This is a genomic window from Lysinibacillus sp. BNK-21 (assembly GCF_048684915.1).
GTDB lineage: Bacteria > Bacillota > Bacilli > Bacillales_A > Planococcaceae > Lysinibacillus > Lysinibacillus capsici.
Genome location: NZ_JBLQTS010000001.1, coordinates 2,700,565 through 2,758,235, shown reverse-complemented (window position 1 = coordinate 2,758,235; position 57,671 = coordinate 2,700,565). Strand labels below are relative to the sequence as shown.

Genomic DNA, 57,671 nt, shown 5'->3' with positions numbered 1-57,671 from the left:
CATATGGATGATTAATATAGATCGGTCTGTGTTTATACTGTTCGAATGCAGCCTTCGCCTCCTCATATTGTCCAAGTAAATATAAGGATTTTCCTTTTTCAGCATAGTAAAAGTTTGGATCTAGCTTGTCTAAATAATCATCGTGTCTAAGCTGATAAAAACGTTCTATTTCCATCAGAGCCTGCTCATAATTATTGCTGTAATTATTACAATAATGTGCCTTCAATACAAAAATAAAAGCATCAACCTCAACACGTTCAGCAAATGCCTGATATTGCTCCAGTTTCATAAACATATGATTGGTTTGTTCAAAATCACGATCAATCATGGCACAATAGGCACCAATTCTGTACATATTATCAATCTGATAGAACAATTGGTTTTTATGAGCATTGGCAATCGTCTCTTGAATTAATTTTTTCCCTTCCTCATGCTCACCAATTGCAAGTTGGAAAATACTTGTATAATAAGTCATTAATAAGGCATCACGAGAATCGAGCTGATAGTCCTCTTGTTCGATAATTTCCTTTGCCTGTAAGATACGATCGTACGCCAATGTATATTGACGTTTTGCTGCTAAAATAGCCATCTCGAGGATAAAGGTTTTGAACCAATGGCTGAGTAAATTAATTTCCTTAAAAATAGTGCGGGCTTGCTGAAGCGGGACTTCCCATGTTGTTAATCCAGCTTCATACTGGGCATCTGCGTAAATATACAATAAACGGCCAGCTTCATAACTTTGAGGCAGGCCCTCCACAGACGGCTTAATTAAATCGACAATTTCTTGATGATGATGAGCATCACCACGTTTTACTTCTGCAAATAAACTTTCCACCTGCTCTAATAGCTGGCGTATGGAGGATGGGGTTACTTCTTCCAGTAATTCACTAGCTTTTACACCTAAACGTTCAGCAATATAGTCAAGGCTTTCCATAGAAGGCTTAGCCTTATCATTTTCTATTTGGCTTAACATTCCTTTAGTTAGACGATCACCGGCAAGTGCCTCTAATGTTAATTTTTGTTCTTTCCTTAATTTGCGAATTCGTGTGCCTAAAGAGTCCACTGCCTCGCCTCCTTTTGTTTAATTATATTAAACTTTCGCTTGCATGAAAAGAGGGAGCTGTGGTATATTTTGTTTAACATAATTAAACTTTTTAATTTAGTTAAATAATGGAGGGATTTAGATGAATGAAGCGGAAAAATTAAAAAAGGCGACCTATCACTTATGGACGTTCACGGCGAGTAAAATGATTGCCATGTTGGGTGCAAACGTCATGGCATTCGGTATTAGCTTGTATATTTTAGCGATGACTGGGTCGGCAATGAGCTTCGCTACCAATATGATTTGTTCAGTATTACCCCGCGCACTTGTGGCACCCTTAGCAGGCTATGTCGCAGATAATTTTTCAAAAAAACGCACAATATTAATAGCACAGGCAGGAACCATTTTGACAGTAGGGGGATTACTGCTTTATACAGAAACAGTAGGAATGTCCGTTTATGCTATATACATAGCTACTGTTTTTAATACGATTTGCTCAGCCTTTTCTGGTGTAACGTTTTCATCAGCAATTGCCACACTTGTCAATCCAGAGAGATTACAACGTGCGATGTCATTTAACCAAATGTCAATGTCCGTAGCTGCAATTGGAGGACCAGTCATTGGTGGTATGATGTATGGATTTTTTAATATGGATGTATTTTTAATGGTGAATATGGTGGCCTATGCGATTGCCTTTTGTTTAGAGGCAACAATGGATTTTAACCTTTATAGTACAAGAGGGGAAGATACGAAAAAAGAAAAGATGTGGGAAGGGCTGAAAAGTGGTTTTCATTATATCAAGCAACGTAACGTCATTAAGACCATTATGTGGGTAGCATTGTGGATCAACCTATTCTTTTCTGCCATCGCTGTTGGAGGAACGTACATCATTATTGAATTGCTAAAAGTAGAATCCACACACTTTGGCTTTATTGAAGCGTCTGGTGCATTAGGTATGCTCTTAGCATCCCTTTATTTCGCAACAAGATCTGAAGTAAAGGTACCTTTACGCTTTTCGAAAATCAGCTTATTACTATTGGCGGGAAGTGTTGGCTTAGCAGTCATCCCTTTAGTTACTGATTTTTCCTATATAGCTATTGTGATCTTCTATCTCATCATTTACTTTATTTTCGCAATTTTCGAAATGGGGATTAATATGCCCATCGGGGTGTATATGCAAAAAATCATTGCGGAAGAGTACCGTGGGCGTGTTTTTGGGCTAATGGAGACGATGGCGATGTCCATGATGCCGATTGGTATGGTAGTCTATGGCATGTTATATGATACATTACCAGCAACTATTATTTTACCAGTAACGAGTGTCATTATTATTATCATTTCACTTGTGATGCTGCGCTCATCTATTTTAAAAGAGGCACATCCAGAGTATTATGAAAAAGCAGCTCTCCCAGAAGGTGTTGCGAACACAACAACTTAAAATAACGAGGCTGGGACAGAACTCGATTATATTGAAAAACAATAAAAATGGATATTAGCTTTTTCACTTTAAGAAGTTAAATATGCCTTCCTAAATCAAAAAAATGTTAGACTAATTATATCTTGGTCTAACATTTTTTCTTTTTGTCCCAGCCTCGTTCTTAGTGTTGAAAAACAAAACATTCAATTGAAAGGTAGAAATGGATTTCCGTTGCAGGCTACTTGCTTTCCTGTGGGCGAGCGCCGAATCGCTTCCTCCGCTACGGCTCCGTGCAGGGTTTCGCCTGTCTCGCTATCCCACGGGAGTCAAGTAGCCTTCCACTTCAACCCACTAACTTTTTAGCAAAGGTTTTCAAATAAAGTGAAGGTCTTCACTACCCATTTTATGGAGGGCTTTTGACACTCATTACTTCTTCGCAATGAAATTAAGAGTCTATCCTTTCTCTAATCATACAAATAATAGGCTAATTTGATTACTACGGCTAGCTAGTATGAAAGATAAGGAAAAGCCCCTTTTGCAGAATGGTTGATTGGAGTGGAGCCAGCGTCACTCCTAGGGGATTGAGCGTCACAGAGGAGACCCTGGAGCGAACGTAAGTGAGTGAAGCGGCTCATCGGACGCCCCCTGGAAAGGACGCTGGCGGAACGGAAATCAACCCCTCACCTTGCAAAGTTGCTTTTTCTGCCGTTGACATCATCTTTTTCAACAACAAGAACAGGCATGCGGTGAAATGCATGCCTGTTCTTTTACTGATCATCAATAACAATATAGGTTGCTTGAATAGGGCCATGGACACCAACGATAAGAATCATTTCGATATCGGCTGAGTTACTTGGTCCCGTAACAAAGTTGATACAGGAAGCAATTTTTTCACCCTGACGGATTTTTTCACTAATCCAACGAGCTGCCTGTGTCATACGAGGCACAATTGTACTTTTAGGAATGATAATGATCGACTTTTCAGGTAAAAAGCTAATGCTTCTCCCTCTATCTTTGCTACTAAAAAGCACGGCAGTCCCCGATTCTGCTAACGTCATTTCACTAATTGTCACGCCAATATTTGCTTTTTCAGCTTGACGGATATTTTCCTCAGGTTGCTGTGAATCCCATTCATAAAGCTGAATATTGGCTTGTGGCCATCGTTCGTTCATAAGTGCAGATAATCCGTAGTCCTGGAACCGTTTATCCTTCCATGTAATAACAGACTGACCTCCATACTTGTCAACAACGTCCTGTAAATCCTCTGGAAGTGTCGCAGTATTAGAAATGACAATATTGGTATGGATGTTGGCACACTGCTTAATTAATATTTCCACCAATTCATCCTTTGTCGCATCTTTGAGCACACGATCTTGTGGCTGATACTGCCAAGTTGGTCGTGGTAGTTTTGTCTTAGGCGAACGTCCGAGCTGCTTCGCAATATTTGCTAAAAAGGTTTCTCGACGCTGAATCATACCAGTCATTATTGCCCGCCTCCTTTTGGACGATGCTTCATCCAGTCTCTAAAGCTGTCTTTACTTGGTGCAGGGAAATCCCTTGCCTCAGTCCATGCTTTTAATGGGCCTGGACCATTAGAAATAGTCTTGTTTTTGATAAATGGAGACATGGCAGGTGCAGCCATTTTTGTCGCCATTTTATAAAGGGTAGGGGAGGAAGCCCCTAGACCAAATGCCTTCATTAAAAGCTTTTCAGAGATAGGTGCCTTGCCCTCATTTTCAACAATGACCTGACGATGGCGATGAATGAGCTGATGTAATGGAATTTTAACAGGGCAAGCATCTGTACAAGCACCGCACAATGTAGAAGTATAGGGCAGTTCTTTAAAATCATCGTAGCCTCCTAAAAGTGGAGAGAGCACAACACCTACAGGTCCAGAGTAGATAGAGCCATACGTATGCCCACCAACATGACGATAGACAGGGCAAGCATTAACACAGGCAGCACAGCGAATGCATTGTAAAATAGGCTGGAATTCACTACCTAAAATAGCCGAGCGTCCATTATCAACAATAACTAAATGAAATTCCTCTGGTCCATCCGTATCCTCTTCGTCCTTTACGCCTGTTAATGTTGTAATATAGCTCGTTAGCTTTTGACCGACAGCACTTCTTGTTAATAAACTAACAAGGACCTCCATTTCTTCAAATGTAGGAACTATTCTTTCCATTCCCATAACTGTGATTTGTGTTTTTGGTAGCGCTGTTACTAAATCAGCATTGCCCTCATTCGTAACGAGTGTAATCGATCCACTTTCAGCAATAGCAAAATTACAGCCTGTAATACCAATATCGGCTGTTAAATATTCCTGTCTTAATTTTTCACGTACATAAAGGGCAAGTTCCTCTGGCTTTTCTGTTTGGCTGTAGCCTTGTTTTTCCTTAAAAACATCTCGAATTTGCTCCTTATTTTTATGCAAGGCTGGCGCCACAATATGCGAAGGGGGCTCGTGATCTGCCACCTGCAAAATATATTCACCTAGGTCTGTCTCAATCACTTCACAACCAAGCGCTTCTAAAGCCGTATTTAAGTTAATTTCTTCTGTCACCATTGATTTGGATTTCACAATTTTTGCCGCATTTTTCTTTTCAGCAATGCTTTGAATATAGTCGGTTGCTTCCTGTGCAGTTTGCGCAAAGAACACATGCCCACCTCGTTTGGCAACATTTTCACTTAATTGATAAAGGTAATAATCAAGATTTGCTAAAACATGCTTGCGAATTTCCTCTCCATGAGAACGCCATTCTTCCCAATGTCCTAATTCCTCTGCTTGTTGAAGGCGACGTGTTTGAAAACGTTCTTGGGCACTCGAAACCGCACGACGCATAAACTGATTATCTAGCTCTTTCGTGACACGTTGTTGAAACCTATCATCACTTGTTTTCATGGCCATGTTTATTTCCCCCTTTTATCGGCAATTTAACACTTCTGCAATATGCATCACTTTAATTGGCTTACCCTGACGTTGAATGCGACCACCGATATTCAATAAGCAGCCTGCGTCAGCTCCTATCAAAATGTCAGCGCCTGTTTCTTCCACATTCAGTACTTTTTCATTGACCATTTCTCCAGAAATATTGCCCATTTTAACTGAAAATGTGCCACCAAATCCGCAGCATCGATCCTTACCAGGGAGATCCACATAATGCAAGCCCTTGACGTTCTTTAATAATTGGAAGGGTGCCTCTGTTACACCAAGTAATCTTGTCATATGGCATGACGTATGATAAGTAGCTTTACCTTCTAGATACGCTCCAACATCTTCTATCTTTAATACGTTGACAATAAACTCTGTGAATTCATAGGTTTTAGCTGCTAATGCTTGCGCTTTTGGCTCCCATATGGGGTCTCCTTTAAAAACTTCCGGATATTCCTTCAACATATAAGCGCAGGAACCAGAGGGAGAGACTACATATTCAGCATGCTCAAAGGCTGTGATCATTTTTTTCATCGCATTTTTCGATTCTTCGACATAGCCGCTATTGTAAGCAGGCTGTCCACAGCAAATTTGATCCTCTGGAAAGTCGATGTCACAGCCAAGTCTTTCTAATACTTCAACAACTGCTTTTCCCACATCCCCTTGAAACATATCCACTAAGCAAGTGGCGAATAGTGTGACTTTCATATTCATCGCTCCTTTTGTAAACAACTGGTCATCTGATGACTTGTCAATAATTTAATCTTACAACAAATTTGAAAAAGTGAAAACGTTTTTTTTATGAATTTTCAGAAAAGAAAAACTACCTAGCTTGTACTAGGTAGTTTTTAGTGTGAATTGGATTCTGTTGTTTCGAAATATTGTAATAGCACTTTTTCAACGTTGCTTAAATGAGATGCCATTGCATGTTTGGCTAGCTCTTCGTTTTGCTGTTTAATCGCGAGGAAAATCTGCATATGTTCATCATATAATTGTTCGCTCGTTGTTTTTTGTGAATACAACCAAATTCGCCGTGTCTCTTTCATCGTTTCGATCATTAAACCAGAAATTTGATCTAAAATTGTAGTGAGTAGGGGATTTTGAGAGGCATTGGAAATTGCTGCATGAAATTGATAATCTGCTTTTTCACCAAGCTCGCCATCACCATGTGCCTGCTTCATATCCTCTAAAATTTGTACCATTGCCTGAATATCCTGATCTGTACGTTGGAGGGCTGCACGCCCTGCTGCTCCCACTTCAATAATTTTGCGCACTTCTAGTAAATGAGCAATATCCTGTCTATTCGTTAACATAGCGGTGGATAAAGGAAAGTCAAGCTGATGGGCTGGCACACTTTTGACAAACGTTCCAGAGCCTTGTTTGATTTCAATCAATCCCATTGCTTTTAATGCAGATAATGCCTCCCGTACAGCGGAACGACTCACTTGTAATTGCTCGGCAAGCTGCTCAACTGAGTCAAGCCGATCACCTGGCTTAAGGACACCAGCTCTTATTTTTTCATGCAAGATTTCGGATACTTCTTCATAGATCTTTTTTGGTCTAATCTTTCTTAATTCCAAGGGCTACACCTCTTTTTTCGCTCATTTGCTATCATCATTATACATGAAAATAAGTCGTTTACTCATGGTTTACCATGAACACTTTGTGTAGAGTAGAGGAATGTCGAAATTTAAAGAAATAATAATGAAACATATAAACATATAATAAGGTCATCTGATGATTGTATATCCAGATGATTTAAAAGATGAGTGTAAAATAAATAGTTTCTTACTATAACATGGGCGTGATAGTGTCTATGAAAAACAGAAGCTTCTTTCAACATTAATGACAAGTAATCGACACTGTCAAGAAAAAGGTAGAAAAATTAGCTATATTCTTTTTGAAAAAGGGGGAAGAATGGCGGATTTTGTTGACAGAAAATCAACAGGAGCGCATAATGCAGAAGTAGCTTGGTGGGACTTCTCAAAAATCTCATCATTTTGCCATGAAACGTTCACAAACTAGAAGGGCGCATTTTATTTTGTTTTTTGGTACGATGGATGCAGTAACTGTAAGGAGCGAATAAAAAATATGGGATCTGATATTAACGTATTTTTAGCTTTTGGTGCAGGGTTCTTAAGTTTTATTTCACCATGTACTCTTCCACTATATCCAGCATTTTTATCGTACATAACGGGTATGACATTAGATGAGCTAAAATCAGAAAAAGGTATGCTACAAAAACGTGCCATTTTCCACACACTATTCTTTTTACTAGGCTTTTCCATTATCTTTATCATTATTGGACTAAGTGCTTCATATGCAGCAGAATTCTTCCTAAATTATCAAACATTATTACGACAGGTTGGGGCTATTTTAATCGTCGTATTCGGTTTAATGATTGTGGGATTATTGCAGATAGACTTCTTAATGAAGGATCGAAAGTTCCAATTTAAAAATAGACCATCTGGCTATTTTGGGTCTGTCTTAATTGGTATTGCCTTTGCGGCAGGCTGGACACCATGTACAGGACCAATCCTTGCATCGATTATCATGTTAGCAAGTACAAACCCAGGTGCGGGCTTTAGCTATATGTTTGCGTATTATTTAGGATTCGCCATTCCATTCTTCGTGCTATCTTTCTTCATTTCACGAATGACTTGGATTCGTACACACAGCCAGAAAATTGTAAAAATCGGCGGTTACATCATGATTGCCGTTGGGATTTTATTATTCTTTGATGGCTTAACGTATATTACACGCGTTTTACAGCCTATTTTCGGTGGATTTACAGGGTTTTAATTTGTTAAACTAAAGAGGCATACCGAACTTTAACGTGGAGGGAGATGAACATGTGCCTACAGTTTTAGTAGTAGATGATACGCTATTTATGCGTGTTGCAATCAGTAATATGTTTACAGAATGGGGCTATGAGGTAGTCGGTAAGGCAGTAAATGGTAAGGAAGCTGTGGCGATGTATCGTGAGTTACAACCAGATTTAGTCACAATGGATGTAACGATGCCCGTTATGACAGGTATTGCAGCCGTAAAAAAAATCATCCCAGAATTTCCAGATGCAAAAATCATTATGGTAACAGCATTAGGGCAGCAAAAATTAATCGTAGAAGCGATTGAGAGTGGGGCAAAGGATTTTATTACAAAGCCTTTCGAGCCAGAACGATTAAAGGCTGTTGCTGATCAATTACTTGGACAAAATTGTTAATTAGACATTAGAGGAGGATTTTTTTATGTTAAGCAGCATCCCTTCTCACTATTATGTTATAGGGTCGACCATTATGGCCATTCTTATGGGGAGCTTTGTGATGGTCATACGAATGAGAGCTTCCAAAATGCCGACAAATGAGAAGAAAATTATTATTCCACCAATAGCGATGTCCTCAGGTGCACTGATGTTTTTATTCGAGCAATTCCGTGTACCACCGATGCAAATCTTAGAGGCGGCAGCTGTAGGAATGGTATTCTCGACAATATTAATTGCTACTTCTAAATTTGAAGTAAAGGGTCGAGATATTTATTTAAAACGTTCAAAAGCATTCGCTTTTATATTAATCGGATTGTTAATATTCCGAGTGGTGGCGAAAATGATTTTAAGTAGCTCCATCGATGTCGGTGAATTAGCAGGTATGTTCTGGATATTAGCCTTTGCCATGTTAGTACCATGGCGTATCGCAATGCTAATCCAGTTTAAACGCGTCAAAAAAACAATTCCAAAACTACACTAGTGCTGAAGCTAGTGTAGTTTTTTTATGCATTTAAGCGCTGGAGGAACTGGATAGCCTTATAAAAGTGACGGATAAAGCAGCAAAGCATGGATAGAAGTCCAAATAAAGAGGATAAAGCTAGCAAAGTGCAGGATAACCTCATAAAAGTGGCGGATAGAATCCCAAAAGTAGAGGATAGAGCAGCAAAGCGCGGTTAGAAGTCCAAATGGAGAGGATAAAGCTAGAAAAGTGCAGAGTAGCTTCATAAAAGTGGCGGATAGAACCTCAAAAGTAGAGGATAGAGCAGCAAAGCGCGGTTAGAAGTCCAAAAAAAGAGGATAAAGCTAGCAAAGTGCAGGATAGCTTCATAAAAGTGGCGGATAAAAACTCAAAAGTAGAGGATAGAGCAGCAAAGCATGGTTAGAAGTCCAACTAAAGAGGATAAAGCTAGGAAAGTGCAGGATAGCTTCTTAGGACAATAATCCCATAACTAAGTAAAAACGCTACACAAAGATTTGTGCAGCGTTTACTCATTCGAATAGATGTTCATAGGGGGAGATGTCAATTTGCATTTGCTCTAATTTTTTGCGTAAAAATTTGTGATCGCGTTTTGGTGTTGCTTGGATATAGCCGCGAATAATGAGGTCATTGTTAATAGCAGCTGCTTTTTCTTCTAATGCGAGCTCGCCAATTTTTCCTGCAATTTTTTCCTTCGCCACTTGTCTAAAAAGCTCAGGGACGGGGCTTACGAGTTCATAGAGTAATTCTTTTTCAGCTTGTCCCCACAAGTGAACGGTTTTATCTAAATAATATTCTTGCCAATCTAAATCTGATTTTCCATCCTGCTTTGGGAGTGCCTTTAAAAATTTGCGGAACATGAAGAATCCGCCAATAGCCATCAATGAAATGAGGACGACAACCCAAAATAAAATAAACCATAAAAACCAACCTTGTAACAAATCGTTCACCTCTTTGCCTTCTCTCACTCTATTATAAAAGCTTCCGAAAAAAAATTCATCCTTAATGTCCCTTTTTTAGCAATTCGCCTTTATATAGTGTGCAGAAAGGAGGTGATGCTACATGGCTAATGTTAACTTTGTAAATGCTACACTGCGTCTCAAGTATGTGGATGGCTATGATGAGAACAATGAGCCTACGTTCACCACGAAATCGTATCGAAATATTAACAACACACATAGCGCGGACGATTTGTTAGCTGTTGCTTATGCTATTGCTAGTCTTTCATCACAATCACTGGCTGGCATTGCGAAACAGGAAACACACGATTTATCTTAAGGAGGGACCACAGAATGACACAAGTTCTAGAATTGCAATTTGCCACAACTGATGGGAAAACGACAACCCTTTCGATTGATGCACCGAAGCCGAATATCACGGTGACTGACATTCAGCAGGCAATGACAACGATTATGGCTAAAAATGTTTTTACCGGGCAAGGTGGTGCACTGTCAGCCATCAAGGGAGCTCGTATTGTAGATCGTCAAGTCACAGAATTTGAAGTAGTAACAGAATAATTCAAAAATGGTCTTTGCTACGAGAAGTGCAAAGACCATTTTTAACGTGAGAGAGGAGGAGAAGGATGGAACAGTGGTTGAACATGATATCCGATATCGGTTTTCCGATTTTAGTGTCATTTTATTTATTACACCGCGTCGAAGTAAAGCTTGATGCGATTCATGCTGCACTCGTTTCATTAAAATGAAATGGATTTCACAAAGATGTACGAAAGCTGTCACTTAGAAGTTCTTGTCAACGCTTACAACCTACGTTAGGATGGGGATAGTGTAGGTTAGGGAGAGTGTTGACATGAAACGTAAATTAATAGGGCTAGTGCTGCTGTTAGCCTGTGCATCTGTGCTAGGCGCATGTGGAAACTCAAAATTTAAAGCAGATTATAGTCTAGAAATACCCGATTTTGAACATGTTAATCAACGTGGTGAAACGGTTTCGCTTGAAAGCTTAAAAGGTAAGCCTTGGATTGGTATGTATATTTTCACAAACTGTGTGTCCATCTGCCCGCCCATGTCATTAAACATGGCACAAGTCCAAGAAAAGCTTCAGAAAAAAGGAGTAGAGGACTATAACATCGTTGCCTTTTCAGTAGATCCAGATGTTGATCAACCAGATGTGTTAGCGGATTATCTTAGTAAATACAATGTTCCAGATGAATCTAAATGGAACCTTCTTACAGGGTATTCACAGAAATATATCGAACAATTTGCGGTGAAAAATACAAAGATTTTAGTGAAAAACGACCCTAACAGTGACCAAGTCATTCATGGCAATCAATTTTTCTTAGTCGATAAAGATGGTGTCCTCGTCAAAATGTATAATGGTTATGCTGAAAACATTGAAGATGTACCGATTGATACGATAGCTTCTGATATCGAAACATATATTGATGAAAATTTATAAAGTAACAGTAAACCGTCTCAAATGGTTGAGGCGGTTTTTTTATGTATTTTTCTATCTGGAAAAATAATCTTTTTCTGGTTGTGAGTCGTTTATAGTGTAGAAGGAGGATGATGGCGTGTCTGATCATGAAAATTTCGAGCAGTTAATGGCTATACATACGGAGCAATTGTTTCGAATTGCTTATTACTATACAAAGGATTTACAAATAGCCGAGGATATTGTACAGGATGTGTTTATTAAGTTCTATCATCAAAAACAATATGAGGAACGAGGAGAGATGAAGGCATACTTAGCCCGCATGACAATCAATAAATGCAAAGATTATTTAAAAAGCTGGGCATACAGAAAAATAACATTTCAGCATAAATTTTTTACCAAACAAAAATCAACATTGCCGGACACACTGATTCGTCAAGATGAACAAGCACTGTTAGATGATGCCATTTTAAGCTTACCTCTCAAACCACGAGAAGCAATTGTCTATTTTTACTTGGAGGAGATGACGATTAAAGAGATTGCGGAGCTACTTGCGATTCCTGAAGGTACTGTGAAATCACGTTTAAAGAAAGGAAAGGAGCTATTAAAAATAGAGTTACAACATATTGAATGGGAGGTGCTTTTCCATGGATAAGCATACAATGCAGGTACTACAAGATGTTTCAGCACATAAGGAAGCCATTATTCATAAGGTTCGACAACAAATTCAGCAAGAGCCTGTTATGCCCAAGCCAAGATGGACATATCGTGCCGTTACGATAATGATTACCTGCTCTATTTTACTATTTATTGCCTGGCAAGCCGCAAAACCGATGGATGAGCTGGCGACACAGGATGAAGGGGTAACACCTACATTCACGGATTTATTTCAAACAGAAGTGGAGGGAAAAGCCACAGCATACAGTAATTTTCTTCCACTTGCTAATTATTTAAGTCAGGCAAAACATATCCAATATTATGCACCACTTCAAGGTTTAGAGGCGATGCAATCAGTAGCAACATCACTGGAGGATGTCGTTCATCTCACTGATCCTGAAAATTTACCATTTCAACCAAATATACATGAGGTCTATGCAATTTCAGCAAAAATGGAGGATGGTAGCCAACAAACACAATTTCAATTTAGCTATAAAGAAAAATCCTCCACTGGGGTGGATTTACAATTTATTAATTTTACCGTGACAAATGTAAAGTATAATCCCTTAGCGAGCTATGTGAAGTCGAAAAATATGGAAGAAACTTTAGGGATGAAAGTTTCGAATATAGGCTTAAATTTTATGAATCCCCTGTTTTATCGGGAGATGTCACCAGAACGAGGTTATGTATATACTTATTATAATTATGATGAGACGGATAAGCGAATCTTTCAAATGACTACTAGAGCCAATGAGTTTTATTCTTACTATAACGGCTATGTTTATCATATCGGGTATCAACTTGATGGAGAACCACAGGAGGTTCAAGAAAAAATGGCGATCCTTGCAAAAGATTTTATTCTTGGCGAATAAGTCATGAGACATTTCAATTGAGCTATAATAGAATGATAGAAAAGAGGGGATGGAGGTTCGACTATGACAATTGCACAAACCTATTTACAAGTTGTTCAGAAAAGATTTCAAAGTGTGAAAGAGCTAGGGGATAAAACACTTGCCCAAATGGAAGAGGCACAATTGCACTGGGCATACAATGAAGAATCCAATAGTATTGCAGTGATTGTAAAGCATATAAGTGGAAATATGGTTTCCCGCTGGACAGATTTTTTAACGACAGATGGAGAAAAGCCAACGAGAAATCGAGATGATGAGTTTGAGGATAGTCTTCACACCAAAGAAGCAATCATCTCAGCTTGGGACAAGGGGTGGCAAGTGTTTTTAGAGGCCTTGGCGAGTTTAACAGAATCCGATTTACAGGGACATGTCACGATTAGAGGGGAGCGGCTAGCAGTCATTGATGCTATTGAAAGACAAATGGCACACTATGCACAGCACGTCGGTCAAATCATTTATATCGCCAAATTGGTAAAGGGCTCTGATTGGCAAACACTCAGTATTCCTAAAGGACAGTCACAAGCTTTTACTGAAGCCATGCTAGATAAACATCAACGCTAAAGAAGAAAGATCGTAGCCAAGTAGTAGGTGCTACGATCTTTTTTCTGCTAAATAGAGCTTGTATAAGGCTGTTTCTAGGTCGGTCGCTTGAGCGAGTTCAAATGCCTCCTGCTGACTTCTATGATTTGTGATTATCTCATAGAAAAAGTGAATTAGAAACATGAGATTAGCATTACCCTCAATATAATCATCAGGAGCTAGGTAGGAATGACAGCCACTCTCTAAAAAGGCTGTCGCTAGCTGCTGCCAGCCTAATGTACAGCCTGCCGCAATGACCTTGACACCCTGTAGCTGACAATAGGTTAAGACATCTTGAGGGTCAAAATAGATACTCCTTGGTTCATTTTCTTCATATACCTCTTCTCCTAGCTCAGGCAGACAAAATCGCCCCTCATCGCCGTGAAAGTTTAATAGCAAATAATCCATTTTGTGAGGAAGATCATTTCCAGATAAAATATCAATTAAATCATTTGGTCTGCCAATTAAATCGAGTGTCACTCCTGCACCAAAAGATTCCAGTGCTGCTCGAATGGCCATGGATTCAAAATCACAGTCAGGACCAACTACTAAATGTACGTATAATTCTGGTCTACTCATACATCATCACCTCTATTTAAGTATAGCTGAAACTTATTAGAGTAGTAAATCGTATATGACAATAATTACTATAAATGTAAAGTGGTAAAGGAGGTTATAAAGTGTACAAGAGTGGTTATATTCATACACTTATTCTGGGCATTGTCCTAAGTATAAGCACACTACTACTCTTCATTTACAATGAAAGGCAGCGGGAGGAGCTAGTGCCGCTGCATACTCCCATTCAATCAATTAAAGAGGCTTGGTATTTGTCTGGAAGTAATGGCAAAGAGCAATATTTATATCCATTAAAGCAAGTATTCTACGTCGACCGCTATGAGGTGAAAGATACAGATCGCCTTCAGCAAGTTTTACAAACTAAAAAGGACCTTAGCAGTCGACCAGCAGACCATGAAGCAGTAAGTGATTTATACATACGCTTCCATAATGGCAAGGAAACGGCCTTGAAAGTAATAGTCGAGGATGAACGATTCTTCCTAATGGATCAAAAAACAGGATTGTATTATGTACTGCAAGCACAAGAAGCTGAGGATTATTTTCATTTGTTAAATGAGAAAAGCAAAATGTCGTGGCTATTATTTATTGTTTATACAATTTTATTTTTTGGTCTTGTCTATATGCTTGTAAAGAAACTAATAGCCGCTAAATCCACAGAGAAAGAAAGCATTCCCTCCAATACGAGGGAAAAAAGATCACTAGCAGATTCTATTTATCCAGCCATCCTGCCCTTGGTCATCACATTCTCTATGCAGATTTATGGGGCTCAACATAGCTTACTATTACTGAGTGCGATGATGCTGACTTCAGGCATTCGAGAGTTTTTAGAAAAAAGAGGTCATTTTCTGAAAATGCTCCTACATCTTCCGCTCTTTTGGTGTTATCTCTATGGTTTCCAAATGATTACTTCCTATTTCAACTAGTAAAATAGTGGATATTATTGTCAATAGATTAGATGCGAAATTCTCATTATTGTTAAATTTTAGCGATAGTTTAGGAGGAGGAGCATAGATTTTATAGGCTAATAGGTTTAGGTAGGCTATACTCAAGTGGATTATAGAAGAATAGAGGGAATCATATGAGACTAACTGTGGAACGGAAATTGCAATTTGCTTTTGGTATTGTCCTCATCTTTTTACTGCTTATATCAGGGATTGCTATGTACTACTTGAATAATAATAATCAGACATTAGCAGAAATCGAAGACAATACGGAATTAATCCATTTATATCAAGATATCTCGTTCCAAACCGTACGAGCGAATGCGGCTATTCGTGGGTATATGTTATATGGCAAGGAAGAAATGCTCAACAATCATCATGAAATCCGAAATACCTTACATACGTCGATTAATCGACTTCAAGAAGTAGGCGATAGTAATCAAGATTTTGATCAATTTTTATCGCAGCTTGACGACTGGGAAAAGGCTATAGATGGGCAGATTGTGCCTCTTTATCAGCGAGGGGAACATCAGCAGGCACAACAAATGGCTTTACCGATTTTAGGTGAGGGCTCTCAGAAATTGGTTGTCTTTGGAAAAACGATGGCAACAGCTCAGCAAGAAGATATGCAGGCTCATATTGAGGCTACCAAGCAAAAAGGAGAAAGAAGTGGCCTGGAAATTATGATTCTAGTGGCTATTTCTCTACTTATAAGCATTATCATTGCAACACTATTTGGTAGACGAATCGCAAAAAATATTCAACAAACAGTAGTTGAAATGGATAAGTTTTCGGAAGGGAATTTGCATACGCATTTACAATTTAAAACCAAGGATGAGTTTGCACACTTAGCTGATTCCTTCAATAGTATGTCAGAAAAGCTTCGACTGATGATGAAACAAGTCGGAAACTCCTCTGAGCAAGTTGCCGCAACATCCGAACAGCTAACAGCAAGTAGCATGGAGGTTACACAGGCGACAGAGGTGGTAACAGAATCTATTCATGATATTGCACAAGGGATTGATCAGCAGGATACATTAACAAGTGATGTACGAAATTTATCTGCCCATATCTTGAAGAAAATGAATGATATTTCTACAAGCATACAAAGCGTGAATCAAGCAACAGTCAACACGAAAAATATGGCACAAACAGGTCGTTCTTCGGTACATGATGTTACAGCGCAAATGAATGAAATCTCTACTAACACAAGTGAGCTAAATACACGTGTACAAGATTTAGATGACAATACAGCGGCGATTGTATCAGCAGTAAATGTCATTAAGAGTATAGCGACACAGACCAATTTACTAGCAATCAATGCCTCTATTGAAGCCGCAAGGAGCGGGGAGCATGGGAAAGGCTTTGCGGTAGTAGCAGAGGAAGTCCGCAAGCTAGCAGATGAGTCAAATCTTGCTGCAGTCGATATTGAAAAAGTAGTGGCCCAAATTACAGATAGCACGAGGATTATCGAGGAAGATATGGTTAATAGTAATGATTCTGTCCATGTAGGTCGTGAAAAGGTTAATGTGGCAAGGGATAACTTTATACAAATTGATGATGCCATTAATGATGTACAAGCACAGACCGAGCTAGTAACGGCAGCCATTCAAGCAATTCATCAAGATATTGAAAAGTTAGTGCAGGAAATGGACTATATGAGTGAAGTGTCGATAAAATCAAGCCATCATGTGCAAAGTGTTGCAGCCTCTTCAGAGGAACAAAATGCAGCTATGGAGGAGGTAGCAGCAGCCTCTACCCATCTAGCAAAGATGGCAATAGACCTGCAAGAATCCATTCAATCGTTTAAATACTAAATTCAATTGACCCCTGTCTAGTTACAGGGGTTTTATTTGTCGGTAAAGCCTGAATAATATGAAAATCGTAAAAATGTTAGAAAAAATTTTTTTCGTCCGATAAAAGCTTTGGGAGAAATGTTAAGCAGATAAAGAGAGGGAGAGGTTTAGAAAAAATCAAAAGGAGATTGATATATGAAGAAACTATTTAGCAGTTTTAAGGGCAAGCTTTATACGCTATTCGCGCTAGTATTACTTATCCCTGTCATATCTGTTGGGAGTTTGTCTTATTTATCTGCAAAAGACTCGATTGAAGAAGAAATTTTATTTAGTGCCAATGAAAGTGTAGGCATTTTAAATAAGCTCATTGACAAAACAATTAGTGAGAAAATGAGTGACATCAATGTATTTAGTAGTGAAATAGATGCGCGTCAATATGAAGAAGCACAAGCTTCGATTGTGGCTAAATTTCAGCAATATACAAAGCTTAATGCAGATGTATTGAGTGTTTATATTGGCATGAATGACGGTCGATTTACACAGGAGCCAAAATTGAATGGTGCAGACTATAATCCATTAGATCGAGATTGGTATAAAGAGGCGACAGCTTTAAAAGGTGAAACCTTAATCACCAACCCTTACAAGGATGCGGGGACGGGTGATATGGTGGTAACAGTTGCTAAGCAGACGAAGGATCATGCTGGAGTTGTGGCAATCGATATTAAATTAACCGATCTTCAAAAAATTGCTGATTCAATTCGAATCGGAAAAAATGGGTATCCTTCAATTTTTGGAGAAGACAAGATGGTCATTTCACATCCTACACTTGAAGCGGGAGGAGAACTGAAAGAAAGTTTCCTTGATAAAATGTACGAAAGTCCATCAGGTACGTATGAATATGTCTTTAATGGTGATGATCGTCTATTATTCTATACGACAAATGAACTGACAAATTGGAAAATAACAGGAACGATTTTTGCTGAAGAAATTGATGAGTCTGCTTCCTCGATTTTATACCATACGATTCTAGTCCTCATAGCAGCAATTATCATCAGTTCCATCATTTTTTATTTTGTAATGAGGGCTGTCATTAAACCAATTAAAGCCTTAAAGGATAGTGCGGTTACGATCAGCAAAGGGGATCTCACGGAAATGGTAACGATTACGTCAAAAGATGAGATTGGCCAATTAGGACAAGCCTTTAATGATATGCAAGAAAGCTTACGGACACTAATACAAAAAATTGAACAAAATGCAGAGGAGGTTGCTTCTTCAGCAGAAGAGCTAACTGCCAATGCCAATCAGACAAGCATTGCAACAGAAAAAGTGGCGATTTCCATTCAGGATGTTGCAACAAGTGCTGATTCTCAAACGATTAGTGCCAATAAAAATGCAGCTTCTTTACATGAGCTTTCTACTGCCATTCTGCATATTGCTGAAATCTCCTCCGCTGTGACGGACCTTTCACAGCATGCGACATTACAGGCGGATGAAGGCGGACAAGCTGTTCAAAATACAAAAAATCAAATGCAATCCATTCATTTATCCGTAGCAGACTCCAATGCGAAAATCCAGACATTGCATGAACGCTCTCAGCAAATTACATCCATTTTAGATGTGATTACAAGCATTGCAGATCAAACAAATTTACTAGCTTTAAATGCAGCTATCGAAGCAGCGAGAGCAGGAGAGCATGGGAAAGGCTTTGCAGTCGTGGCAGACGAAGTGCGTAAGCTTGCAGAGCAATCACAGGAATCAGCTAAACAAATATTTGAGCTTATCCGAGGGATTCAGCAAGAAACGGAGCAATCTGTCAGTATTATGGCGAAGGTTACAGAGGATGTGCAAAGTGGATTGCATATTTCCGATGAAGCCATTGCAAAATTCCAAGTCATTATGACAAGTATGAATGAGATTACCCCTAAAATGGAGGAGGTCTCCTCAGCCTCTGAACAGATGTCTGCAGGTGTTCAAGAGGTAGCGGCAGTAACAGAAGATTTGGCATTCTCCGCGAAAGGCAATGCAGCGGCGTCTGAGGATGTAGCGGCATCAACAGAGGAACAATTAGCCTCAATGGAGGAAATCAATGCCTCTGCGCAAGCACTCGCACATATGGCGGATGAATTAAAGCTACTGATTAGTCAGTTTAAATATTAAAGCACAACGCCACTCCAAAATTTTGGGGTGGCGTTAAGTGTTGATTACTAGTAGAGCAAAGTAACCGTTTTTTATAAAATTACCATTTATTTAAATATCGAAAAAACGCCACTCAATTTTAGAAGTGGCGTTCAGTATTTTATCGATCTTCTTCTTCCCAACAGTCTGTATTTTTTAAGGTTGGGATTGATTTTGCATAGAAGACAGGATTTTTTCCTGCTCTACGTTGCTCAGTAAAGTCGTCTAGCACGAGGAAGGCAATTTTACCGAGCATCATAATGATGGCGATATTGATAAGCGCCATCAGCCCCATAAAGAGGTCAGCGAGATTCCATACAAGCTGTACCTGTGCGATGGAGCCGAACATGACCATAACTAACACTAAAATTCGATAGCAAAACATCCAAGCTTTATGGGCATCCATAAATTCAATATTGGATTCACCATAATAATAATTACCAATAATCGAACTAAAAGCGAAGAAAATGATGGAGATGGCAATAAAATAAGGAGCCCAATCACCAACATGAACAGCTAAAGAATTTTGCGTCAAAATAATACCATCACTCTCACCTTTATCATATAAGCCCGCTAAAATAATGATAAAGGCAGTGGCTGTACAAATCATAATCGTATCAAAAAAGACACCTAAGCTTTGTACAAGTCCTTGTTTAGCAGGATGCGAAGTATTAGCAGTCGCAGCAGCATTCGGTACACTTCCCATCCCTGCTTCATTGGAAAATAAACCGCGACGTACGCCCTGCATGATTGCTGCCCCAATTGCGCCACCAGCAGCTTCCTGTAGGCCAAATGCATGAGTGAAAATTAATGAAAAAACATGTGGGATTTCCGATAAATTAGTCACCACTACAAAAAGAGCTACAAGTAAATAGAAGATGGCCATAACTGGAACAAGAACTTGTGTCACCTTTACAATTCGATGGACACCACCAAAAATAATTAATCCAGTTAAAATGACAAGTATAGCCCCGATAATCTTTGGATTTACATCGAAGGCTTCGCCGACTGAAGTGGCAATTGTGTTGGATTGCACAGCATTAAAAATAAAGCCAAAGCTTAATGTTAATAGAATACTAAAAATAATGCCAAGCTTTCGCTGACCTAATGCTTTCTCCATATAGTAGGCGGGCCCACCACGGAATGTATCGCCATCCTTCACTTTATAGATCTGTGCTAAGGTACTTTCAATGAAGGCAGTGGCCATCCCTAAAATCGCGATTATCCACATCCAAAATACTGCACCAGGACCGCCTACACCAATGGCTAAGGCTACCCCTGTAATATTTCCTGTGCCGACACGTGAAGCAGCACTAATGGTAAAGGCTTGGAACGGAGAAACCCCCGAATCGCCCTCTCTTTTTTCTACAATTAAACGAAACATTTCAGGAAAAAGACGAATTTGTACAAACTTCGTACCGAATGAAAAATATAGTCCTGCTGCTAAAAGTAAGATAATGAGGATATATGTCCATAAAATATTATTTCCACTGTCAACTATTGTTGAGATCCATTCCATAAGTTGTCCTCCTTTCACAATACGCTTTAGTCTACACTGTTTTTTTATTAAAAATCAACTTTTCTAAAATAATGAATTATACTAAAATTTTGATATTTATAATTTATTAATTGAGAAAACTCATTTTATCTACTATTTTCCAATCCTTGTATATTATTTTTGGAAAATTTTCTTATTTTTGTGTGAGAGAGGCGTATAATAATAGAAAAAAAGGAGTGGTGTAGACATGAAAACAATCGGCTTAATTGGTGGGATGAGCTGGGAGTCATCTGCTGAATATTACAGACTTATCAATGAACAGGTTAAACATAGACTAGGGGGCTTACACTCTGCGAAATGTATTTTGTTTAGTGTAGATTTCCAGCTAATTGAGCATTTTCAAGCTAACGGTGAGTGGGACAAAGCAGGTGAGGTGCTAGCTCAAGCTGCACAAGCACTGGAGCGGGCAGGTGCAGACCTAGTCATCATTTGTACCAATACAATGCATAAGGTCATTGATGTTATCGAGCCTGCTATAACCATTCCTATTTTACATATTGCGGATGCCACAGCTAAGCAAATCAAAGAAGCGGGGTTACAGAAAATAGCGCTTCTTGGCACAAAGTACACAATGGAGCAAGCGTTTTATAAGGCAAGGATAGAAAGCTTTGCCATAGAGGTGATTGTGCCTGACAGCAACGACCGAATGGAAGTAAACCGAATTATTTACGATGAATTGTGTCTTGGTACCATTGTACCAGCATCTAAAAGGTACTATAGCCAAGTGATCGAGGAGCTTGTACATGCGGGGGCGCAAGGGGTAATTTTGGGCTGTACGGAAATCGGCTTACTGATTCAGCAGGAGGATGTCAGCATTCCCGTGTTTGATACAACGGCTATCCATGCACAGGCTGCTGTGTTAATGGCGATTCAGGAGGATGCATAATATGCAGGGAAAAGTAAGACAATTGGGCATTGAAATTGGTGTGTTACCAGTTGGTCAGAAAAACTGCATCACCGATGTAGAAGGAGTTCAAGTGGGGCATGTGACATTGGATGAGCCATTAGATCAGAATGGGGCCTATGCGTGTACAGGCGTTACAGCTATTTTACCGCATGGAGGCAATGTATTTCAGCAAAAGGTAACAGCGGCAAGCTATGTACTAAATGGCTTTGGGAAAACAACGGGACTTGTGCAAGTGAATGAACTAGGTGTACTGGAATCGCCCATTATGTTAACCAATACTTTTGGCGTACCCGCTGTGACACAAGGTACATTAAGCTATATGCTTGATAGGAATGAAGACATTGGACTGACAACAGGAACCATTAATCTCGTTGTGGGCGAGTGTAATGATAGTTATCTTAATTCGATTAGAGCTTGTTCAGTGACACCTGCGCATGCCATAGAAGCCATTCGCCAAGCCTCTACAAAGACGGCACAGGAAGGCGCTGTTGGTGCAGGAAAAGGGATGATGTGTTTCGGCTACAAAGGAGGAATTGGTTCTTCCTCTCGCATCGTCAAAGTAGAATCAAATGAAGTGAACTATACAGTAGGCTGCCTAGTTCTTAGTAACTTTGGACAAGACAGGGAGTTTTTAGCCGAGCATTACAAAGTCTCAACTATGCAAAACCAATCTACTCTATCACCAACAGATGGCTCCATTATCATTGTCCTTGCGACAGATGCCCCGCTAAGTAGTCGACAATTAACACGTGTCATTAAACGCTGTGGTATCGGTTTAGGACGGACAGGCAGTCATTTTTCACATGGTAGTGGCGATATTGTGATTGGCTTCACGACGGCACATTGTATTCCTCATACCGCTGATCAGCTTATTGAGACTAGAACTCAGCTTCGTGAGGATCATCCCATCATGAATCAACTGTTTACAGCCGCAGCGGAAGCGACAGAGGAAGCGATACTAAATTCATTATCCCAGGCACAGACAACAACTGGCCGCAATGGACATACAGTGCAAGCTTATTCCTTTCAACAGGCATAAAAGAAAAGGCTATTGAAACAGCAATTGTGTTTCAATGTCTTTTTTTAGGCCACCAAACAGGTTTCGTTAATTTTTTAGCATGAGCGAGCTATAAGATGAATAAAATTCTTAATTAGAGGATATAAGTGGTTTTTCGACCCGTCAATTGCTGGAATATGTATCATTGTAAGAATATATCCATTATTTTGTAATTATTCTTTTTTTATCTAGTCAATGGTAGAGAGATATGATAACATTCAACTTAAAAAACTGAATTATCTAACTATTTAAAGGAGGGTTCTGTTATTATGAACCTTTTTCAACCGATAGCACCCTCTCTAAATGGAAGCCCCTCGCCATCACCAGTTGTCTGTGAAAACAATGAGCCGCTTATCCAGCTTACAGGTGCTCATCCTAGGATATTTATGGAACCCATCTACTATCAGCAACAGATTTCTAATAGTTTACGAGTTATTCATGTAAGAGAAGGAGTCTATGAGCGTTTGCAACAGGTGTTAACATTATTACCTCAAGAGTATTGCTTATTACTTTATGATGGCTATCGTCCATTTCAAGTACAGCAGCATTTGTTTAGCCATTTTTCTCAGCAATTAGCAAAAAGGATGCCGCAGTTAACATCACAAGAGATTGTGCAGGCGACCAAAAAATATGTAGCATTTCCAAGTAAAGATGCAGCCCATTTAGCCCCCCATTTAACAGGGGGTGCCATCGATGTAACACTGGCTGATGTTCATGGTAAAGCCCTCGATCTTGGGACAGCGTTTGATGAAATGAATGAAAAATCCGCGACCCGTTATTTTGAACAACATACGCATGAAAATCCGCTTGCCTGTCAGTACCGACGTTTGCTGTATAACTGTATGACACTTGCTGGATTTACGAACTATGCGGAGGAATGGTGGCATTATGATTATGGCAATGTGGCATGGGCTAGACGTGTTCAAGCACAGGCAGCGCATTACGGAGCAGTACACGCAACAATTCAAAATCACCATGTAAAGGAGTTTCGATTTCTATGAAAGTTTATATTAGTGCAGATATTGAAGGGATTACAGGTACAACTTCGTGGAGTGAGACCGAGTTAAACGCACCTGATTATCAGTTTTTCCAAAGACAAATGACACGTGAAGTAGAAGCTGCCATTGAAGGAGCGATAGCGGGGGGCGCAACCGAAATTTTAGTAAAGGACGCACATGATTCAGCCCGCAATTTAGACATTTCCAATTTACCAATCAACTGTAAAGTTATCCGTGGCTGGACATACGACCCTATGTGTATGGTAGCGGGTCTCGATAAAAGCTTCGATCGTGCTATTTTTATCGGCTATCACAGCAAGGGTGGCAGTGAGCGTAACCCACTAGCCCATACACTTTGCACATACGCGGATGTCAAAATCAATGGCGAATATGCGAGTGAATTTCTGATCAATACCTATGCAGCAGCCTTACACGGTGTTCCTGTGTCCTTTGTGAGTGGGGATGTGGGGTTGACAGAAGAGATTCCAACCGTAAACGAACACATTGTCACATTTGCTACTAAGGAAGGAATCGGCAATGCGACGATTAGTGTCAGTCCACAACTAACTATCATGGAAACCAAGCGACTGGTAGAGTCTTCTATGAAGGTTCCTCGTACCGCATTACAGGTAACGTTGCCAGAACACTTTAGGGTAGAGCTTATTTATCGTGATCATACACGAGCCTATCGTAATTCATTTTATCCAAATGCCAAATTCAAACCGCATAATACCGTGGAGTTCATGACCCATGATTTTTATGAGGTGCTGCGTGTCCTGCAATTTTTAACATGATGGAAAGGTTTAGTGGGAGCTTTTACATCAAGTGAGGATTCTAATTCATGAAAGGTGAGAAGTGACCAAAAAAGTGGTGGACCCGCTCAAAAAGCAGTGGGACACGCTGTCTGAGTGGTTTGGTAGTTGATAGAACCGACAATTTAATCTCATAACTGTGACAATGAGTATGTACCGTTGTTCATTTCATCGATAGATGGTCAATTTAGACAGACCTAGCTTATGTTTGAATGATCCTATTGCAGATGCAATCCATCCTACCAATAGGATTTTCATTATAAAAAGATGACTAGGGGGATGCTTGTGAGAAAATATTGGTTGCTGTTCGTATGTCTGGTCGTATTATTTTGTGTAGCCTGTAATGACAAATCAGCGAGTGAAAAAGCATCGGAATATCGAGTGGTGTATTCAGGGGAAATTAAAACGTTAAATTATTTAAAGACGTCAGAAACAAATGAATTTGCGGTAGCTGCGAATATGGTGGATGGGCTCATTGAATATGACAACTATGGGGTGGTCCAGCCAGGATTAGCGAAAGAGTGGTCTGCGAATGAGGATGCTACGGTGTGGACATTCAAATTGCGTGATGACGCAAAATGGGTGACACATGAGGGCAAGGAATATGCAGATGTTGTGGCACAAGACTTTGTGGATGGCTTACACTATGTGCTTGATGCTAAAAATGAATCGTCGACAGCTTGGATTGCGACGGTGGTGAAAAATGGGGAAGCCTTCTATAATGGCGAGATGAACGATTTCAAGGAAGTAGGCATAAAGGCGCTAGATGAACATACAGTAGAATATACTTTAGAGGCGCCGACACCTTATTTTCTTTCTATGTTGAATTATGTTTGTTTCTTCCCTGTGAATGGCAAATTCATTGCGGAAAAGGGAGAGGATTTTGGCACAACACGTGAAAACTTCCTCTATAACGGTGCCTATATTTTAGATAAATTTGAGCCACAAAATGAACGCGTTCTTGTGAAAAATGAAACGTACTGGGATAAAGACAAGGTGCTGATTGACCGTATTCGCTATAAATACAATAAAGAGGCGGCAACTGTGGCGCCTGAGCTGTTTTTACGTGGCGAAATCGATTCGGCTAGTATCCCGACCTCCATCATTGATGAATGGTTTAAAGATGAAAAGAAAAAATCTCAGGTTCGTCAAACACAAAATAACTTCTATACCTACTTTTATGCACTCAACTTCAACCCACAATTTGACGCACAATACGAGCCTGATAACTGGAAAATCGCCGTCAATAATAAAGATTTCCGCAAATCCTTATTCCATGCGCTTGACCGTGTCTCCGCGATGCTAACGGTTGAGCCATATAATCCAGCAGATTTGCTGAGCAATACCATTACACCGAAAAACTTTGTTGATGTGGAAGGAGTGGATTATACACAACTAGCACCCCTTACATCCATTTCCAATGAGGATTCCTTCAATAAAGAGCTGGCCCTAGAGTATAAAGAAAAAGCAAAAACAGCGTTAGCAGGTAAGGCCACATTCCCTGTAAAGGTTTTAATGCCTTATAACGCTGGTATGCCAGATTGGGCTAATCGCTCTCAAGTAGTCGAGCAGCAAATGGAAAAACTACTAGGGACAGATTATGTCGACATTATTGTAGAGGCTGGTCCATCCACAGGCTTCTTATCAGAGGTACGTCGTCCAGGTAAATTTGCACTCTTAGAGGCGAACTGGGGTCCTGACTTTGCAGATCCATCTACGTATACAGATCCTTTCACAGTAGATGGAACTTACAATAAACCAGAATTAGCAGAAGGCTATAAAGAGGCGAATGGTAAAACAACATATCAAAATCTTGTAGATCAAGCGAAAGAAACAATTGACACAGCCAAACGCTATGAGCTATTTGCGAAGGCAGAAGCGTTTTTAATTGAGGAAGCCTTTGTTATTCCATATTCAGTTGGTGGTAGTGGCTATATGGCATCTAAATTAAATCCATTCGAGGCGCAATATTCGCCATTTGGTGTAACGGCAGAGAAATTTAAAGGCCAGCAAGTGCTAGAAAAGCCAATGAGTAATGAAGAATTTAAAAAAGCGCTTTCTGAGTGGGAGCAAGAACGTGCGGAAGCACTAGCCAATGCTGAAAAGTAGTAGAATTTCGTAGATGAAAAGGAGATACCGAAAAGAATAGTCGGCATCTCCTTTCGTCTTTTTGACAAAGGAGGATGGCGCGATATTGCAGTATATAGGAAAACGACTCTTACAATCCGTTTTAACCCTTTTTATTATCATCACCATTGTCTTTTCATTATTACGGCTAATGCCAGAGGAAGGCTATTTAGGAGCGGCTGCTGATAAAATGTCACCTGCTCAGCAGGAAATTTACTTAACAAATCTCGGCTTGCGAGACCCAATGCTTGTCCAACTGGGGAATTTTTACAAGAATTTACTGCATGGAGATTTGGGCAAATCAGTAACTTATCGTACCGATGTCTCAGTAGTGACGATTATTGCAGATAAAATCACGTATTCTCTGCTCTTTGGTTTAGGAGCCGTCGCTTTATCACTCCTGATTGGTGTACCGTTAGGAATAATGATGGCCTATCGTAAGGGACGTTGGCTGGATCGACTTGGGACAGGCTATATCGTATTTGTTGTTGCAGTCCCTGCAGCCGTTTATTACTTAGTTATTCAAATGTATATTACAGAACTCTTTCAATTACCGATGCTGTTTGATGAATACAGGCCGATTACTTGGATTCTTCCACTTACGTCAATGGCATTGGCTCCAACTGCCTCCTACGCGATGTGGATGCGACGCTATATGGTGGATGAACTGAACAAGGACTATATTAAGCTGGCTAGGGCAAAGGGCGTAAAGGAGCGGACACTGATGTTCAAACATGTATTACGTAATGCCTTTATTCCCATGGCACAATATTTACCTGCAACGATTCTGTTTACGATTACAGGCTCGATTTATATAGAGTCGTTGTATTCCATTCCAGGGATGGGGGGCTTACTTGTGGATGCTATTCAGCGACAGGATAATACGATTGTGCAAGGCCTAGTGTTAGTGTTCTCTTCCCTTGGTATTATTGGCCTTATTTTAGGGGATATTGCCATGGCACTTGTCGACCCTCGTATTAAATTAGGCAAGGGAGGGGGTGTACGTTAATGGGGATGTATACAGATGAAATCAATAATATTTCAAATAAATCACGTGAAACCTTATTTGAATTTGCCGAAGTGGACGCAAAACAGGCGGAGGAAACGGGCTATTCAAATTATTCTTATTGGCGGTCTACATGGCAATCCTTTTTGAAAAATCGACTGGCCGTTTTTTTATTAGTTGGGGTGATCATCATTGTTGGCTTTACGATTTTACAGCCCTATTTACCCGCGCAAAAATCACCAACTGAAATTTACTTGGATGAACAAACCGGGATGCAGGCACGTAATATTGCACCTAGTGCAGAATTTTGGTTTGGCACGAATTCAATCGGTCAGGATTTATGGTCTCGTATTTGGGCGGGGACGAGAACCTCACTCTTTATTGGCTGTGTTGTCGCCTTAGTGGAGGCAGTGGTGGGCATTACAATTGGCACGCTATGGGGCTTTTCACGGAAATTAGAAGCGCCTATAACACAGCTTTATAATGTTGTCGATAATATCCCCACAACCATTGTGCTCATTTTAATGTCCTATATCTTACGGCCAAGTATTTCAACAATTATTATTGCCATGTGTATTACGGGATGGGTGGAAATGGCGAGGTTTATCCGCAATCAAATTGTTATTTTGCGTGACCGCGAATACAATCTAGCCTCGAAGTGCTTAGGCACACCTGATTATCGTATTATCCTAAAAAATCTATTACCTTATTTAATTTCTGTCATTATGCTACGCATGAGCTTAGCGATACCCTTTGCAATTGGGGCCGAAGTCTTTTTGACGTATATTGGCTTAGGGCTTCCGATCAGTGAGCCATCCTTAGGAAATTTAATTAATGAAGGACGTGTCCTTATGATGTCACCAGATCTACGGTATCAGCTTATTTTCCCGAGTATTGTGCTAAGCGTTATTACGATCGCATTTTATATTATTGGTAATTCCTTTGCAGATGCAGCAGATCCGAAAAACCATGTATAAGGAGAGGAAGCGGGTGACATTGAAAAAATCAAGCATATTAGGCATCCAAAATTTAGTGATTCAGTTTACGCTACGTGGTCGAATTTTAACAGCGATTCGCGGTATTTCACTCGACCTTTACAAGGGAGAGAGCTTAGCCATTGTGGGTGAATCAGGTTCGGGTAAATCCGTGCTGATGAAATCCATTATGGGCTTGCTCGATAAAAATGGTCGTATTAAGCAGGGACAAATTATTTACAATGCACAGGATTTAGGCAAATTCACAACAGAGCAAGAATGGCTAGGGATTCGTGGTAAGGAAATAGCGATGGTGACACAGGATCCGATGACATCGTTAAACCCGCTCAAAACCATTGGAAAGCAAATTGAAGAATGTGTGGTTATGCATCAAGGCTTAAGAGGTAAGGAAGCCTATGCAGAAACATTAAAACTGTTAACAGATGTCGGCATTACCGATGTGCAAAAGCGCTATAAGCAATACCCCCATGAATTTTCAGGAGGGATGCGCCAACGTATCGTTATTGCGATTGCCATTGCGTGTAAGCCGAATATTTTAATATGTGATGAGCCCACGACAGCTTTGGATGTAACCATTCAGGCACAAATTTTACAGCTCTTAAAAAGTCTTCAGCAAAAATACGGCTTAACAATCGTCTATATTACGCACGATTTAGGCGTAGTCGCAAAAGTGGCTGACCGTATTGCCGTGATGTACGCGGGCGATGTCATCGAAGTTGGGGAAACACATGAAATTTTCTTTCATAGTAAGCATCCTTATACGTGGGCGCTTATTTCCTCTTTACCACAGCTTGGCTCAAAAGGGGAACAATTGTATTCCATCAAGGGCACACCTCCGAATCTTTTTCAGGAAATAAAGGGAGATGCCTTTGCCCCACGCAATCCATATGCATTGAAAATCGACTTTATCGAGCGGCCACCTTTTTTTCAGGTCAGTGATACCCACTATGCTCGTACATGGTTATTAGACCCACTTGCACCAAAGGTAGAGCCTCCAGCAGCCTTACAAGCATTTTTTGCAGAGGGGAGGCAGTATGCGAATGACTGATAAAGAGGTGCTTGTAGAAGTAAAAAATTTATCTGTTGTTTTTGGCAAAGGAAAAAATAAGTTTACAGCCATTGATGATGTCAGCTTTCAAATTTTTAAAGGCGAAACATTTGGCATTGTAGGTGAGTCAGGGTCAGGGAAGACAACGATTGGTCGAGCGATTATGCGCATCAATGAGGTCACAGAGGGACAAATTTTGTACCATGGTAAAAGTATTCAGGGGAAAATCCCTAAAGATTGGGATAGAGAAATTACGCAAAAAATCCAAATGATATTCCAGGACCCTATGGCATCTCTGAATGAACGAGCAAAAGTAGATTATATTGTCTCAGAGGGCTTATACCCTTCGAAAAAATATAAAGATGAGGCAGATCGACAACAAAAGGTGTGCGATGCGTTATTGGACGTTGGGCTACTTCCAGAGTTCTCAAGCCGCTTTCCGCATGAGTTTTCAGGAGGTCAACGCCAACGTATTGGCATTGCTCGTGCGTTAGTGATGGAGCCAGAGTTTATCATTGCAGATGAGCCAATATCCGCCTTAGACGTATCCATTCGAGCGCAAGTATTAAATTTATTAGCAAGCCTTCAACAGCGAAATCATTTAACGTATTTATTTATTGCCCATGATTTATCGATTGTCCGTTTTATTACGGATCGTACGGCGGTCATTTATAAGGGGAAGATTGTGGAGCTAGCGGAAACAGAAAAGCTTTTTGCTCATCCGCTGCATCCATATACAAGGGCTTTGTTATCAGCAGTACCAGAGCCGAATCCCTATAAAGAGCGGGAGAAAGTTGTAGAAGTGTATGATCCGTCACAGCATCGCTATGAGGAAAATCCCCCCTCATTTGTTGAAATAGAGGAAGGTCATTTTATTTTAGCCAATGAAGAGGAACTGGCCCATTATCGTACTTCACTGAAAAGGGAGGAAAAGATATGATTTGTCCAAAGGCATTGAAAAAGGGTGACACAATTGGTCTTATTAGTGCTTCTGGAGCAACGCCACCCGAAAAGCTGCAACCTGCTATTGCTAGTATCGAAAAGCTAGGGCTCAATGTGGTCGTTGGGGAGACCTGTCACGCAAGACATGGCTATTTAGCAGGCACAGATGATTTACGGGTAGCAGATGTTCATCGTATGTTTGGTGATCCGATGATTGATGGTGTTTTTTGTATACGTGGGGGCTATGGTGCGACGAAAATTTTAGCTCAATTAGACTTTGACTTGATAAGTGCCAATCCAAAAGTATTTGCTGGCTATAGTGATGTGACCGCTCTACATATAGCTTTTAATCAGCTATGTGGCTTTGTAACCTATCATACGCCGATGCCATCCACAGAATTTATTAGACAGGAGATGGATGACTATACTTGGCAGTCGTTCATTCAGCTGATTATGGAGAATGAAAGAAAGGCGTATTACTTAAAAAATCCCTCTCACCAGCCCATGTCCACACTGGTTCCTGGGAGCGCTTCAGGTCAACTTATCGGTGGCAATTTAACATTAGTGACAGCTTCACTTGGCACACCCTATGAAATTGATACACGAGGTAAAATTCTGTTTTTAGAAGATATCGATGAAACGGAGCAACGGGTGGATCGTATGCTGACACAATTAAAACTGGCAGGAAAGCTAGATGACGTGGCAGGCATTTTATTGGGCGCTTGGACAAATTGCGAACCTGAAAATCCCGAAAAGCCAGCTCATAGCTTATCATTACAAACTATTTTTCAAGAAATTCTAGTGCCTTTAGGGAAGCCTATGATTGCAGATTTGGCATGTGGTCATTGTTTACCAACGATGTCGCTTCCTTTAGGAAGAAGCGTCAAGATGGATGCGGACAATCAGCGTATCCATGTAGTTGGGTAGGTGGTCTATGGAGCAGAGTATTACTACACTTATTCAAGAATCGCCCTACAACGTACATTTGTTTATTAAAAATTTAACAACGAATCAGTTGCTCATCAGTCATCAGCTAGAGACTTCATTTTCAAGTGCAAGTTTAATCAAAGTGCCGATTCTGTTAGCCTTGCTCTCATATATAGAGAAAAACAAATTATCACTTAATTCTACGCTTACGATTTCACCAACTGATTGGGTGGATTTTAGTGTGATTAGTGAACAAAGACTTACACAAAGCACTTTCTATGATCTGCTATTGTGGATGATTATTACTAGCGATAATACAGCTACGAACGTCTTAATCGATGTAGTTGGCATGGAATATTTGAATGACTATTTTCAGCATATCGGTTTACAGGACACACTGCTACAGCGAAAAATGATGGATGTGGAGCGGCTAGCAAAGGGCATAGATAATCGCACATCAGCAAGGGATATGGCGCATCTTTATACGCGTATCTATCAGCAAGAGCTTTTAACGCCTACCTACAATAAACTAGTCATTAATATTTTAAGCCGTCAGCGTGTACATGACTCCCTAAAGCGCTATCTAGTAGAGGATGTGAGGCTGGCACATAAAACAGGCGGACTGGATACAGTCGATCATGATGTGGGGATATTTTACACGAATGCAGTCGATTATAGTATGGGTGTTTTTATAACAAATGTAACGGACAATGATCAGGCGCGCCAACTCATTGGTCGTCTATCAAAAGTTGTCTATGACCAGCTGGTGAAGCGGAAGGGGGAGAAGGATGAAGGCTATCGTTACAGCCATGATTGCTAGCTTGCATGCCATGCCAGATAAAGCTTCTGAATTAGTCGATGAAGTGCTTTATGGGATGACCGTAGAGATCATCAGGGATGTCAATGAAGATTGGGTTTCTATTCAAACGGCCTATCGTTATGAGGGTTATTGTCAGAAGGCAGACTTACTGCAAGAGGAAGCACTAGCATCTACATGGCAACAAGATGCACAGTATGTAGTGTGTCAAAGCTTTGCAGATGTTTTGCAGCAGCCACGTATTCAAAGTACAAAGCTGCTAACGCTTGTAAGAGGCTCTTCCATTCGTGTTATGTCAGACGAAGCAGTACCTGAAGAATGGTCAGCTGTACAGCTAGTGTCAGGACAAATAGGGTATGTTCGAACAAAATGGCTACAACCAAAAATAACAGCACATTCATTATCGGAGCAGCAGTTCCGAGAAAATGTAGTGGACACAGCGCTCAGCTATTTAACGGCCCCTTATCGCTGGGGTGGCAAATCGCCACTAGGTATTGATTGCTCTGGTTTATGTTCAATGGCTTATATGTTAAACGGTGTCTATATTTATCGTGATGCCCGAATAGTAGAGGGCTTCCCTATCGTTAACATAGAGCAAGCCCGAATGCAGAAGGGTGATTTAATCTATTTTCCAGGTCATATTGCTCTATACATGGGTGATGATTTGTATGTCCATTCATCGTTAGGTGGTAATGAAGTAACGATTAATAGTCTAGATGCCAAACATCCCCTCTATCGACAGGATTTAGCCACGACCATACTAGCAGTAGGTACTTTATATAACTCACAGAAGACTAGTTAAGCTTTTTTAAAGGTCAGTCCCATCTTGAGGATGATAAACGTACTGAGATGGATCAGTGCTAACACGATAAACTGCCAGAGCCCAATTAAAAATGTACTCATGCATAAATCAAACACTGCTTCACCTGGGGGCATATCTGGATAGGGCTCTAGTTGCCCATAATGCCACACAAAATAACAGGCGATAGAGGTGCCTTGTCCCACATAGACAAAGGTCCAATGGATAGACGCTGCTACTCTTTGCCGACTACAACATAGTAAGAGGTTCGATAAAATAATAACAGCAGGGAAAATAATAAGATAAAAGGAACCCTCTGCTATTTTTGTTGTGAAATATAGGTTGTAGCTAAGCTGAATCAATGGCAATAGCATAAGGTTAACGGCGAGAAGACTGAGCAATTGTGTACGCTTCACTGTGTTCCTATCCTTTCCGTATTTTTACACTAAGACGTTTAGACAAACGAATTAGTTTCATGAGAAAAAACGTCCATACTCCTTGATGAGTCATGGACGTTCTATGTTAATAATGATAAATATTAAGTTGCTGGCCTGCTTCAAGACGTTCTGTTCGAAGCTGATTCCACTGCTTAAGTGATGTCACCTTCACATTATAGGCTTCGGCAATCTTCATAAGTGAATCTCCATCAGCCACCGTGATGGTTTTCTTATCTTTTACAGGGCTATCATATTGCTGAAGGTCATATTTTGCGATCAATGTATTTAATTTTTCATTGTAAGCCGAATCAGTTGCATAGGAGCCTGTTAAAAACTTCGTCGCATCTGTATAGGTAGTTGTGTTGCTTTTGAAAACGCCTGCGTAAAAATCTTTATTCCATGACACGCCATTACGCATTAATTTTACATAATCCTGCATGGATGCTTCATAGGAAGGGTATTTGCGGAAGTCAGCCATGATGGTAGAAAGGTTGCCTGACCCATCATCCTCTGTGGTTTCGAGTGTGACGGAATTATTTTGGTAGCTGCCTTTCATTCCAAAAAGATTATAATTAGGGGCAGAGCCAAGTCCACTTTGCCCATGCTCACTTTCTAGAATCGCCTGAGCAATCATCACGGATGCATATAAGTCATTGTCAGCACCAAGATCTCGTGCGGTCTCTGCAATCTCACCGATAAACTCTTCCACACTTGGACGATCATCAATAACCACAGACTCTTCTCTTTCAGTCGTATTAAATAACTGTGTCACCATATAAAACGAAATACAAATAACAACAACGGCAATCATAAGTCCTTTAAAAAAGTTTAGCACGTATTTCATTGTAGCTGGATGTTGGTCGTGACCACATCTCCCTCCCTTCTATTAAAAGTTTAGCTATCTCTCATTATTACAGAGAGTGAAAGAGATGTATAGTTGAATAGACTTCATCATTAATAGAACGTTTCTTGCCTTAATTAGTTCCTAAATCTATCTTAAAATTCTGAGACATAAATTGTTTGAATCTCTCAAAATATCGCTCGGACGCTTCCCATTGAATCGTGTTTAAATAAGATAGCTCTTGTCGACCAAAAACGTTAGGAGGCTGATAGTGGCGAGCAACATAGGATTGATTTTCGAGCGTATAAAAATAATACGCTTCATCAGGCGTCATAATTTCAATGCGAGCATGTATCCTATCGCCTTCATCATCCAAATAGGTTTGACGGAAGCTATAGCATTTGGAACCATCCCACAATCCATCATGTTCATCGTCTAAATCCAGAATCGTAGGATGCTGGAGAATTTGTTGTACATCTCGCACCTCGATACTATGCAAGTAAAGTTCTGCTACATTGATGCAGGTTAACAACATCAGCCAGTGCTGTTGTAAATCCACTAAATCCTCCTGGGGGGATGCTGTAATATCCCACCATTCAGCTTCTTCATCTAGTGTTTTTGTCAAGAGAGAGACGGATTGATCCTCATTAAGCCAAATAAAATAATGACACTGCGAGGTCAATATATAAATACTATCATTGCGTACATCTCCATCAGCATTGGTATGTGCGCGTTGGATCATAAAATAAACATCCTGTTCCGTCAAATCGAAAGAAGGTTTGTCAGGTGTCATCAGAATACATGAAGTCAGTTTCAGTATGTTTTCCGCATTGATCGAATGGTGCGTGAAATAAATAGGAGCTGCTATTGTCCTTTGAGGAACGCTTGTAAATTGAGTGAGTGCAGAACGCCCTTGTTTTAGAATTTCCACGAGTGAAGTGAAGGAAAAGCCGATGTCATCCTCATCCTCAGGTAAAAATATCTCGTCTACTAATACATCTTCAATACGGATAGGGAGCTCCTGAAAAACGCCATCTCCGTGCCATATATTTACGATACAAGGAATCGACTTCTGACCCTTTACGTTGATGCGATACTCATCATCTTGAACCAAAATTGTTGCCTGAAGATTGCCATTAACGATCGTTTCGCCATGATTGTAGGAGCCACATAATATATTCTCGACTGTCAGATGCCCGTGCACATAGATTTCCTGACCACCTACAGCTATATTTTTAGAAAGTACATTGCCCATCACTATCAGCCCAATTGCCCCATCTGTCTCTAAATTATAGAGGGTGTCTACAGTTAGATGACCATTGATGAAAATGAGAATGGTCTTGTCCTGTTGTGGGAATGGCATATCCCAGTCCAAATCAAGAGAGGGAAGTGTTATATCCCCCTCATAGTACGCTACTAGATCATCCTCACTAAAATCCTTGTAAAACTTTGCCCACCAAGAGTCTGCTGGAAACCTTTTTGCTAGTTGTGAAATCGCCAAAAACTGAAAGCCATTATGCATAGGTCACGACCTCTCTACTACAATTTTTATTATTTTCTCACAGCTAGTAATTGGCAGTCAATTTCATAGAATGGTAGAGACAAGATTAATTTCATAGAAAATGGTATTATTAACCTTTAAAACAATGAGTTGAAAGGGCGTTTTGATTGAATACGATTTTTAATGTGACACAAAAACAACTATATGATTTTCTGCTGAATGTAGCGACAATAAGACCAGTTTTTATTTGGGGAGCACCTGGCATTGGGAAATCAGCGATTGTTGAAAACTTTGCTAGTGAATTAGGGCTACATTGTGTATCGTTATTGGGCAGTCAGCTAGCACCTGAGGATATTATTGGTGTTCCGCAGATTAAGGATGGCTACAGTGTTTTTTGTCCACCCAAAATGATTGCACGCGATGAACCTTATTGCCTTTTTTTAGATGAATTAAATGCTTGCTCACAGGAAGTACAAAAAGCGTTTTATAGTCTTATTCATGAACGCAGAATTGGAGAGTTTACATTGCCAGAGGGTACGATTGTTATTGGTGCAGGCAATCGGGCTCAGGATAACGCGATTGTGAAGCCGATGTCCTCCGCATTAATCAATCGGATGGTTCATGTTCAGCTGAGGGCATCGCATAAAGATTGGCTTGAATGGGCCTATGCACATGAAATACATCCATATGTGATTGAGTATATTCAAATGCGTCCCGATCATTTATGGAACGAACCACCGAAAACAGAAGAACCCTTCTCCACGCCTCGTTCATGGCATATGTTAAGTGATTGTTTGTATGCATATGGCAATAGCTTACAAGAACAAACAATTGATCTATTAGCAAGTAGCTGCCTGTCCGCGCATACTGCCAGTCAATTTAAAGCCTTTATCAAGCAAGTGCAAAGTAAATATGATCTCGCTAAAATTATTCAAGGAGAATTACGTTGGCCCGATCAACCTGATGAAAGAGATTTGCTTTATTTCATGGCACAATCCTTCCGGGCTCAGTTACTGAAGGAGCTTCCGAACGAGCATACCACATTGAAGGGCAATCAACGGCAATTAGCCTTTCGTGCCAAAGACTTGATCAAGGACCTATCATCCATCAGCTTAGAAATTGCACAGATGGTTGTGTCAGAGCAAAAGGGTGAAGCCTTACCTGCCTGGTTTATGCTGGAGGTTATTCGAGATTTACCGCGTTTAGTAGCCAAAAAGGAAGGGTAGCGTATGGCCAAAAAGAAGAAAGCATCACAGCAGGAGCATAAAAATGAGAAAGCCATTGCACGTGGGCATGACATTGTCTGTACACATCCCCTGTTCGAGGCGTTGTGTCATGCTGTTTACATGCAATACGAAAGTATGCCCCAAAAGGATTGGGCTTACATTACAAGCGCAGGTGTTATTTATGTGAATCAGGATAAAAAAGGTCAGCCAAATGAATGGGCTTATGTGATAGCGCATTGCTTGCTACACCTAGGCTTACATCATCATCAACCAAAAGAGCAGCAGGAGCTGTGGAATATTGCCTGTGACTGCTATATAACAAAATTTTTAGCAGAGCTAAAATTTGGTCAAGCACCAAAGGAAATGAGTAATCCTCTTTTTGAGGCCATTAGCTCTGAGGAAAAATTATATGAAAGATTTTTACGCGAAGGTGTGCCAGATGATTTGAAAGGCTATAGTACAATGCCAGGTCAAGGGGACTTTGTTATATCACAAAATCAAACAGGCTATTTTTATCGAGGGAATAGTAATTTCGCTGCACTATTTGCACAAGGTTTATCGAAAGCCGTACAAAGTGCCATACGAGTAGCGGGAGGGGTAGAAAATACATTGGGAGGCACAACGAGGGTAACACAAGCACAGCGCGCAAAGGCTTGGTTTATGAGCTCCTATCCCTTATTTGGTGCTTTGGCAGCAGATTTTACGATCATTGAAGACCCACTTATTTGCACAAGAATGGATATTTCGGTCGCAGCCATTGCAGTCGAAACAAAGGAGATTTATTTGAATACGGCGGTGGGAATGACCGATGAGGAAATGCGGTTTCTCATGGCACACGAATTGCTTCATGCAGGTTTAAGCCATGCGAACCGCAGACAAGGACGTGATCCTTACTTATGGAATGTTGCTTGTGATTATGTTATCAATGGCTGGCTCATCGATATGCAAATCGGCGAGATGCCAGCATTTGGCGGGCTATATGATCCAGCATTAAAGGGACTTTCAGCCGAATCTATTTATGATCGTATAGTTACAGATATTAGGATGTATCGCAAATTAAGAACCTTTCGAGGGCAGGGCATAGGAGATATGATCGAAACGAATCCACCAGATTTTTGGGAAGGCAAGGTTGGCGTGGATTTAGATGCTTTTTATAGAAGGGCATTGAGTCAAGGGTTAAGCTATCATATAACCCAAGAGAGAGGATATTTGCCACAAGGGCTCATTGAGGAAATTCGTAGCCTAGCACAGCCTCCTATTGCCTGGGATGTGGCATTAGCCAAATGGTTTGATCGGATGTTTCAACCGATAGAGAAAGTTAGAACGTATACCCGCCCCAGTAGAAGGCAAGCATCGACACCTGATATAGCTAGACCAAGATGGATTCATCAAAGCGGTGAGGAAGATGGACGTACTTTCGCAGTCCTTATTGATACATCAGGCTCCATGGACCGTCTCTTACTAGGAAAAGCACTCGGCACAATAGCGAGCTATAGCATCGCTAGAGATGTCCCCTTTGTTCGCGTTATATTTTGTGATGCTGTTGCCTATGACGCGGGCTATCTAGCCCCTGAAGAACTATTAACGAAAGTGAAGGTAAGAGGTAGAGGAGGCACAGTGTTACAGCCTGGTATACAGCTACTTGAAGCAGCACAGGATTTTCCAAAGGATGGTCCTATTCTGATTATTACAGATGGACAATGTGATCGTTTAGCCATTAAAAGACAGCATGCCTTCGTACTACCACAGGGGGCCAAGCTACCGTTTGTGCCCAAAGGCGAGGTATTTAGAATGAAATAGTTGCAGCTATCTACAAATGTTTGAAATGATTTTTGTTGGTGAAATATAAAAAGTGAACGCATTTCATGAGCACAATTTAAAGGAGATGACAGATGATTACATTTGACAATGTCTCAAAACAATATGATAACAACCAAATAGCTGTCAAAGCGCTAAATGTAGAAATTAAAAAGGGTGAATTCTTTGTTATTATTGGCCCTAGTGGATGCGGCAAAACTACTTTGTTGAAGATGATTAATCGATTAATACCCTTAACAGCAGGCACCATCTGGATCAATGATAAAAGAATTAGCGATTATAATATCCATGAGCTGCGTTGGAGTATTGGCTATGTACTACAGCAAATCGCCCTATTTCCGCATATGACAATAGAGGAAAATATTGCGGTTGTACCAGAACTGAAGAAATGGAGTAAAACGAAAATCCATCAGCGTGTAGACGAACTATTAGCGTTGGTGGGTCTGGAGCCAGCGAAATATCGTCAGCGTAAGCCAAAGGAGCTGTCAGGAGGCGAACAGCAAAGGGTTGGCGTTGTTCGTGCCTTGGCAGCTGACCCAGAAATTATTTTAATGGATGAGCCCTTTAGTGCGCTAGACCCTATTAGTCGCACCAAACTACAGGATGATCTACTAGAGATGCAGCGTACCATCCAGAAAACCATTGTATTTGTATCACATGATATGCAGGAAGCACTGAAATTAGGAGATCGTCTCTGTATTATGAAAGATGGCGAAATTGTTCAGATAGGCACTCCACAGCAATTGCTACAAAATCCTGTAAATGATTTTGTCCAACAGTTTATTGGAGGTAAGCAGTCGGATCAATTGTTTACGATCCACGATGTGTTACAGCCAATCACTGTGACAAACAACTTTGGGCATACCATTCCTGTTGATGCCCCATTTCCGACGATTCTTGAAAAATTAGCCGAGCATGACGTGTTAGGTGTCGAAGAGAATGGCAAGCTCATTGGCATGGTGACAAGAGCTTCCACGCTTCGTTATTTAGCAGCGGATTCTAAGAAAAGAGGGCATGTGCATGGTGGCTAATGTGGTAGATGTATTTCAGGAACGGAAGGCACAGCTGTTGGCTGCATTACTAGAGCATATCCAAATCTCTTTTATTGCGCTATTTTTTGCTGTCCTCATCGCTATTCCCCTAGGTATCTATTTAACCAATAAAAAGAAAATAGCCGAGAGTATTATTGGAATCAGTGCTGTGCTGCAAACGATTCCTTCCTTAGCGTTGCTCGGCTTATTAATCCCTTTATTCGGTATTGGGAAAGTTCCCGCAATTATTGCGTTAGTCGTCTATGCGCTGTTGCCTATTCTACGAAACACCTACACGGGCATCAATGAGGTTGACCCATCACTGAAAGAAGCGGCATTAGCTATGGGAATGAATCGATCAAAGCGTTTAGTAAAGGTTGAGCTACCACTTGCTATGCCTGTTATGATGGCTGGTATTCGGACAGCAATGGTGCTGATTGTGGGGACAGCAACATTAGCCGCTTTAATTGGTGCAGGAGGCTTAGGAGATATTATATTACTTGGGATTGACCGAAATAACACGGCACTCATTCTTATAGGAGCCATTCCCGCTGCTATTTTAGCCCTGATTTTTGATGTGGCGCTTAAAAAATTAGAATCTCTGTCCTTTAAAAAAACAATAACGACGTTGAGTCTCATTAGTTTAGCGGCACTGGTAATGATTTTCTTCCCGCTCCTAAGCAGTAAACAGCAAGATGAAATTGTCATTGCAGGAAAGCTTGGTGCGGAGCCTGAGATTCTCATCAATATGTATAAATTATTAATTGAGCAGGAGACCGATTTAACGGTGACATTAAAGCCAGGGCTTGGTAAAACTTCATTTGTATTTAATGCATTGAAATCGGGCAGCATTGATATTTATCCTGAATTTACAGGCACCGCTATTTCGGAATTTTTAAAGGAAGAAGCCATTAATAATAACCAAGAGGACGTCTATCTTCAGGCAAAAGAGGGGTTGCAGGAGCAATTCGATATGGTCATGCTAAGCCCCATGAACTATAACAATACGTATGCACTCGCTGTATCAGAGGAGCTGGCTGAGAGCTATCAACTGCAAAAAATCTCTGATCTTAAACCGATAGAGCAGAAGGTGAAAGCAGGCTTTACATTAGAATTTAATGACCGTGAGGATGGCTATGTTGGCATACAAAAACGGTATGGGATAGCCTTTACGACACTTGCAACGATGGAGCCAAAGCTTCGCTATCAGGCAATACAATCAGGTGATATTAATTTGCTAGATGCTTATTCAACGGATAGTGAAATTCGTCAATACAAGCTACGTGTATTGGAGGACGATCAAGCATTATTCCCACCATACCAGGGAGCGCCTTTACTAAGGAAAGAAACGCTGATTGACTATCCAGAGATTGGAGAAGCGTTAAATCAACTAGCTGATCACATTACAGATGATGAAATGCGAGAAATGAATTATCAGGTGAATGTAGAAGGAAAGCTTGCAGCAGAAGTAGCAAAAGAATATTTAGTAAAGATAGGATTATTAAAATAAACCCTCTACCTTTAGAGGGTTTATTTTTATCAATAATTTATTAATGATAAACATTAAAAAATTATTGATAGAGATAAAAGGGGATGTATAATAGAGAGAAAGGAGGGAGAGGTTGATAATGGGGCAAACAATTCAAAGTAAAGAATTTCGATGGATGACAAAGGGGCTTCGTACCGCTTTTACCATCATCATGGTGATGATGATTTTTGTCTTGACGATGCTCGCGATTTTTATGGTGGGAGCAATGGTGGTATCAGAGCAACAAGTGAATCATTTATTAGCAAAGGGCAGTGTGACCGCTGCCGTTCAGTTAGAAGGATTGGAAATGAAGCTGGCAGACCATGTGACAAGGGACATTCACTATTCAAAAAAAGATGTCATGACCTTTCTATTTACTGCTACAATATACATAGCTATTTTATTAATGATTATTGTACAAGTGAGGAATATATTAAGTAATTTATCAAAAGGTATTGTATTTTCACTCGCAAATAGTAAAAAAATGGAGAGAATTGCCTACTGTGTGATTGTACTGAGCTTGACAGTAAATGTATTTCGTACATATACCGTCTATCTGATTATGCAACAATTCCAATTGGAGTCCCGATTTGTAGAGACGGGTTTGATCAAGGGGATTAGCTATCATTTTACAGGCATTCACTGGACTCTTTTACTATGTGGTGTGGTGATTTGGACCTTTGCACGTATTTTCCGATACGGTGCATTCCTTCAGGATGAATATGATGCAACAGCTTAGGAAGTGAAAACATGACCATAATTATTCGATTAGATCGTATGCTAGCGGATCGTAAAATGCAGCTGAGTGAACTTGCAGAGAGGGTAGATGTTTCGATTGTCAATCTCTCTAATTTAAAAACAGGCAAAGTAAGGGCCGTACGTTTTTCTACATTAAATGCCATTTGTAAAGCTTTGGGCTGCCAGCCAGGAGATATATTGGAGTATGTAGAGGAAGAAGATGACATCTAGAAGCAAAGCAGAAAGGATTTTTTGAATGACGGCTTTTAGTTTTTTAATGCTCGCTATTATAGCAGAGGTTTTTGCCAGTTCCTTGCTCAAGCGTACGGAGGGCTTCACACGAATTGGGCCATCAATTGGCGTAGTAGTAGGCTATGGAACGGCATTTTATTGTTTAGCCTTAACATTAAAAGTGATTCCTATTGGCACAGCCTATGCAATTTGGGCAGGTTTAGGGACAGCGTTAACCGCTATTGTGGGAGTTGTCCTCTATAAGGAACGATTTAATCGCAAGAAGGTATTAGGGATTTTATGCATTATCTTGGGTGTTGTGGTACTCAATCTTGCTGGTGGTCATTAGGAGGCTGAACAGGATGAAAGGCTATTTATTTTTAACACTATCGATTATAAGCGAGGTCTTTGCAACAACCATGCTGAAGTTCTCAGACGGCTTTACTGTCCTCGTTCCATCCTTGGCGGTAGCAATTGGCTATGGTATTTCGTTTTATAGCCTATCCCTCTGCTTAAAAACCATGCCATTAAGCTTGGCCTACGCTATCTGGTCAGGTGTCGGCACAGCTTTAACCGTTCTGGTAGGCATTGTCATTTGGCACGATATTTTTACTGTTTATTCTGCGATCGGTATTGTCCTCATTATAGGAGGCGTTATCTTGTTGAATCAGGGGGATAAAGGTGAAGAAGTGGTGGAAAAGGGTCAGATCTGTGAGGATAGGCGGATAGAGATACGAAAGTAGTGGATAGCGGGTCTAAATTGATGGATAGGATTAGCAAATTGATGGATAGGATTAGGAAATCGACGGATAGCCCTGCCAAAACCTAGGCTTGATTCAGCGCAAACCAATAGAATGGGGGAAATTGATGATAAAAGCTCTAATTTTTGATTTTGACGGTACAATCATTGATACGGAAACAGCATGGTATAACGTTTTTAAAGATGCCTATGCACAATATGGTGTTGAATTATCGTTAGCAACCTATGCTAAGTGCCTTGGGACCAATCTTCAAACCTTTAATCCCTATACATATCTTGTTACACATCATCACATACAACTGGATGTGGAGGCTTTTCAAACATCCATTCAGCAACGCCATGCACAATGGATGGAAACGGAAACGCTAAGACCTGGTATTTTAACATTGCTACAGCAGGCAAAGGAAGCGGGTTTGAAGATTGGACTTGCTAGTAGCTCCAGTCGTCAATGGATTGATGTGTATATGGATCGGCTGGGTATCCGACATTACTTTGATTGCTTTTGTAGCGCTGACACGGTGACAAATGTTAAGCCTGATCCAGAGCTGTACTTGCAGGCGCTTGAACAATTAGGAGTAGAGGCTGATGAGGCCATGGCAATTGAGGATTCACCGAATGGCGCACAAGCCGCTGTAGCAGCGGGACTTTATACAGTGGTCATTCCGAACGAGATTACCAAGCAATTACCATTCAATACAAAACACCATACCGTTTCTGCATTAGAACAATATACAATCCATGATCTCCTCGCAACATAAGCTTTTGGAAAAACCTCCCCCTCATAGGTGGAGGTTTTTTTAGTTTCTTTAGGAAGAAGTCGCCATATTTTTTGTCGCAACATATGATAACGAGAGGGCAACTTACACGGATCAAATCGTATAGTCAAACTAAGAGAGGGGGCTACGAATTGAATAGTGATAAGAAAAGAAATCACTTTTTATGTGAAGCTTTAAGTGATTTAAAGGATCTTCAGGATATTATGATGAATTTTCATTCTAAATATTTTGGTCAGCTACTTATTAAAATTGTCGGGAGTGATACGATTCCATTTTTTTTAATTACACATAGTGGTGCTCATTTAAGCTTATTGGATACAGTGAAACAGTTTGAGACAGAGTTTTTCCGCATTGAGGATGTTGATAGAGAGCGTTGCCGTGGCACAGTATCATTGTTGCGTGCTTTTGATTATGAAGGAAACGATACAAATTCGATTGCAGATGTGGTGAGGTTAGAAAAAACAAGTACAAAGAAATCTATTGAACTCAGTGGTATATCGGCCATTCAGCTCTTAAAGCCAGACATGTTGAAGGGGAAATTTATCATAGAGCCGAAATGGTAGTACCATATTAAACTACTAAAGCTAGAGCATCTGTCTATATGCAAGGGATACAAAGTGAATGTAATAGAGAGAGAATCTAATGAAAGGAAGTTTAGCTATGACGATTATTGGTATGCTGCATCATCGACTTGATCCAACAACAGTGCTCAAGTCCTATGCCTTTGCAGCAGTTGCGAAAGCTGAAGGCGCAACATTTTTTTACTTCACACCTAAAAGTGTGGACTTTGCCAAACGTTCTATTCGAGCAAAGGTCTATGAGAATGGACAATGGCAAGAGAAAACAATGCCCTTTCCTGATGTTATCTATAATGCAGGAAGCCCTGAGAAATTATCTGTCTCGAAGGAGATTATTGACCGTTTAAAAGAGGAGATTCCATTCACAACCCATTCAATCGGGAACAAATGGAATGTGATGAAACGATTAAAGGAAGCGAAGGAATTTGAACAGTATTTGATTCCCTCTGAAATTGTAAAGGATGCCGATTTATTTCATAAGTTCGTTAATTATTATAAACGAGTTGTGTTTAAGCCAATTGATGGACGAAAAGGGAAGGGTATTTATTTTATAACGAAGGCGGGAGCCAAATATTTTGAGGTGCGAAAGGATAGCACCACGACAACCTATACAAAGCCACAATTGGATGCATTGATAAAGGAGCAACTTGCGTCTGGCACCTTTATTATGCAGCCGTATATTCAATCTGTTACAAAATCTGGTCAGGTCTATGATTTCCGCCTGCATGTTCAAAAAAATGGAGAAGGTAAATGGGTAGTGACAACGGTGTATCCACGCATTGCACCGAATGGCTCCATCATACCGAATATTAATAATGGTGGCTATACCAATTATTTAGATCCTTTTTTGGAGCAGGAGTTTAAGGAAGAGGCCTATAATATTCGGCGAATGCTTGAGCATTTTTCACTGGCGCTGGCACATCATCTGGATGAAATTCAAATGGCGAAATTTGGGGAAGTTATTGATGAAATTGGCATTGATGTAGGGTTAGATCAAAATCAAAAAATTTGGATGTATGAGGTCAATTGGCGCCCAGGCTGTCCTCCTGCCTTTTACTTGGAATTAGATGTGGTCATCCATTCTATCCGTTATGCGATGTATCTTGCCAAAAATCAAAAACCGCTGAAAAAGAAAATTGTCCAACAAAAAACGAAGCAGGTGGAGGCAAAGAAAACCTTACCTATTATTGCGATTACAGGAAGTGCAGGGAAAACCACGACAAAGGCATTTGTGGGTTCGATCTTATCGAAAAAGTGGAATGTATTTGAATCAAAGGATTATTGGAATACGACGGAGCATACGAAAAAGCATAAGGAAGAAATCAATGATACACATCAGGCCGTTGTATTAGAGTATGGTATGGCTTACCCAGGCATTATTACCAATCACTGTAGCATCATCCAGCCGAATATTAGTATTGTAACGAATATAGGCTTAGCCCATGTTGGGAACTTTGATGGAGATGTAAGGGGTGTTGCCAAGGCAAAATCGGAATTGATTCACGGCATGGATCAACAGGGATTACTCATTGTCAATCAAGATGATGACAATTCAAGATACTTAGAGACACAGCAATTTAAAGGGAAAATCATCACGGTAGGCATTAAAAAAGAAGCGGATTACCGTGCATATGATTTGCAATATAAAGATGTCGGCATGTCCTTTAAAATGAAGCTGCATGGGCAAGAAATAGAATTATATATTCCTATTTTAGGAGAACATCATGTATACAACGCATTGAATGCAGTGGCAGTGGCTGATCTTTTAGGATTTAGTCCACTTGATATTCAGGCAGGGCTCAACTTTAAAAAACCACCAAGACGTTTAACGATTTATAATTGCCGTGATTATATAACGGTTATTGATGATACAGTACACTCTCATCCGCAGGGGGTTCGTGCTGCGCTCGATGTACTGAAGAATATCGCGACAAATCGCAAGGTAGCCATTATTGGGCAAATGCGAGAACTTGGTGTCTTGAGGGAAGAGGAATATCGTAAGGTTGGAGAGTACGTGTATGAGATAGGCATCGATGAATTTATTACCTATGGCTTTAGGACAGATGAAATGAGTAATGCTGCCATCGCGAAGGGCATGGACCCATCCAGAGTACATCATTTTATTAATAAAGATCAATTGCATGCCCTCCTTGAAAAGCTCATTAAGCCCCATGATACCATTCTTGTGAAGGGTGCAAGTAAAACCAATATGTTTGAAACCGTGAAGTTTTTAGATCAAACGTTTAAAGAAGAATAATTGTTTACGACTGATGAAGATAAAAAAGCCCGAGTAACTGTCCACTGGCAAGCGGCAATTATTCGGGTTATTTTTTTCAAACTCTCAAAATGAATTTTATTTCCTTCGCTGCAGTGATTGCGTGATTTCTTGCTTCCTTCAAGGTTGCTCCCTCTGCAATGACATAGGCGTAACGATGACCCATCGATAAAGGTGGGGTGAGGAGGGTGCCTCTTCTCGGTTTGACATATACTTCAACGACGCCAGTTGATCTTGTCGCTCTTGCCTTGCCAATAACCTTTTCTAAAATTCCTCTACTTTCCACAATGACATATTTTGTATACACAAATTTTTTATGTCTTGGTTGCAGATTAGGCTGTTCTCCTAGCAAAATCTTCAGTGTTTCTTCTACTAAACTAAAACCTAGAGCTGCTTGTAGCATATTATTCATAGCGCCACCTGAAATTCGAGGATTGATCTCGATAAGTTTCCAACCATTTTGGGTTAATCGAAGCTCTAAGTGAAGAGCCCCATTCTCAATACCAAAGGCTTTCACGATGGAATGGAGTACCTCCTCGATGCCTGATTGGATGTCTTTAGGGGCTTTCACTAGAACACCATAGCCAGTAATGATAAATCGTTTTCCTTGGGTAATTTCTTGCTCAATTATACCAATGACATGTGGTTGTCGTTGATAAACAACCGCCTCTACTAAATATTGAGGGCCATCTAGATATTCTTCAATCATGATGGTTTCATAGGGATTTTTACTGCGTAGTGCTTTGAGGTGGTTATTGAGCTGGTCGGCATCCGTTGCTAGTAAGACATCTTTTGAGCCAGTTGATTTAGGAGATTTTACGATTAATGGAAAGGTTAAATTTTTAGCTATAGGTTCGTTCGGTTTCATGAGCGAAAATTTTGGTGAGTATGGTTGGTCTTGTAAAAACTTTCTTGTTTTTTCTTTATCCTCCATAGTTTCAATGGCACTGGAGGATGTATAGTTCTGACAAAATTCATCACATAGTATTGAAGCAATATGGACAAATGGATCAACAAAACTAACGATACTTTTAATATTTAATCCAGCTTTTCCTAGTTTCTCAATTTCATCTTTCATGCTCTCGATATCAAAAGTATCAATGAGTATCATTTTATGGATGTCGGGGTAGGCTCTGCGCTGCTGAAGTTGTTTTTCATTATTTGTGAAAAGTACTGTGAAGTAGCCTAATTTTTCTGCTGCCCTTGTTGCTTCACGACTAGACCCAGATTTGTTTGTACCGATAAATACAATGGCTTTCAGGTATATCACTCCTTCTATTGGTACTTAGATACTTAATCACCTTTATATATATGCAATGAAATAGATTTCCTCTAGTTATGTATCTTGTCTACATCCAAGCAACTTTTAAAAGGTTACATATACTAGAAAAGAAAGGAGGGAGAAAAGATATGAAGCCTCTTTCGGTGAAAAATTTAGCAATGATTACGGCAGGCTATCTAGTGCACGGGTCAGAGGATACACTGATTCAGCATGGGGCTTATCGATTAAAGCAAGTGAAAAAGTCCAATACGGCCCTTTTTACAAGTAAACGTATTGTTAATTGGAAAAATCTTGAGCCACTTTCTCCTCTAGTGCTAGTGACCGATAGAGCTTATCGGCCAACTGACATTCCTAATCATGTCATTATGATACAGGTAGCGAATGCAGAAGAGGCCTATTGGAAATTTGTCCATTTTTATCGCAGCCAGTTTCATATTCCGATTGTCGCGATCACAGGTACATCAGGCAAAACAACGACAAAAGAGATGATTAAACATATTCTTTCGGCTGATCGGAAAGTGACTGCGACGACATTGAGCAGCAATTCTAGAACGGCTTCTTTGCAATATTTACTGGGCATTGAGGATGAAACCGAGGCTGCCGTTTTTGAAACAGCAGTGGGCTCACCTGGAGACGTTACGAATGCAGGGAGATATTTCAAACCGACAATCGGTATTATTACGAATATCGGAGCCCATCATTTAAATTATTGCAAAACATTAGAAGGCTATATTCAAGCAAAGGGAGAAATGCTAGATATCATTCATCCAAAAGGTACATTAATTATCAATGCTGAAGATATGAATACGAAAAAAATAGATGTTTCGAGATTTCGTGGGCGTTTGATTAGGATAGGAAAGCATGACTCCTGTGATTTTCGCGCAAGCCATATCCACTACTATCAAAAAGGGATGAAATTTATTCTGCATCATGATAGAAAAAGCTATGACATACTTGTACCAGGGTTTGGAGAGCATCAGGTTTATAATGCTCTTGCTGCCATTGCCGCGGTCCATGATATGGGGATCCCTATTCCAGTCGCAGCACAACAGCTTCAATCATTCCGTCAATTAAAAAAACAACTGCAACTCTTTGAGGGCATTAATCATTCCATGTTATTGGATGATACATGGAGTATTACAACCACTTCCTTAGAGGCTGCCTTAAAAGTGTTGAATGAATTAGGTGACGGAAAGAAAAAGATTGCGGTTATTGGTACGATTACCGATTTAGGTTCGTGGGGCTACATTATTCACGAACAGGCGGGTGAATTAATTCAACGTATTGGCGTGGATGTCCTGATTACCATTGGAGAACACGCAAGGATTATGGCTGATCATGCAGTAAAGCTAGGATTTAGCGCGCCTGTTTATACATTTAAAAATAGTACGCTAGTCTATCCGTTATTGCAGAAGATTGTGGATGAAAATACCATCATTCTCATAAAGGGAGATATGTATAGCGAACAGGTCTCTAAATTAGCAACGGAGCTAAAGCTAAAGCCTCCACCACCTGCTGATTAGCTTCTTTCCATATAGGATATTGACTGTGCCACATAGAAGAGCTTTCTAATAAGGTATAGTAATTGATCAAAAAGCAGCACGCTAGATCAAGAGAAGAAATAAGTCATCTACAAGATTGATAAAGAGAGGAGGCGTAGTACACTTGCAATCCATTAGTGTGCAGAAACTTAGGAATGTCCTACAGGGAAAGCTCATTCACGGATCAGAACAATGGTCTGTTAAGCAGGCGATCTACTATAATCGGCATGATTTAACAAAGAGCCATTCGCTCCTGTTTGTTAGTCGAAACGATCAAATCAATTGGCAAGAGATTGATCGGAAAGGTCCGTCTCTTATCATATCCGATAAACCGTCTACAGAGTTAAAAAATGCACTGGAGAATACAACCGTTTTACAAGTGAAAAGTGTTGCACAGGCATATTGGACATTTATCGAGTATTATCGTGGGCTCTTTGAAATTCCCGTTGTGGCTTTAACAGGAACTTGTGGGAAAACAACGACAAAAGAGATGTTAAAACATATTGCTAGTAAGCATTGGCAAGTGCAAGCATCCATCAGTAGTAAAAACGAGCCAAGGCAATCATTACCTTATTTAACGGGCATTGACGATAAAACACAAGCCGCTATCTTTGAATTAGGCTTAGGGAATACGGGGAATATTAAACATCAATGTATGATCTATCAGCCAACTATTGGCATCATTACAAACATTGGTGTGCATCATCTAGATGGCTGTCTCAATTTGGAGGGCTATATTAAGGCTAAGGCAGAAATTGTGGAAGGCATTAAAGAAGATGGCACGTTAATCATCAATGCTGATGATGCCAATACTAAAAAAATCTCATTGAAAAGATTTAAAGGGAAGACTATCAAGTTTGGCTTACAGGATACGGCAGATTACAAGGCTTCGAAAGTGGAGTTTGCCAATACGGGCATGAAGTTTGTTTTAGAGGTAGCGGATGAAACATACAATGTGTTTGTCCCAGGCTATGGAGAGCATCAGGTCTATAATGCCTTAGCCGCGATTGCAGCTAGCCATGAAATGGGGCTGACCATTCGTCAGGCAATCGCAGGACTAAGAACATTTAAACAGATGGCAAGACATTTAGAATTTACGACAGGACTTGGTGACAGTACAATTATTGATGATACATGGACAAATAACCCAACATCTGTAGAGGCAGCCTTAAAAGTGCTAGATACGGTGGGAAAAGACAAAAAGGTCATTCTTGTTTTAGGGGATATAAAGCGATTAGGCAATTTTGAAGAAAAATATCATCGCGAAATCGGCTCCATGGTAGCAGTAAGAAAGATCGATACATTGATTACCATCGGCAAAAGGGCAGAGAAGATTGCCGATCAAGCGCAAAAGGATGGAACCAGCGCAGAGGTTCATACGTTTAAAGAGGTAGCAGGCGTTTTAGAATTATTGAAACCAAAGCTAGATGCGGACACGATAGTTTTAATTAAGGGACCGATGTCTAGTAGATCCATGATCGAATTTGCCAATAAACTAAAAAACGCATAGAAAAAGGGTGTCTCAAAATGAATGAGACACCCCAGACTGTAGACAAAAGCCATCGAGAGGTTCACTCTCGATGGGCTTTTGTCATTTTTCTTCCTATTTTATCTTTAACATTTGATAATATACTACCAAATTCAACATACTCTTCGAGCATAGCTACCTTCTTAAGCTGCCTGCCACGTCCAAGTAGCCAGTTTCTTTAAATTCATGGCAGCAAAAGTAAGCATCGCCTGCATGGACAATTTTTTTAGACCTCTTAAGGTTGTCCATCGCATACCATGCTTTTCTTTTGCATCCGCAAATACACGCTCAATCGTTTCTTTGCGCTTTGCATAAATCTGTTTGATGTCATAGGAATGGCGTAAATGTTCAGCTTCCTCCACATACGACTCCCAAATATGGCGTTGAATGAGTTTTTGATGATGCTTACTTTCTGTACATTGGGAAAGGCTTGGACACTTCGCACAAATCAAAGGATTCGATTTATATTGCCGATATCCTTCTTTCGTCGTTGTTGCATACTTCAATATCTGCCCTTGTGGGCAAAGATAACAATTATAGTGCTCATCATATATATACTCATGCTTTCGGAAGAATCCATCTTTCGTTTTAGGACGTGTATAAGGAAGAACAGGCAACATTTGATTCTCTAATAAAAAATTCGTAATCGCTGGTGTTTTATAGGCTGCATCTGCCGCAACAGCTAATGGTTTTTGAACGTTTTCAATGACTTTTTCCACAAGTGGCTGTAATACATGACTATCGTGCACATTTCCCGGAGTTACAATGGCACCCAAGACAAAGCCCTTTTCATCTGTCGCTGCATGAAAAGAATACGCAAACTGCTTCGTACGTTCATCCTTCACGTAATAGCCACTTTCAGGATCTGTCGTGCTTTCCTTTATTTCTTTCCATTCTTCCTTTTCAAACTTCTCCGGGGGAAAGGGCTTTTTTCCGTGTTCCTCACGATCAATATTTAACTCTAATTGAAGTTTCTCTTCATAAGCCCGTGTTTCTTTTCGCACAACTTTTTTATCATACTTTCGTTTATTCGCACTCGCTTTCACATGCGTAGAATCGATAAATAAATGGTCTGCATGGAGGAGTCCTTGATGCATAATCTCTTTTAATATACGATAGAATATCTGCTCAAATATATCAGTGTCTTGAAAGCGACGGACATAATTTTTACCGAAGGTAGAGAAATGCGGGACTTCTGTATGGAAGCCAAACCCTAAAAACCAACGATACGCCATATTCGTTTCAATTTCTTTGATGGTTTGACGCATGGACCGTATACCAAAAACGTACTGAATAAACGTCATTTTAAAGAGAACAACAGGATCAATACTAGGGCGTCCTTTAGCAGAGTAGAGGTTTTCTACTAAAGGATAGATAAATGAAAAATCAATAGCCGCCTCTAGTTTTCGTACTAAATGATCTTGGGGAACTAATTGATCAATCGTTAGCATTTCTAATTGTTCACGTTCATTGATTTGATTTTTCGTCATCATGGTTGATCACCTCGAAAGTGTACTTTTTATCAATAATTCTTTATGTAGAAGTTGATTGGAACGAAGGGTGGCGACTCCTGCGGGAAAAGCGGGAAAGTCGAGATCCTGGACTGAGCGAAGCGAGGGAAGCAGCTCGACCCCGCCCGCGGAAAGCGTCCGCCCGTAGTGGAAATCAACGGCTTTACTTTATTGTAAAAGAAAAAAGACTGTAGGCAAACTCAAAATTCATTGAGTTTGTCTACAGTCTGGGGTGTCTCAAAATGAATGAGACACCCAATTCTTACTTATTTTAAAACACGCCGAGCTGTTACCCATGTTATGCTTAACTTTGTTTCACAACAGTTCGTAGTCATATTAATATATTGATTACTCCCTATAATAGATCCTCGTTTGTGTGATTTCGAATAATAAATCTACTTTTTGAAACTGAGATTTTTGAATACGTTTACCACCTAAAGCTTGTGTTTGCTAATTTATTCTTCAACTCAATACCATGTTTCTTAAAGACATAGTAAGTAAAACCTGTACTTGTAAGTCAGTGCACTTAACAGGGCGTAGAGTTATTTAGTAGAGATAACGCGCTTCGCAGTAATATAGTGTTGAGCATAATAATCAACAAATAATACTCTTGTCATGACACCATCGGAATTAGGGATGATGATACGGTGATCGCCTGCATAAATCCCTACAAGAGAAGGTTTTTTTGAACCTTTCACACTATTAAAGAAGACTAAATCACCCTTTTTCAAATTAGCACGCGCTACAGTTGATCCTTTGCTCATTAAACCGCTTAAAGAAGTTGATCCTAGTTTAACGCCACTTTTACGATAGATGAAATCAACAAATGCTGGAGCGGTAAAGCGTAGACTTGACTCATTTGTTGTCGAGCTAATCGTTACTTTATTTTTATAAGTCAGCGCATTCTCAACAATTTTATCGCCTTTTGTTGCAGGGTTGGCTGATAGCAGAGTAGGTAATACTCTACGTGCCGATACATAGTTTTCTTTATAATACGGCTTACTATTTAAATCAGAGATAACTATATTTTGTTTGGTATCAGCCATATGGATGATTTTATTGTCGCCAATATACATACCGACATGATCGGGATCAGTTCCCGTTTTTTTACTTTTAAAGAACACTAAATCGCCTTTTTGTAATTGGTTTCTCGCTACATAAGTCCCTTGCTGAATCATATAATTTTCATTATACGTACCAAGGTCTACCCCGTTTTTCTCAAAGATGTACATTAAAAATGAAGCACAAGAAAATTTGTATGGGTATGTAGGCTTGTAAACCGAATTGCTGTATGTTGCTTGCCCCATTAAGCTTTTACCAGTCTGAATTAATTGGTCTGCTTTTACAGCTACCGCCTGTGCGTTGTTCTGAGCATTTGTAGTCGCAGCCTCTACTTGTATTGGCTGGATCGCTGTTTGCACCATTCCAAATGAACTAAATCCAATTGTTAATGCAAGTGTTGTAGATAAAAATCGTTTATTCATGTTGTGTAACCTCCTAAAGCATCTAGTAGGATTTCTCCTGTATACCTTTGCCATGGAAATAATCGTAGCATGAAAAAGTAGGGCTTCTGGGCGGTAAATGTTACCAGGGTAACTGAAGGGAGGGCTTCAACACTTGCTATAAAAGGCTTTATCAAGGGAATTTACAGTTTTATTACAAATGTTTCAGTAAGATGTAATATGGAACAATTCCATGAAAAAAGCTGCCCCAAAACGAGGCAGCCTACACGATTTTCTGTATCATTTCTACACGATTACCAAAGGGATCACGGAATTCAAAACGCTCGTAATGAGGAATAGGCACGGAATCGAGTATCTTGATTTGATGAGCTGCGAGTTTCTTCCGCCAATACTGAATATCCGCTACTTGATATGCAATATGCGCCTTTGTGGTCAAACGATCGAAGCCATCCTCTGTCCCTACATGGACCTCCTGTTGACCAAGCTGTAACCAAAATCCCCCACGTCCTTTGAGAGAGTCAGGCTTCTCTAATTCTTGAAGTCCTAAGACATGACAATAAAAATCCTTCCCTTGCTCCTCACAACCTTTCGGAATTGTTATTTGCACATGATGTAAACCCATAATCATCTCAGACTGTCCCCCTTTTTTCTTAATTATAGAGTAATTTCTAAATATTTGAAATGGATGGGAGGATAGAATTTGAACTGGTGGATAGAACTTCAAAAGTGGCGGATAGAATTCAAAAACTGGCGGATAGAATCATCAAATGGAAGGATAGAGTTTAAACTAGCGGATAGAATTTCAAAAGTGTAGGATAGAATTCAAAAACTGGCGGATAGAATCATCAAATGGAAGGATAGAGATTAAACTGGCGGATAGAACTTCAAAAGTGTAGGATAGAATTCAAAAACTGGCGGATAGAATCATCAAATGGAAGGATAGAGTTTAAACTAGCGGATAGAATTTCAAAAGTGGAGGATAGCGCTTCAAATTAAGTGGATAAAACCTCAAAAGAGAGGGATAGAGCTCTAAATCTAATCTTTAGAACTTCAAAAGCCCAACATTTCTATTCTGTTAAGATTTAATACTATGGTATAATAATAAAAACGGAATAATAGGATAGAGGTACAAATTAGATTTTTTAATTTGTTTAAAAGGGAAGATCGGTGTGAATCCGACGCTGTCCCGCAACTGTAAATGGGAGCACATTTCAAAAGACCACTGTTACGAGTCGTAATGGGAAGGTGAAAGGTGTGATGAACATAAGCCAGGAGACCTGCCTTTATCTAGTACAGCCAAAAAACCTACGCGGATAGGGGGTGTTGAGTGTGACTAGAAAATTTCTCCTGCATGCTCATAGTACGATGATTGCTAAAAAGGGTGCTTCTATGTTTAATAGAAAGCTTCTTTCCATCTGGCAATCACCGTATTATGTCGTGTATTTGTCATAGTAGACATCTTTCTGATGAGGGAAAGATGTTTTTTTATGGAAAAAATTAAAGGAGCGGTTCACATGAATCCACAAGTTGTTGAGTACTATGAAAGCTTATTCAAATTTGAAATTATGCAAGAGCCTAAACCCTTAAAGGAGCTTGTCGAACAATATGTTGGGCATGATGCTTCACATGAGCAATCTATTTTAGCAGCATACGCAAATGTTTTGAAAGAATTAAGAGGATAGATGTTTGGCTACTTCGAAAAACGAAGTAGCCATTTTTTAATAAGCGCATGCTTTGACAATTAATAATAGTAGGCGTACAATTTCGTTGAACAATTGTTTTGAACGTTTGTTCAAAAAAAGAGGTGAGAACTATCGATCAAAAAGAAAAAAATAAAGAGGTAAAGGATCAAATTTTACAAGCGGCAAAAACCTTGTTTTCATCAAGGGGCTTTGATGGCACCACGGTGAGACAAATTTGTGAAGAAGCAGATGTGTCACTTGCACTTGTTTCCTATCATTTTGGTGGCAAGGAAAATGTCTTTAATGCATTATTTGAACCGCTACGCCACACCTTTATGAATGCTCATTATGACGTTCAAGATTCAATCGGTGCGCTTCGTAGCTTTTGTCGTAACTTTGTTCTTTACCGAATCCAGGAGCATGAGTTAATTGATATATTACAGCAAGAAATAGTCATGAATAGTCCTAGGCTTGAGATGCTAAAGGATGTGTTTTTACCTTCCTGGGAGCAACTTCGGACAATTTTATTGGCTTGTCAGGAGCAACAGACCATTTACTTCGAGTCACTTGATGTTGCACTGAACTTTATTATGGGAACGTTAATGTATTCGTTGAACAATCCCTTTTTAAACCGTTCTTCATTACAAGTAACACCTGATCAGATTGCGGAGCTTGCAGTGAACTTCGTGTTACATGGTCTTCAAACAAACTTATAAAAAGAAGGTAGTAGAATGAAAGCAGCAAAATTTTACGGTGTAAAAGATATTCGAGTAGAGGAGGCACAACTGCCAACACTAGAGCCAGGCATGGTGAAAGTAAAAGTTGCCTTTGCTGGAATTTGTGGTAGTGATTTACATGAATATGTTGGTGGGGCTTATGCATTCCGTACACAACCCGTATTAGGGCATGAATTTGCAGGTGTCGTTGTAGAGGTTGCAAAAGGCGTTACACAGACAAAAGTAGGAGATCGTGTGGCAGTGGAGCCACCAATTCCATGTGGTAAATGTGATAATTGTCGACGTGGCTATTCCAACTTATGTAAACGTGGTCAATCTTATGGCTATACAATTTCTGGCGGATTTGCAGAATATGCAGTTGTACAAGAAGAAAATATTCACCTTCTTCCTGACAATATGAGCCTAGAGCTAGGCGCACTTGTTGAACCTACAGCAGTCGCGGTTCACGCAGTTCGTCAAAGTCAATTAAAGCTTGGCGATACAGCTGCTATTTTTGGTGCGGGTCCTATTGGTTTATTGGTCTTGCAGGCTGTGAAGGCTGCGGGAGCAAGTGAAATTTTTGTCGTAGAGGTATCCGATGAACGACGCCAAAAAGCACTTGAATTAGGCGCAACGTATGTCATTAATCCAATTGATACGGATGCAGTAGCGTTTATACGTGGAAAAACAACTGGTGGGGTAGATGTTGCGTATGATGCAGCAGGTGTGCAAGCAACATTTACAAGCGGAGTTAGTGCTGTTCATCCAGGTGGCGAATTTAAAATCGTCAGCGTTTGGGAAAGACCTGTAGAATTTAACCCTAATGCGGTGGTTTCTCCAGAGGTAAAAATCAGTGGCTCGTTTGCCTATGTGAATATTTTCCCTGAAGTGATTCGATTACTTGCTCGTGGTGTAATTGATGGACAAGCTGTTATCACAAGCCAGATTGCAATAGAGGATATCGTGGAAAAAGGTTTTGAAGCTTTAACAAAGGATCGTAGCCAATGTAAAATTCTTGTGAATATGAGCATGTAATTTTCTGAAATCATAGC

General features: G+C 40.1%; 58 protein-coding genes and 1 riboswitch (1 of these 59 running past the window's edge). Of the genes, 43 read left to right on the top strand and 15 right to left on the bottom strand.

What is annotated here, in order from left to right; all coding sequences use genetic code 11:
- Nucleotides 1-1,063, bottom strand: partial view of a helix-turn-helix domain-containing protein gene (locus tag ACMGGO_RS14255; RefSeq protein WP_103117812.1) — the 5' portion only. The gene continues 191 nt to the left of window position 1, outside the view; 1,063 of the gene's 1,254 nt are visible here — the first part of the coding sequence; it begins with the start codon at nt 1,061-1,063; the stop codon falls past the left edge of the window.
- Nucleotides 1,064-1,184: 121 nt separating this feature from the next.
- Between ACMGGO_RS14255 and ACMGGO_RS14250 the strand changes: the two genes are divergently transcribed.
- Complete coding sequence (locus ACMGGO_RS14250) at nt 1,185-2,480, top strand: MFS transporter (protein ID WP_048390190.1); 1,296 nt, start codon at nt 1,185-1,187, stop codon at nt 2,478-2,480.
- Nucleotides 2,481-3,226: 746 nt separating this feature from the next.
- Here ACMGGO_RS14250 and ACMGGO_RS14245 read toward each other — a convergent pair.
- From ACMGGO_RS14245 to ACMGGO_RS14230, 4 genes are all read right to left on the bottom strand, one after another.
- On the bottom strand, nt 3,227-3,943 hold the full coding sequence (locus ACMGGO_RS14245) for a LutC/YkgG family protein (protein WP_048390192.1): 717 nt from the start codon (nt 3,941-3,943) through the stop codon (nt 3,227-3,229).
- Nucleotides 3,943-5,370, bottom strand: coding sequence for a LutB/LldF family L-lactate oxidation iron-sulfur protein (locus ACMGGO_RS14240; protein ID WP_420281973.1), 1,428 nt, complete (start codon nt 5,368-5,370; stop codon nt 3,943-3,945). Before ACMGGO_RS14240 ends, ACMGGO_RS14245 begins: the two co-directional genes overlap by 1 nt.
- Nucleotides 5,371-5,385: 15 nt before the next feature.
- Entirely contained in the window at nt 5,386-6,102 is a 717-nt protein-coding gene (locus ACMGGO_RS14235; RefSeq protein WP_115673934.1) for a (Fe-S)-binding protein, read from the bottom strand.
- A 140-nt stretch (nt 6,103-6,242) separates the two neighbouring features.
- Nucleotides 6,243-6,974, bottom strand: coding sequence for a FadR/GntR family transcriptional regulator (locus tag ACMGGO_RS14230; RefSeq protein WP_131519810.1), 732 nt, complete (start codon nt 6,972-6,974; stop codon nt 6,243-6,245).
- 511 nt (nt 6,975-7,485) lie between these two features.
- Between ACMGGO_RS14230 and ACMGGO_RS14225 the strand changes: the two genes are divergently transcribed.
- From ACMGGO_RS14225 to ACMGGO_RS14215, 3 genes are read left to right on the top strand one after another with little or no spacing between them, the layout of a single operon-like run.
- Nucleotides 7,486-8,196: a cytochrome c biogenesis CcdA family protein gene (locus tag ACMGGO_RS14225; RefSeq protein WP_016995208.1), complete on the top strand. Its 711-nt coding sequence runs from the start codon at nt 7,486-7,488 to the stop codon at nt 8,194-8,196.
- A gap of 34 nt (nt 8,197-8,230) precedes the next feature.
- Entirely contained in the window at nt 8,231-8,617 is a 387-nt protein-coding gene (locus ACMGGO_RS14220; RefSeq protein ID WP_004229473.1) for a response regulator, read from the top strand.
- A 25-nt stretch (nt 8,618-8,642) separates the two neighbouring features.
- A complete protein-coding gene (locus ACMGGO_RS14215) occupies nt 8,643-9,137 on the top strand; it encodes a CcdC family protein (RefSeq protein ID WP_004229470.1) in 495 nt (164 codons plus the stop codon).
- Nucleotides 9,138-9,646: 509 nt separating this feature from the next.
- On the opposite strand, the gene ACMGGO_RS14210 is transcribed toward ACMGGO_RS14215, so the two are convergent.
- Nucleotides 9,647-10,075, bottom strand: a complete 429-nt coding sequence (locus ACMGGO_RS14210; protein WP_004229468.1) for a DUF2621 domain-containing protein — start codon at nt 10,073-10,075, stop codon at nt 9,647-9,649.
- Between the two features lie 121 nt (nt 10,076-10,196).
- On the opposite strand from ACMGGO_RS14210, the gene ACMGGO_RS14205 reads away from it, so the two are divergent.
- The 7 genes from ACMGGO_RS14205 (at nt 10,197) to ACMGGO_RS14175 (ending at nt 13,657) form a co-directional block, all read left to right on the top strand.
- Entirely contained in the window at nt 10,197-10,412 is a 216-nt protein-coding gene (locus ACMGGO_RS14205) for a DUF1659 domain-containing protein (RefSeq protein ID WP_004229465.1), read from the top strand.
- 14 nt (nt 10,413-10,426) lie between these two features.
- Entirely contained in the window at nt 10,427-10,651 is a 225-nt protein-coding gene (locus ACMGGO_RS14200) for a DUF2922 domain-containing protein (protein ID WP_131519811.1), read from the top strand.
- A gap of 65 nt (nt 10,652-10,716) precedes the next feature.
- Entirely contained in the window at nt 10,717-10,839 is a 123-nt protein-coding gene (locus ACMGGO_RS14195) for a YvrJ family protein (protein ID WP_004229459.1), read from the top strand.
- 104 nt (nt 10,840-10,943) lie between these two features.
- On the top strand, nt 10,944-11,552 hold the full coding sequence (locus ACMGGO_RS14190; protein ID WP_054550847.1) for an SCO family protein: 609 nt from the start codon (nt 10,944-10,946) through the stop codon (nt 11,550-11,552).
- A gap of 115 nt (nt 11,553-11,667) precedes the next feature.
- Nucleotides 11,668-12,183, top strand: coding sequence for an RNA polymerase sigma factor (locus ACMGGO_RS14185; protein ID WP_081011064.1), 516 nt, complete (start codon nt 11,668-11,670; stop codon nt 12,181-12,183).
- Nucleotides 12,176-13,057: a hypothetical protein gene (locus ACMGGO_RS14180; protein ID WP_259948720.1), complete on the top strand. Its 882-nt coding sequence runs from the start codon at nt 12,176-12,178 to the stop codon at nt 13,055-13,057. Before ACMGGO_RS14185 ends, ACMGGO_RS14180 begins: the two co-directional genes overlap by 8 nt.
- Nucleotides 13,058-13,120: 63 nt before the next feature.
- A complete protein-coding gene (locus tag ACMGGO_RS14175) occupies nt 13,121-13,657 on the top strand; it encodes a DUF1572 family protein (protein WP_016992030.1) in 537 nt (178 codons plus the stop codon).
- Between the two features lie 30 nt (nt 13,658-13,687).
- Here ACMGGO_RS14175 and ACMGGO_RS14170 read toward each other — a convergent pair whose 3' ends face one another.
- Entirely contained in the window at nt 13,688-14,254 is a 567-nt protein-coding gene (locus ACMGGO_RS14170; RefSeq protein ID WP_004229454.1) for a hypothetical protein, read from the bottom strand.
- Between the two features lie 101 nt (nt 14,255-14,355).
- Here ACMGGO_RS14170 and ACMGGO_RS14165 point away from each other — a divergent pair, with 101 nt between their 5' ends.
- From ACMGGO_RS14165 to ACMGGO_RS14155, 3 genes are all read left to right on the top strand, one after another.
- Complete coding sequence (locus ACMGGO_RS14165) at nt 14,356-15,174, top strand: hypothetical protein (RefSeq protein WP_259948724.1); 819 nt, start codon at nt 14,356-14,358, stop codon at nt 15,172-15,174.
- A gap of 155 nt (nt 15,175-15,329) precedes the next feature.
- Complete coding sequence (locus ACMGGO_RS14160) at nt 15,330-17,009, top strand: methyl-accepting chemotaxis protein (RefSeq protein ID WP_259948726.1); 1,680 nt, start codon at nt 15,330-15,332, stop codon at nt 17,007-17,009.
- A 174-nt stretch (nt 17,010-17,183) separates the two neighbouring features.
- Entirely contained in the window at nt 17,184-19,145 is a 1,962-nt protein-coding gene (locus ACMGGO_RS14155) for a methyl-accepting chemotaxis protein (protein ID WP_048390218.1), read from the top strand.
- A gap of 139 nt (nt 19,146-19,284) precedes the next feature.
- On the opposite strand, the gene ACMGGO_RS14150 is transcribed toward ACMGGO_RS14155, so the two are convergent.
- On the bottom strand, nt 19,285-20,682 hold the full coding sequence (locus ACMGGO_RS14150) for an alanine/glycine:cation symporter family protein (RefSeq protein WP_259948729.1): 1,398 nt from the start codon (nt 20,680-20,682) through the stop codon (nt 19,285-19,287).
- A gap of 226 nt (nt 20,683-20,908) precedes the next feature.
- Here ACMGGO_RS14150 and ACMGGO_RS14145 point away from each other — a divergent pair, with 226 nt between their 5' ends.
- The 12 genes from ACMGGO_RS14145 (at nt 20,909) to ACMGGO_RS14090 (ending at nt 33,159) form a co-directional block, all read left to right on the top strand.
- Complete coding sequence (locus ACMGGO_RS14145; RefSeq protein WP_420281972.1) at nt 20,909-21,607, top strand: aspartate/glutamate racemase family protein; 699 nt, start codon at nt 20,909-20,911, stop codon at nt 21,605-21,607.
- A gap of 1 nt (nt 21,608) precedes the next feature.
- Nucleotides 21,609-22,667, top strand: a complete 1,059-nt coding sequence (locus ACMGGO_RS14140) for a P1 family peptidase (RefSeq protein WP_420281971.1) — start codon at nt 21,609-21,611, stop codon at nt 22,665-22,667.
- 287 nt (nt 22,668-22,954) lie between these two features.
- Nucleotides 22,955-23,686, top strand: coding sequence for a M15 family metallopeptidase (locus tag ACMGGO_RS14135; protein WP_048390226.1), 732 nt, complete (start codon nt 22,955-22,957; stop codon nt 23,684-23,686).
- On the top strand, nt 23,683-24,477 hold the full coding sequence (locus tag ACMGGO_RS14130) for a M55 family metallopeptidase (RefSeq protein ID WP_066037404.1): 795 nt from the start codon (nt 23,683-23,685) through the stop codon (nt 24,475-24,477). The genes ACMGGO_RS14135 and ACMGGO_RS14130 overlap by 4 nt, the downstream gene beginning before the upstream one ends.
- A 303-nt stretch (nt 24,478-24,780) precedes the next feature.
- Entirely contained in the window at nt 24,781-26,604 is a 1,824-nt protein-coding gene (locus ACMGGO_RS14125) for a peptide ABC transporter substrate-binding protein (RefSeq protein ID WP_420281970.1), read from the top strand.
- A gap of 85 nt (nt 26,605-26,689) precedes the next feature.
- Nucleotides 26,690-27,631 (top strand): ABC transporter permease, encoded by a 942-nt coding sequence (locus tag ACMGGO_RS14120; protein ID WP_420281969.1) that lies wholly within the window; start codon nt 26,690-26,692, stop codon nt 27,629-27,631.
- Entirely contained in the window at nt 27,631-28,605 is a 975-nt protein-coding gene (locus ACMGGO_RS14115; protein WP_066037407.1) for an ABC transporter permease, read from the top strand. Before ACMGGO_RS14120 ends, ACMGGO_RS14115 begins: the two co-directional genes overlap by 1 nt.
- Nucleotides 28,598-29,671: an ABC transporter ATP-binding protein gene (locus ACMGGO_RS14110; protein ID WP_131519822.1), complete on the top strand. Its 1,074-nt coding sequence runs from the start codon at nt 28,598-28,600 to the stop codon at nt 29,669-29,671. The genes ACMGGO_RS14115 and ACMGGO_RS14110 overlap by 8 nt, the downstream gene beginning before the upstream one ends.
- Nucleotides 29,664-30,611 (top strand): ATP-binding cassette domain-containing protein, encoded by a 948-nt coding sequence (locus tag ACMGGO_RS14105; protein ID WP_420281968.1) that lies wholly within the window; start codon nt 29,664-29,666, stop codon nt 30,609-30,611. The genes ACMGGO_RS14110 and ACMGGO_RS14105 overlap by 8 nt, the downstream gene beginning before the upstream one ends.
- Nucleotides 30,608-31,540, top strand: a complete 933-nt coding sequence (locus ACMGGO_RS14100) for a S66 peptidase family protein (protein WP_312125936.1) — start codon at nt 30,608-30,610, stop codon at nt 31,538-31,540. The genes ACMGGO_RS14105 and ACMGGO_RS14100 overlap by 4 nt, the downstream gene beginning before the upstream one ends.
- 7 nt (nt 31,541-31,547) lie before the next feature.
- Nucleotides 31,548-32,360: a serine hydrolase gene (locus ACMGGO_RS14095; protein ID WP_374806010.1), complete on the top strand. Its 813-nt coding sequence runs from the start codon at nt 31,548-31,550 to the stop codon at nt 32,358-32,360.
- The gene (locus tag ACMGGO_RS14090; protein WP_066037412.1) at nt 32,329-33,159 is read left to right on the top strand and encodes a C40 family peptidase; all 831 of its coding nucleotides are present in this window, start codon (nt 32,329-32,331) and stop codon (nt 33,157-33,159) included. Before ACMGGO_RS14095 ends, ACMGGO_RS14090 begins: the two co-directional genes overlap by 32 nt.
- Here ACMGGO_RS14090 and ACMGGO_RS14085 read toward each other — a convergent pair.
- The 3 genes from ACMGGO_RS14085 to ACMGGO_RS14075 all read right to left on the bottom strand — a co-directional run bounded on the left by ACMGGO_RS14085 (nt 33,156) and on the right by ACMGGO_RS14075 (nt 35,956).
- Nucleotides 33,156-33,572: a hypothetical protein gene (locus ACMGGO_RS14085; RefSeq protein ID WP_066037413.1), complete on the bottom strand. Its 417-nt coding sequence runs from the start codon at nt 33,570-33,572 to the stop codon at nt 33,156-33,158. The two genes, ACMGGO_RS14090 and ACMGGO_RS14085, sit on opposite strands and share 4 nt — an antisense overlap.
- 106 nt (nt 33,573-33,678) lie before the next feature.
- Nucleotides 33,679-34,437, bottom strand: coding sequence for a glucosaminidase domain-containing protein (locus tag ACMGGO_RS14080; RefSeq protein WP_048390248.1), 759 nt, complete (start codon nt 34,435-34,437; stop codon nt 33,679-33,681).
- A 130-nt stretch (nt 34,438-34,567) separates the two neighbouring features.
- On the bottom strand, nt 34,568-35,956 hold the full coding sequence (locus ACMGGO_RS14075; protein WP_066037414.1) for a hypothetical protein: 1,389 nt from the start codon (nt 35,954-35,956) through the stop codon (nt 34,568-34,570).
- Between the two features lie 146 nt (nt 35,957-36,102).
- Here ACMGGO_RS14075 and ACMGGO_RS14070 point away from each other — a divergent pair, with 146 nt between their 5' ends.
- The 11 genes from ACMGGO_RS14070 (at nt 36,103) to ACMGGO_RS14020 (ending at nt 46,878) form a co-directional block, all read left to right on the top strand.
- Nucleotides 36,103-37,161 (top strand): AAA family ATPase, encoded by a 1,059-nt coding sequence (locus ACMGGO_RS14070; protein ID WP_048390252.1) that lies wholly within the window; start codon nt 36,103-36,105, stop codon nt 37,159-37,161.
- 3 nt (nt 37,162-37,164) lie between these two features.
- A complete protein-coding gene (locus ACMGGO_RS14065) occupies nt 37,165-38,961 on the top strand; it encodes a DUF2201 family putative metallopeptidase (protein ID WP_066037415.1) in 1,797 nt (598 codons plus the stop codon).
- Between the two features lie 92 nt (nt 38,962-39,053).
- A complete protein-coding gene (locus tag ACMGGO_RS14060; RefSeq protein ID WP_374806008.1) occupies nt 39,054-40,010 on the top strand; it encodes an ABC transporter ATP-binding protein in 957 nt (318 codons plus the stop codon).
- Complete coding sequence (gene opuFB, locus ACMGGO_RS14055) at nt 40,000-41,520, top strand: osmoprotectant update ABC transporter permease/substrate-binding subunit OpuFB (protein WP_066037417.1); 1,521 nt, start codon at nt 40,000-40,002, stop codon at nt 41,518-41,520. Before ACMGGO_RS14060 ends, opuFB begins: the two co-directional genes overlap by 11 nt.
- 118 nt (nt 41,521-41,638) lie before the next feature.
- Nucleotides 41,639-42,277 (top strand): DUF2975 domain-containing protein, encoded by a 639-nt coding sequence (locus ACMGGO_RS14050; protein ID WP_066037418.1) that lies wholly within the window; start codon nt 41,639-41,641, stop codon nt 42,275-42,277.
- Between the two features lie 11 nt (nt 42,278-42,288).
- Nucleotides 42,289-42,507, top strand: coding sequence for a helix-turn-helix domain-containing protein (locus ACMGGO_RS14045; protein WP_004229412.1), 219 nt, complete (start codon nt 42,289-42,291; stop codon nt 42,505-42,507).
- Between the two features lie 25 nt (nt 42,508-42,532).
- A complete protein-coding gene (locus tag ACMGGO_RS14040) occupies nt 42,533-42,856 on the top strand; it encodes a DMT family transporter (protein WP_048390263.1) in 324 nt (107 codons plus the stop codon).
- A gap of 13 nt (nt 42,857-42,869) precedes the next feature.
- Nucleotides 42,870-43,250 (top strand): DMT family transporter, encoded by a 381-nt coding sequence (locus tag ACMGGO_RS14035; RefSeq protein ID WP_305193306.1) that lies wholly within the window; start codon nt 42,870-42,872, stop codon nt 43,248-43,250.
- A 124-nt stretch (nt 43,251-43,374) separates the two neighbouring features.
- Entirely contained in the window at nt 43,375-44,025 is a 651-nt protein-coding gene (locus ACMGGO_RS14030; protein ID WP_259948761.1) for an HAD family hydrolase, read from the top strand.
- A 149-nt stretch (nt 44,026-44,174) separates the two neighbouring features.
- Nucleotides 44,175-44,606 carry a hypothetical protein gene (locus ACMGGO_RS14025; protein ID WP_066037421.1) on the top strand — a complete coding sequence of 144 codons (432 nt, stop codon included), beginning with the start codon at nt 44,175-44,177 and terminating at the stop codon, nt 44,604-44,606.
- 79 nt (nt 44,607-44,685) lie between these two features.
- Entirely contained in the window at nt 44,686-46,878 is a 2,193-nt protein-coding gene (locus tag ACMGGO_RS14020) for a YheC/YheD family protein (protein WP_420281967.1), read from the top strand.
- 76 nt (nt 46,879-46,954) lie between these two features.
- Here the strand turns inward: ACMGGO_RS14020 and ACMGGO_RS14015 are convergent, their stop codons facing one another.
- Entirely contained in the window at nt 46,955-48,166 is a 1,212-nt protein-coding gene (locus ACMGGO_RS14015; RefSeq protein ID WP_048390271.1) for an ATP-grasp domain-containing protein, read from the bottom strand.
- Nucleotides 48,167-48,306: 140 nt separating this feature from the next.
- Between ACMGGO_RS14015 and ACMGGO_RS14010 the strand changes: the two genes are divergently transcribed.
- Nucleotides 48,307-49,701: a Mur ligase family protein gene (locus ACMGGO_RS14010; RefSeq protein ID WP_374806006.1), complete on the top strand. Its 1,395-nt coding sequence runs from the start codon at nt 48,307-48,309 to the stop codon at nt 49,699-49,701.
- Between the two features lie 142 nt (nt 49,702-49,843).
- Entirely contained in the window at nt 49,844-51,229 is a 1,386-nt protein-coding gene (locus tag ACMGGO_RS14005; protein ID WP_374806005.1) for a UDP-N-acetylmuramoyl-tripeptide--D-alanyl-D-alanine ligase, read from the top strand.
- Between the two features lie 161 nt (nt 51,230-51,390).
- On the opposite strand, the gene ACMGGO_RS14000 is transcribed toward ACMGGO_RS14005, so the two are convergent.
- From ACMGGO_RS14000 to ACMGGO_RS13990, 3 genes are all read right to left on the bottom strand, one after another.
- Entirely contained in the window at nt 51,391-52,740 is a 1,350-nt protein-coding gene (locus ACMGGO_RS14000) for an IS1182 family transposase (RefSeq protein WP_420281576.1), read from the bottom strand.
- Nucleotides 52,741-53,300: 560 nt separating this feature from the next.
- Nucleotides 53,301-54,242 (bottom strand): C40 family peptidase, encoded by a 942-nt coding sequence (locus tag ACMGGO_RS13995; protein WP_374806004.1) that lies wholly within the window; start codon nt 54,240-54,242, stop codon nt 53,301-53,303.
- A gap of 241 nt (nt 54,243-54,483) precedes the next feature.
- Nucleotides 54,484-54,849 carry a VOC family protein gene (locus ACMGGO_RS13990; protein WP_048390278.1) on the bottom strand — a complete coding sequence of 122 codons (366 nt, stop codon included), beginning with the start codon at nt 54,847-54,849 and terminating at the stop codon, nt 54,484-54,486.
- 479 nt (nt 54,850-55,328) lie between these two features.
- A riboswitch (cobalamin riboswitch) is annotated at nt 55,329-55,521 on the top strand.
- A 29-nt stretch (nt 55,522-55,550) separates the two neighbouring features.
- Between ACMGGO_RS13990 and ACMGGO_RS13985 the strand changes: the two genes are divergently transcribed.
- The 4 genes from ACMGGO_RS13985 (at nt 55,551) to ACMGGO_RS13970 (ending at nt 57,654) form a co-directional block, all read left to right on the top strand.
- Nucleotides 55,551-55,673 (top strand): hypothetical protein, encoded by a 123-nt coding sequence (locus tag ACMGGO_RS13985; RefSeq protein ID WP_374806003.1) that lies wholly within the window; start codon nt 55,551-55,553, stop codon nt 55,671-55,673.
- Between the two features lie 35 nt (nt 55,674-55,708).
- Complete coding sequence (locus tag ACMGGO_RS13980; protein WP_112117820.1) at nt 55,709-55,903, top strand: hypothetical protein; 195 nt, start codon at nt 55,709-55,711, stop codon at nt 55,901-55,903.
- Between the two features lie 122 nt (nt 55,904-56,025).
- Nucleotides 56,026-56,619, top strand: coding sequence for a TetR/AcrR family transcriptional regulator (locus tag ACMGGO_RS13975; protein WP_115674035.1), 594 nt, complete (start codon nt 56,026-56,028; stop codon nt 56,617-56,619).
- Between the two features lie 15 nt (nt 56,620-56,634).
- Nucleotides 56,635-57,654, top strand: a complete 1,020-nt coding sequence (locus tag ACMGGO_RS13970; RefSeq protein WP_288580345.1) for a 2,3-butanediol dehydrogenase — start codon at nt 56,635-56,637, stop codon at nt 57,652-57,654.
- Nucleotides 57,655-57,671: the final 17 nt, after the last annotated feature.

What these genes read in the sequence shown, in the direction of transcription:
- ACMGGO_RS14110 (WP_131519822.1), top strand. Translation starts at nt 28,598, where the DNA reads ATGTATAAGGAGAGGAAGCGGGTGACATTGAAAAAATCAAGCATATTA.
- ACMGGO_RS14235 (WP_115673934.1), bottom strand. Translation starts at nt 6,102, where the DNA reads ATGAAAGTCACACTATTCGCCACTTGCTTAGTGGATATGTTTCAAGGG.
- ACMGGO_RS14060 (WP_374806008.1), top strand. Translation starts at nt 39,054, where the DNA reads ATGATTACATTTGACAATGTCTCAAAACAATATGATAACAACCAAATA.
- ACMGGO_RS14010 (WP_374806006.1), top strand. Translation starts at nt 48,307, where the DNA reads ATGAAGCCTCTTTCGGTGAAAAATTTAGCAATGATTACGGCAGGCTAT.
- ACMGGO_RS14000 (WP_420281576.1), bottom strand. Translation starts at nt 52,740, where the DNA reads ATGATGACGAAAAATCAAATCAATGAACGTGAACAATTAGAAATGCTA.
- ACMGGO_RS14095 (WP_374806010.1), top strand. Translation starts at nt 31,548, where the DNA reads ATGGAGCAGAGTATTACTACACTTATTCAAGAATCGCCCTACAACGTA.
- ACMGGO_RS14105 (WP_420281968.1), top strand. Translation starts at nt 29,664, where the DNA reads ATGACTGATAAAGAGGTGCTTGTAGAAGTAAAAAATTTATCTGTTGTT.
- ACMGGO_RS14205 (WP_004229465.1), top strand. Translation starts at nt 10,197, where the DNA reads ATGGCTAATGTTAACTTTGTAAATGCTACACTGCGTCTCAAGTATGTG.
- ACMGGO_RS14035 (WP_305193306.1), top strand. Translation starts at nt 42,870, where the DNA reads ATGAAAGGCTATTTATTTTTAACACTATCGATTATAAGCGAGGTCTTT.
- ACMGGO_RS14250 (WP_048390190.1), top strand. Translation starts at nt 1,185, where the DNA reads ATGAATGAAGCGGAAAAATTAAAAAAGGCGACCTATCACTTATGGACG.
- ACMGGO_RS14130 (WP_066037404.1), top strand. Translation starts at nt 23,683, where the DNA reads ATGAAAGTTTATATTAGTGCAGATATTGAAGGGATTACAGGTACAACT.
- ACMGGO_RS14040 (WP_048390263.1), top strand. Translation starts at nt 42,533, where the DNA reads ATGACGGCTTTTAGTTTTTTAATGCTCGCTATTATAGCAGAGGTTTTT.
- ACMGGO_RS14175 (WP_016992030.1), top strand. Translation starts at nt 13,121, where the DNA reads ATGACAATTGCACAAACCTATTTACAAGTTGTTCAGAAAAGATTTCAA.
- ACMGGO_RS13970 (WP_288580345.1), top strand. Translation starts at nt 56,635, where the DNA reads ATGAAAGCAGCAAAATTTTACGGTGTAAAAGATATTCGAGTAGAGGAG.
- ACMGGO_RS13995 (WP_374806004.1), bottom strand. Translation starts at nt 54,242, where the DNA reads ATGAATAAACGATTTTTATCTACAACACTTGCATTAACAATTGGATTT.
- ACMGGO_RS13990 (WP_048390278.1), bottom strand. Translation starts at nt 54,849, where the DNA reads ATGATTATGGGTTTACATCATGTGCAAATAACAATTCCGAAAGGTTGT.
- ACMGGO_RS14240 (WP_420281973.1), bottom strand. Translation starts at nt 5,370, where the DNA reads ATGGCCATGAAAACAAGTGATGATAGGTTTCAACAACGTGTCACGAAA.
- ACMGGO_RS14155 (WP_048390218.1), top strand. Translation starts at nt 17,184, where the DNA reads ATGAAGAAACTATTTAGCAGTTTTAAGGGCAAGCTTTATACGCTATTC.
- ACMGGO_RS14225 (WP_016995208.1), top strand. Translation starts at nt 7,486, where the DNA reads ATGGGATCTGATATTAACGTATTTTTAGCTTTTGGTGCAGGGTTCTTA.
- ACMGGO_RS14075 (WP_066037414.1), bottom strand. Translation starts at nt 35,956, where the DNA reads ATGCATAATGGCTTTCAGTTTTTGGCGATTTCACAACTAGCAAAAAGG.
- ACMGGO_RS14050 (WP_066037418.1), top strand. Translation starts at nt 41,639, where the DNA reads ATGGGGCAAACAATTCAAAGTAAAGAATTTCGATGGATGACAAAGGGG.
- ACMGGO_RS14065 (WP_066037415.1), top strand. Translation starts at nt 37,165, where the DNA reads ATGGCCAAAAAGAAGAAAGCATCACAGCAGGAGCATAAAAATGAGAAA.
- ACMGGO_RS14140 (WP_420281971.1), top strand. Translation starts at nt 21,609, where the DNA reads ATGCAGGGAAAAGTAAGACAATTGGGCATTGAAATTGGTGTGTTACCA.
- ACMGGO_RS14180 (WP_259948720.1), top strand. Translation starts at nt 12,176, where the DNA reads ATGGATAAGCATACAATGCAGGTACTACAAGATGTTTCAGCACATAAG.
- ACMGGO_RS14160 (WP_259948726.1), top strand. Translation starts at nt 15,330, where the DNA reads ATGAGACTAACTGTGGAACGGAAATTGCAATTTGCTTTTGGTATTGTC.
- ACMGGO_RS14145 (WP_420281972.1), top strand. Translation starts at nt 20,909, where the DNA reads ATGAAAACAATCGGCTTAATTGGTGGGATGAGCTGGGAGTCATCTGCT.
- ACMGGO_RS14045 (WP_004229412.1), top strand. Translation starts at nt 42,289, where the DNA reads ATGACCATAATTATTCGATTAGATCGTATGCTAGCGGATCGTAAAATG.
- ACMGGO_RS14215 (WP_004229470.1), top strand. Translation starts at nt 8,643, where the DNA reads ATGTTAAGCAGCATCCCTTCTCACTATTATGTTATAGGGTCGACCATT.
- ACMGGO_RS14195 (WP_004229459.1), top strand. Translation starts at nt 10,717, where the DNA reads ATGGAACAGTGGTTGAACATGATATCCGATATCGGTTTTCCGATTTTA.
- ACMGGO_RS14020 (WP_420281967.1), top strand. Translation starts at nt 44,686, where the DNA reads ATGAAAGGAAGTTTAGCTATGACGATTATTGGTATGCTGCATCATCGA.
- ACMGGO_RS14080 (WP_048390248.1), bottom strand. Translation starts at nt 34,437, where the DNA reads ATGAAATACGTGCTAAACTTTTTTAAAGGACTTATGATTGCCGTTGTT.
- ACMGGO_RS14190 (WP_054550847.1), top strand. Translation starts at nt 10,944, where the DNA reads ATGAAACGTAAATTAATAGGGCTAGTGCTGCTGTTAGCCTGTGCATCT.
- ACMGGO_RS14090 (WP_066037412.1), top strand. Translation starts at nt 32,329, where the DNA reads ATGAAGGCTATCGTTACAGCCATGATTGCTAGCTTGCATGCCATGCCA.
- ACMGGO_RS14170 (WP_004229454.1), bottom strand. Translation starts at nt 14,254, where the DNA reads ATGAGTAGACCAGAATTATACGTACATTTAGTAGTTGGTCCTGACTGT.
- ACMGGO_RS14100 (WP_312125936.1), top strand. Translation starts at nt 30,608, where the DNA reads ATGATTTGTCCAAAGGCATTGAAAAAGGGTGACACAATTGGTCTTATT.
- ACMGGO_RS14200 (WP_131519811.1), top strand. Translation starts at nt 10,427, where the DNA reads ATGACACAAGTTCTAGAATTGCAATTTGCCACAACTGATGGGAAAACG.
- ACMGGO_RS14030 (WP_259948761.1), top strand. Translation starts at nt 43,375, where the DNA reads ATGATAAAAGCTCTAATTTTTGATTTTGACGGTACAATCATTGATACG.
- ACMGGO_RS14135 (WP_048390226.1), top strand. Translation starts at nt 22,955, where the DNA reads ATGAACCTTTTTCAACCGATAGCACCCTCTCTAAATGGAAGCCCCTCG.
- opuFB (WP_066037417.1), top strand. Translation starts at nt 40,000, where the DNA reads ATGGTGGCTAATGTGGTAGATGTATTTCAGGAACGGAAGGCACAGCTG.
- ACMGGO_RS14115 (WP_066037407.1), top strand. Translation starts at nt 27,631, where the DNA reads ATGGGGATGTATACAGATGAAATCAATAATATTTCAAATAAATCACGT.
- ACMGGO_RS14150 (WP_259948729.1), bottom strand. Translation starts at nt 20,682, where the DNA reads ATGGAATGGATCTCAACAATAGTTGACAGTGGAAATAATATTTTATGG.
- ACMGGO_RS14245 (WP_048390192.1), bottom strand. Translation starts at nt 3,943, where the DNA reads ATGACTGGTATGATTCAGCGTCGAGAAACCTTTTTAGCAAATATTGCG.
- ACMGGO_RS13980 (WP_112117820.1), top strand. Translation starts at nt 55,709, where the DNA reads ATGGAAAAAATTAAAGGAGCGGTTCACATGAATCCACAAGTTGTTGAG.